The sequence below is a fragment of the Methylophaga sp. UBA2689 genome (assembly GCA_002354555.1).
GTDB lineage: Bacteria > Pseudomonadota > Gammaproteobacteria > Nitrosococcales > Methylophagaceae > Methylophaga.
Genome location: DELT01000057.1, coordinates 27,532 through 75,220, shown reverse-complemented (window position 1 = coordinate 75,220; position 47,689 = coordinate 27,532). Strand labels below are relative to the sequence as shown.

The following is a 47,689-nucleotide window of genomic DNA, read 5'->3' as shown; positions in this document are numbered from 1 at the left end:
CTGTTTCAAATCGGTTGGTTTGTCTGTGTATTAAGCGGGGCCGCGGAGTTGAATTCACCGGCCGTTATTTTTACCGTCGCCCTTTTGATCTTTCATTTTCGTTTTTATCGCTGGAAACAGACTGATTACAAACTGGTGCTGGCGGCAATTTTAATCGGTGTCGTGCTGGATTCGAGCTGGTCAGCCTGGAATTTAATGGCTTATCAAGCTCAAACTATTGAACCGATTGCACCCTGGTGGATATGGTGTTTATGGATCAATTTTGCGTTAACGCTTAACCACTCACTTTCATGGTTATTAAAACGTCGTGTGATGGCAGGAATATTTTCTGCTATTGCTAGCCCGGTTTCCTACTATGCAGGTAGTCGTCTTGGTGCACTAGACTGGCTGCAACCAGAGATATTAATCGTAGTACTTGCCATTAGCTGGGGATTGGCAATTCCATTATTAATGACATTGGCGAATTATTGGCGCAATCAAGAATCAGGAAAACAACATGCTGTGGTTTAGTCTTTGCATTGTATCTTTAATAATGCTGTGCGGTTGGTTTTGGCAGATTCGCAGTAAAAATGCTGGAATTGTCGACGTGTTGTGGGCTTTTTCATTAAGTTTTCTGGCTTTCTTTCATTTGCTGACCAGTGAGGGCTATTTTCCACTGAGCATTATGGCATCTGGCATCATGCTGCTTTGGTATTTGCGTTTGGGAACACACCTTGCTCAAAGAGTGTTAGGAGAAGATGAAGATGGACGTTATAAATATCTGAGGCAGTACTGGGGGGGCAAAACTAATTTTTATCACTTTTTCTTTTTCCAGTTTCAGGCTTTATTGGCGTGGGGATTTGCTATTCCAGTCTGGTTCATTAATCAGGGGCAGATTGAATCTTTAGGGCTAGCTCAATATGCCGGTCTAGCTGTCGCCATTATTGCCATTACCGGCGTCACTGTTGCGGATAAGCAATTAGCCAATTTCAAAGCTGATCCGAAAAATAAAGGTGAAGTCTGCGAAACAGGCTTGTGGAATTATTCCAGACATCCGAATTACTTTTTCGAGTGGTTACATTGGTTTAGCTATCCCTTAATGGCGATTGGCATCGAACACGCAGCGTGGCTCTGGCTAGCGCCATTAGTGATGTTGTTATTTCTGTATTTCATTACCGGCATACCCTACACCGAACAACACGCGATTCGCAGTCGTGGGGATAAATATCGTCGTTATCAACAAACAACCAGTGCATTTATTCCCTGGAGGAAAAAAATATGAGTCTGATCACTATCGCTGAAAAAGGACTGGTGCCTGACATGCTAGTAAGAGTTGGCATTCGCAGGCTGCTTAAGCAACGCCTGCAAGATGAAAATGCCTATGATCCGGAAGCCGCCAGTGAAATCAAAAATCAATGCATGGAAATGCTACGAAACAGCCCGATTGCGATAGAAACCCAGGCGGCTAATGAACAACACTACGAAGTACCCGCTGAATTTTATCAACTGTCATTAGGCAAACATCTCAAATACAGCGGTTGCTGGTGGGATGATTACACCATATCGCTGGATCAGGCTGAAAAGGCCATGTTGGATATTTATCTCGAACGGGGAGATTTCAAAAACGGGCAGGATATTCTTGAACTGGGCTGCGGTTGGGGCTCACTGACTCTGTATATGGCTGAACGATTTCCGTATTCACGAATCACTGCTGTATCAAATTCCAATTCGCAACGTGAGTACATTGAAAAGCAGGCGTTTGCCCGCGGATTAACTAATATTCATATCATTACCTGCGATGTCAATAAACTCGAACTGAACACGCAGTATGATCGAATTGTCTCGATAGAAATGTTCGAACATATGCGTAATTATCAGCAGTTGCTTAACAATGTAAGTTGCTGGCTTAAGTCTGACGGTAAGCTTTTTGTGCATATTTTCTGTCATCGTAATGTCGTTTATCCTTTCGAAACTGAAGGCGATGATAACTGGATGGGACGCTACTTTTTTACCGGTGGATTGATGCCTTCAGCAGACACGTTATTGCATTTTCAGGAGGCTTTGCAGATTGAAAAGCAATGGTTGGTCAATGGTCAGCATTATCAGAAAACAGCTGAAGCCTGGCTGGAAAATACGGATAAAAATGCCAGTCAGATTAAAGCATTGTTTGATCAAACCTACGGTAAAGGTGAGGGTACTATCTGGCTACAACGCTGGCGGTTATTCTTTATGGCCTGTGCTGAATTATTTGGCTATCGCGATGGAACCGAGTGGTTGGTCACGCATTATTTATTCTCCAAGCGAGTAAACTGATTCGATGGCTAAATCCAATACCAATCTTCATGCCAAGCTGGTTAAAGTCTTTTTAATACAAATTGCATTAATCAGTCTGGTGGCTATAGCAGGAATTTATGCTGCAAAGGCAACTCTCGAAGATGTATTGGTGCGTGCTGCTCTGGAGGGTGAAGCCCAGCATTTCTGGGATATGCGTTCAGAAGATCCAGCGTTTCCATTACCAAACACCATGAACCTTAAAGCTTACATGGCCGAACGGGATAATTATTCCCAGTTGCCACCAGCCTTACAGAAGCTGGGGCCAGGTTTGAAAAGGGCTGAGCTGGCGGGCCAGCAGCCCATTGTCTATGTTGAGGATAAAGGTGATCGTCGTCTCTATCTGATATTTGATGAAGTGAAGGTTTCCCGACTGGCTTTAGTCTTTGGTCTATTACCTCTGGCGATGGTTCTGGTAGTGCTTTATCTGTTGGCCTGGATTGCCTATCGACAGTCACATAAGGCCGTTTCACCTATAATGAAACTTTCACGGGCAGTCAATGAAGTGGACTTTCGGGAAGGCAATTTTCCCCAATTGGATCTGCATGATTTGAGAAGCATTCCGGATGACGAGGTTTCCAGTCTGGTCCGGGCATTGGATGAATTTACGAACCGTCTGGAAAATTTTGTTGAACGTGAACGAAATTTTACCCGCGACGTCAGTCATGAATTACGTACTCCAATAGCTGTAATTCGTGGTGCATTGGAATTGGTTGAACGTAAATACGGCGATCAGGCAGTGACCGAGATGAATCGTATGTATCGTACGCTGACGGATATGGAATCGCTGATTGAAACGTTGTTGTTATTAGCCAGAGAGCAGGTAGAGGCTTTACCTTTAAGGGAAATCACCGTCAATGATTTGATCGCTGCTGAACTGGATAATCTGCGAATGATTCATCACGATAAACCGATCACGGTAAATGTGGAAGAGTCGGGTATTTTAGTCGTACTGGCTGCTGAACGAGTGTTACCGATTCTTATTGGTAATCTACTGCGTAATGCCTTTAATTACACTCTGCGGGGCAATATTACGGTCTCTATCCGGTCGGACGGATTTTCGGTTGCCGATAGCGGAATTGGTATGGATCGGGATCAAATGCAGAAAGTCTTTAAACCATTTTTCCGTGCAGATGAAAAACAACAGGTTACGGGCTATGGTATTGGTATGACTATTGTTAAAAGGTTATGTAATCGTTATGAATGGAATCTGCGTTTATCCAGCAAAATGGGCGAGGGGACTGAGGTCAGTGTGCACTTTCCCAAAGCACAGTTTCGCAGCCGTTAATCTACATAATCTTTAAAGGTCTTCTTCTCTGCAAAGTTTATAACCCACACCTGGTAAGGTATGCATTAATTGATTTTGAAAGGGTTTATCCAGACTTTTTCGCAGGTTATATAAATGACTGCGTAGCGTATCACTATCGGGTGCATCATCACCCCACACTTCAGCTTCCAGACGTTCACGACTGACAATTTTTGGCGATTCGCGCATCAGGATCCGCAAGATGTGCAGAGTTATCGGAGACAGCTTGATAAGCTTATCGCCGCGCATAACACGCATGGTATCGAGGTCATAGGTGAGATCGGCTACCGTTAATTTTCCACCTTCGAGTTCTCCCCGTTGACGTCGTATCATTGCAATCAGCCTGGCTTCGAGCTCACGCATTTCAAAAGGTTTAATCAAATAATCATCAGCACCCAAATCAAAACCGTTCACCTTGTCATTAATGGTGTCACGGGCGGTCAGCATGATGATTGGGGTATGTAAATGCATTTCCTGACGTAATCTGCGGCAGACTTCAAAGCCATCAATTCCAGGAAGCATGATATCCAAAACGATTGCGTCGTAATGGTGTTCTTCACACAACTGTAATGCGGTAATGCCATCTGTAGCAAAATCAACGGTAAAGCCGCCAACTTCCAGATAATCACCTACATTAGCAGCTAAATCCCGATGATCTTCAACTATTAATACCGTCGCTGATATTGCTTTCATACTGTTCTCTTAAGGCCTGTTACAGCTACGTTACGATGTTAACATCTGCATCGCAAGTAACAATTTTGGGAATTTCTCCCAAAAAATAACAAAAGACCTTTGACTTAATAAATAACAATCATTATCATTAGCAACAAGGTTAACCAATAGGGTTTATTTCATGATAGTTTGTGTTTGCAACAACGTGAATGTCGATAAAGTAAAAGCATCAATTGATGCTGGTTCAGACACGCTTGAAGCAATCCGTGAAACCACGGGAGCAACAGCTTGCTGTGGTAAATGCCAGTTCAAAGTGAATCGTGTTTTGCAGCAACATGCCCCACAGTCCATTGAGCAGGATAGCTTTCTGGTTGCACAAACTGTGAACGGTTCACGTTAACTCTGCGCAGATAGTAGAACCATCTCAACTCCAATTCAATTTAGAAACTTCCAACGTTTTATTTCCATAAATTATATGTGGCTTTTTGCCAACCAAACAAGTCACTAATTTACTTAGCTTTAATTACTAATTGTTATTTTTTCACCTCATCTGGAACAGAATGTAGATGATAATTGTTATCATTTGCCTTTAATATCAATAACTTATCTTTGACATTTATTCTTTATGAACGATAATCGTCTTCATCAGATCCAGGAATAAGGGAGAATCCGATGAAAGGTGATAAAAAAGTTATTGAGCTGTTGAATAAAGTATTAGGTAATGAGCTGGTAGCCATTAACCAATATTTTCTGCATGCAAAAATGTATAAGGACTGGGGGCTGAAAAATCTCTATGAGCATGAATATCATGAATCGATTGATGAAATGAAACATGCTGATGCCCTGACTGAACGTGTGCTGTTTTTGGAAGGGTTACCGAATCTACAAGATCTGGGTGCGTTACGTATCGGTGAAAATACGCGTGAAATGCTGGAAGCCGATCTCTCATTAGAACTTGATGCAATACCAGACCTGAAAGAAGGTATCCAATATTGCGAACAAATTGGTGACTACGTCACCCGTGATTTATTCAAGAATATTCTTGAATCAGAAGAAGATCATGTGGACTGGCTGGAAACACAACTTAGTCTGATCGATAAAATGGGTATTGAAAACTTCCATCAGGCACAGATTGTTAAAGAAGCCGAATAATATTTCGTTTACAGAAGCCCTTTCAGTTTATCTGGAAGGGCTATTTTATTAGTTTATCGATGCGTTGGATCCTGTTTTCGTTAAGCCAATACTCATGTCGTTGAAGTGCACGTGATCCCCTTGGCTTTCATAAATGGGTTCATCTTCTACCCAAATTAGTTTTTCTCTCATTAACATATCAAAGGCTTCTGCCAGACATTTTTTATCCCCAGCTGAATCGCTATCAAAATGGGCCACCTTGGAAATCAGGGCTTTTAAGTCCATTTGAAAATTATCAGATAAAAGCAGAATATCAATTAGTTGTTGAGCATACTCCTCACTCATTTCCATTTCCTCGCATAAATTAAATTATCGTCATCATCTTTTGGTCTAAAGCTCGTATAGACGGTCACAGGCTTGATAACCCTTACTAAGCAAAATAACATTCTTGTGGACACATTTATCTGCCCAAGTCGATCCGGGATCCTCCGTTTTTATGGATTCATAAAAAGGTGCATTTTCGAGATCGGGATCATCAAAGGTATACACTTCGACATCTTCATTGGCCCATCTGCCCGACCATGCGTTGGTTGCTCCTACTAGTTGAAAATACTGTTGTTGATGTTTTTCAAAACCAGCAGCTTCCAACTCAGAAAATGTCAGATCCGCATCATTTTGACTACATGCCGAACAGACTAAAAATACTGAAACTGTTAATTTCTTATGCATAAATACCTCTCAAAGATCACTACAGGGAGATAAACCGGAATCCATAGATTAAAGAAAAGGAAATTGGCAAAAAGAGGATAGAAAAACCTATCGTTAAGGTCTGAAACAGAGCTATATATCGTGTTTGTTTGACTATAACATCTGTCCGGGGTTATGAAAAATTCGGCTCCAGATTCACTGATGAAACCAACGCGCTGTCATGTCGGATAGCTGAGTGATATTTAATTCATTAAAGACATTGAATAAAGCAAAAGATAAAAAGTGAAATCTGCATTTGTCACCGGGCTGTCATATTTCATTGAAAGTTTGCCAGTTTGAGATAAAAGCCCTGACCAGGCTGACTTATAATCATCACCTGATTAAAAATCCTGACTGTAAAAAGGACATCAAATGATTAATGCTTTTGCTGCGTTGGAGCCGGGGGCCAAACTTACTCCATATCAATATGACCCTGGCCTGTTAGGAGAGCATCAGGTCGAGATTGAGGTGCGATATTGTGGTATCTGTCATAGCGATATAAGCATTATCGACAACGATTGGGGAATGTCTTCTTACCCGGTCATAGCTGGACATGAGGTAGTGGGAACAATAAACAAGGTAGGCACTGCTGTAACCAATCTGGAAGTCGGACAAACTGTCGGATTGGGCTGGTATGCCGATTACTGTGAAACCTGCGAACAATGCCATAACGGTGATGAAAATATCTGTTCAGATCTTACGCCTACCATTGTCGGTCATCATGGTGGTTTTGCCGATAAGGTGAGGGCAAATGCCAATAGTGTTATTCGATTACCTGAAGCTATTGATCTTAAATCTGTCGGGCCTTTGCTTTGTGGTGGATTGACGGTCTTCAATCCATTAGTGCAATTTGATATCAAACCAACAGATAAGGTGGCAGTTATTGGTATTGGCGGGCTAGGACATATTGCTTTGCAATTTCTGCAAGCTTGGGGATGCGAAGTCACAGCATTTACCAGCGCAGCAAAGTTACAGGAAGCTCTGGATATGGGGGCCCATTACAGTGTGGATTCGCGTGATGCCATCGTTATGGCAGAATTGCCCAGAAAATTCGATATGATTTTATCTACAGTCAACGTCAAATTGGACTGGAATCTGTACCTGAGTAAATTAAAACCAAAAGGGCGGCTGCATTTTGTCGGTGCAACGATGGAGCCATTGGATATTAGAGTATTTAACCTGACAGAAGCGCAAAGAAGTATTTCCGGGTCAGATACCGGCAGTATGCAAACCTGCAGCATAATGCTGGAATTTGCTCAGCGTCATCAGGTCAAGCCAATTGTGGAAATGTATCCGTTTGATCAGATAAATGAAGCGATTGAAAAACTGCGAAAAGGGGATGTACGTTATCGAATCGTTCTTGAGCATTAAAACAGCAAAACAGGCGGTAATTTACGTTTAATGCTGGTAAATAAAAAGCCCCAACAGCATAACTGATGGGGCTTTAATATTCTGGATAAACCTGTTGATTTTAAAAGGTTTAATGTTGGTACCGAGGGCGAGAATCGAACTCGCACTTCCGAAGAAACCGGATTTTGAATCCGGCGCGTCTACCAGTTCCGCCACCCCGGCAACAAGCCGAGCATTATAACGAGGGCTGTCCGATTATGAAAGCCCGTTTTAACGTTTTGATGATATTTTCATAGCGGGAAGCGATATTACCTAACGAAAAACACAAGAGCTCTGCTATGATCTCGCCATGCAACGTACCGACTTTCAATTTGAACTCCCACCGGAGTTAATCGCCCAGTATCCGTCCAAACACCGAACTGCCAGCCGATTGCTGACACTTGGTGGAAATAATGGTGAGCTGGCTGATCGCCAGTTCAGTGACTTTCTGGAGTTACTCAAACCCAATGATCTATTGGTTTTTAATAATACCAAGGTCATTCCGGCCCGGTTATTAGGTGAAAAAGAAACCGGCGGTAAAATCGAGGTATTGGTAGAACGGGTTTTGGATGATAAACGTGTGCTGGCGCATATTCGCAGCAGCAAATCTCCCGGTGCGGGTCGAATTTTAATTCTGGAAACTGCGCTTCGGGTTGAGGTTCTTGGCCGTCAGGATGCGTTATTTGAACTTAAGTTTGATATAGAAGGCGATGTGATTGAGGCGCTCGAACAATACGGACGCTTACCTTTACCCCCTTATATAGAGCGTGAAGTTGATAAAAACGATCTGGATCGTTACCAAACCGTTTATGCCAAGCAAATCGGTGCGGTAGCTGCCCCGACAGCCGGGTTGCACTTTGATAATGAGCTGATGCAGCGTATCCGCGACAGTGGTATAGACATGACAGAAGTCACTTTGCATGTCGGAGCAGGAACATTTCAGCCGGTACGGGTTGAGGATATTCGTACGCATCAAATGCATTCTGAACGTATTGAAGTCAGCGAAACCGTTTGTGAAAAGGTTCGTCAAACCCGAGAAAAAGGTGGACGAGTTATTGCAATAGGTACCACCAGTGTTAGAGCATTGGAAAGTGCTTCACGTAGTGGCGAAATTGAGGCCTATTCTGGTGAAACAGATATCTTTATCTATCCGGGCTACCAGTTTCGTTCAGTAGATGCGATGGTCACTAACTTTCATTTGTCCGAATCGACTTTATTAATGCTGGTCTCAGCCTTTGCTGGACGAGATCATATAATGTCGGCCTACCATCACGCCATTGAGCAACGTTATCGTTTTTTCAGTTACGGTGACGCCATGTTTATCACCAGGAAAACTGCATGACTCTTTTAGACAAAGTTCGCTTTGTGCTGGTTGGCACCACACATCCAGGTAATATCGGTGCTTCTGCCCGGGCAATGAAAACTATGGGCTTATCAAATCTGCATCTGGTATCGCCGAAAATATATCCCAGTGCCGAGGCGACAGCACGGGCTTCTGGAGCAGATGATGTGTTGGCCAAAGCAGTTGTGCATGACAACTTGCAATCTGCATTAACCGGTTGTCAGCATGTGTTTGGCATGAGTGCTCGGCTTAGACACCTTGCAGTACCATTAATGAACCCGCGCGAAGCGGTTGCCTCGCTTGAAAAATATAATGATGATACCCATATTGCAATTGTATTCGGGCGGGAGCATTCGGGGTTATCAAATGACGAACTGGATCTATGTCATACCTTGATAAATATTCCGGCAAATCCAGAATATAGTTCATTAAACCTGGCTGCTGCGGTTCAGGTTATGGCCTATGAATTACGTATGAGTTTCAATCCGACCATTGAACGAGGTCGTGTGGGAGAAGAACGTGAGGCTATTCACGCCGAAGATCTGGTGCATTTATATGATCATTTCGAGCGCAGTTTGACCACCATCGGCTTTTTAGATCCGAGCAATCCACGTAATTTAATGCGGCGGATTCGTCGTTTATTTAATCGTGCAGACCTTGACCGGAATGAAGTTCAGATTTTGCATGGCATTTTGCGTGCAGCAGAGACCAAAGCGAGGAGTTCAAAATGAACGATCAATTACATGTGACCCGCTGGCAGCGTTTTAAAGAAGATATCTACTGTGTATTTGACAGAGATCCTGCGGCGCGCAATGTGTTTGAGATCGTCACCACTTATCCGGGTGTGCATGCATTAACACTGCATCGTTTCAGTCATTGGTTATGGAAAAAAGGCTGGATGTGGCTGGCGCGTTTTATGTCGACTATCGGTCGTTGGTTGACTGGCATTGAAATCCATCCGGGTGCCAAAATCGGTCGACGCTTTTTTATTGACCATGGCATGGGCGTAGTGATTGGTGAAACCGCCGAAATTGGTGATGATTGCACGCTCTATCATGGTGTGACATTGGGGGGCACCTCCTGGAAAGGTGGTAAACGCCATCCGACGTTAACTAACAATGTTGTTGTGGGTGCCGGGGCAAAAGTGTTAGGTCCGATTACTGTTCATGAAGGTGCTCGTATTGGTTCCAATGCGGTAGTGGTTAAAGATGTTGCAGCGAATGAAACCGTTGTTGGTATTCCGGGACGTGTAGTCAGAAGTCAGAAGAACCCCGACAAAAAAGCCCAGGAAAAGCTGGCGCAATCGGTTGGTTTTGATGCTTACGGTACCTCAACACAAACACCGGATCCGGTGGCATCTGCTATTCATGGATTGATTGAGCATATTCATTTAATGGAAAAGCGCATGGATGCCATGTGCCAGACAATTCATCGTTTAGGCGGCGAAATGCCGGATGTTTCTATGCCTGAACTTGAAGGATGCGAGTTGGATAAAGATCAGGATTCAGCTAAAGTTGACTAAAATAGTCGGGTATGGAAAACTATCAAAATAGTCAGTGATAGGAAATCAATATGCGCTTAACGACGAAGGGTCGCTATGCTGTGACAGCAATGCTCGATTTAAGTCTCAATTACGGTGTCGGCGCGATTACGCTTGCTGATATATCCGAGCGTCAGGGTATCTCGCTTTCCTATTTGGAACAGTTATTTGCCAGATTGCGTAAACAGGGGTTAGTCAGCAGTTCTCGTGGTCCCGGCGGTGGTTATCGTTTAAGCCGTGCGGCTACCGAAATTACCGTGTTGGATGTGATTTCAGCGGTTGATGAAAAAGTCGATAGCACGCAATGCCAAGGCAAACATAATTGTCATGCAGATGAGCAATGTGTCAGTCATGAATTATGGCAGAGTCTGAGTGATCAGATTCGAGTCTATCTGGCTGGTATCACCTTGCATCATGTAGTAAATGACTACGAACGTAATCTTAACAACCGGGGTAACAGCGAAAAAGTCATCAAGTTTGATGCGCTTTAATTTTCGTTACTGAGTCTTATGTCCTTTGCTTATTTAGATCACAATGCCGGAACCGGACTGGCTGAAGGCGTTCTGGATATGATGCTGCCCTATCTAAAACAGCAACAGGGTAATCCTTCAAGCAGCCATCGTTTTGGTCGTTATACACTCGCGGCAATTGATCATGCACGACAACAAGTCGCTAATTTGGTTAATGTTGAAACCGATCAAATTATATTTACCAGTGGTGGCACAGAGTCGAATAATCAGGCCATTGGTGGCGTTGCTCAGATGTACGATTCCGGGCGAGTTTTAATTGGCAGTACCGAACACCCTGCTGTGCTTGAACCTGCCAAAAGATTACAACAGCAAGGTTTTGAAGTGTTGTTCATTCCGGTGAAAGCCGATGGACTGATCAACGTTGAAATATTTGAAACCTTACTGACCGAAGATACCCGTTTGGTGTCAGTGATGTGGGCAAATAATGAAACAGGCGTAGTACAGAATATAGCTCAGTTAACCGAGCTGACCAGGCAACGGGATATTGTATTTCACTGCGATGTGGTGCAGGCAGCCGGCAAGTTGGAAATTGATTTTCAGGCTGCTGGGATTCAGATGATGAGTCTGTCCGCACATAAATTTGGTGGTCCAAAAGGCGTTGGCGCGCTGATTGTTGATAAAAAACTGGACTGGCCTGCATATGTATTAGGTGGTGGTCAGGAACACGAAAAGCGCAGTGGTACTGAGAATGTTGCGGCAATAGTCGGGTTTGGTGCAGCGGCTGAAAAAGCCAAGCAGCAATTAACCCATTATCAGCATCATTGTCGTGAATTAAGAGATTTGCTGGAAATTCGATTACGCGAAATACCAGGGGTTACGGTTTTTGCACAGTCAACAGAACGTCTGCCAAATACAGTGTTTTTTTCATTACAGGGGTTTGATTCCGACACCTTACTGATGTCACTGGATCGCAAGGGGTTTTCGGTTTCCAGTGGTTCAGCCTGTGGGACTGGACGACAAATACCAAGCCATGTGCTTAAAGCCATGGGTGTAGATGACATGACGGCATTAGGTGCTGTCCGGGTGAGTGTTTCATTAGAAAATACTACAGAACAAATTGAACAACTGGCAGTCGTAATTGAAAAAGAAGCCAGTCGTTTTAACCATTTGATGAACAGGTAATGAAATGACAACAATTACATTGACACAAACAGCAGTAAAACGCGTTCGCGACATGGTTGCCAAGCGTGACAGTGGCATTGGCTTACGAATAGGGGTAGTCAAAAGTGGCTGCTCAGGTTACAGCTATGCCCTTGATTACGCTGATAGCGTTGCGGCTAACGATATGATTATTGAGCAGGACGATGTCAAAGTCGTGGTAGATAAAGACAACCTGCCATTGTTGGAAGGCATGATTTTGGACTTTGTTAAGGAAGGACTGAACCAGAGCTTTAAATTCATAAATCCGAATGTCACCTCTGAATGTGGCTGTGGTGAGAGCTTCAGCGTAACAAAATAAAACGATTAATTTTTTATAATGAATACTGCCCGTCAAGTACGGGCAGTTTTGTTTTATCCCACCATTAAGCGTGATTTAATTCCGACCATGACCGAACTAAGCAATCTGCAATTTGATGCACAGCATTTGTGGCATCCCTATAGTAGCGTGGAAAATCCGCCGCTTTTACATGAAGTTGTTTCGGCAAAAGGCGTCTATTTAACACTGGCTGATGGTCAGGAAATCATTGATGGTATGTCCTCTTGGTGGTCAGCTATTCATGGTTATGGGCATCCACGCCTCAATGCCGCAGCTAAAGATCAGCTCGATAAAATGTCGCATGTGATGTTTGGCGGCTTGACGCATGATCCGGCCGTTAGTCTGGCACGACGTTTAATCGATATCACCGATGATGCCCTGCAATATGTCTTCCTGGCAGATTCCGGCTCGGTGTCAGTCGAAGTCGCTATTAAAATGGCGATTCAATACTGGTTTGCACAAGGTAAAACGGAGAAACAGAAACTGCTTTCTCTAAGAAGCGGTTATCACGGTGATACCTTTGGAGCAATGGCGGTTTGCGATCCGGTTAATGGCATGCATTCCCAGTTTGCCAAAGTACTTCCACAACATCTGTTTGCTCCAGCACCCACCTGTCGTGACGATGTTGACTGGCAGGACAGTGATATTGCAGAAATGCGTGCGTTAATTGAAGCCAATCATGAACAACTGGCGGCCGTGATTGTGGAGCCGTTGGTTCAGGGCGCTGGGGGAATGCGTTTTTATTGTCCGCAATATCTGCGTGAGCTTCGGACTTTGTGTGATAAGCATAATGTGTTGCTGATTTTTGATGAAATAGCCACCGGTTTTGGCCGGACCGGCGATCTGTTCGCTTACGAGACCGCTGGTGTCGTGCCAGATATTTTATGCCTGGGTAAAGCACTGACAGGGGGGTACATGACATTGGCGGCTACTCTATGCCAAACCAGAGTGGCGCAAGGGATCTCAGCCGACGGACAGGGCGTATTGATGCATGGCCCAACCTTTATGGGTAACCCGTTGGCATGTCGCGTAGCCTGTGAAAGTATTGATGTATTACTTGAATCAAACTGGCAACAAAGTGTACGGGCAATTGAAGCTCAGCTTAGGAATGAGCTGAATGAACTATCTTCTCACTCACTGGTTAAAGATGTTCGGATTAAAGGTGCGATTGGGGTGGTAGAGCTGAATCAGCCTTTGGATAAATTTATGGACTGGCTGCCAGGATTTATTGTGGAACAGGGCGTATGGATAAGACCATTTCGCTCGATGATTTATGTCATGCCGCCTTATATCATTACCTCGGAGCAGTTAACCACGTTGACTACCGCAATAAAGTCTATCGTGAATAAGTTGGATGAATCAGTAAAATCCTGAGTCCGATCAAGTTTATGCCTGATAGTTTTCTTTATATTGCGGCGTAATATCTTCACCACGTTATCCAGAAAAAACGGATAGCGATACCCTTAAAATAGAATGGAGAAATGATTATGTGGACTAAACCAGAATATTCAGATATGCGTTTCGGTTTTGAAGTAACAATGTACATCTGCAACCGTTAATATCGGTTCAAATGTACTTTAAAAGCCTCTGAAGCTTAGCTTCAGGGGCTTTTTTCATTCAGGCTGTATAGCAATCGTTTAATCCGATTATATTAATAGAATTAAGTTGTTTGACCGTTGCATCATCGAACCATAGAATAAACATTGTCGCTTTTGACAATCAACAAGGAGTAGACCATGTCGACTTTGATTAATACAACCGTTAAACCATTTAAAACCACTGCATTTCACAAAGGCGAATTCATACCTGTTACTGATGCTGATTTGAAAGGTAAATGGTCAGTAGTATTCTTTTACCCAGCTGATTTCACCTTTGTTTGCCCGACTGAACTGGGTGACTTGGCTGACCATTACGCAAAACTGCAGGAAATGGGCGTTGAAGTTTATTCAGTATCCACTGATACCCACTTCACACACAAAGCATGGCACGATGCTTCTGAAACCATCAAGAAAATCAACTTCCCAATGCTTGGTGATGCAACCGGTGCTATCAGCCGTAACTTTGAAGTCATGATTGAAGAAGAAGGTCTGGCACTGCGCGGCACATTTGTTATCGACCCAGAAGGTGTGATCAAAGTGTCTGAAGTTCACGATCTGGGGATCGGCCGTAGTGCAAAAGAACTGGTTCGTAAAATCCAGGCAGCTCAGTATGTTGCCTCACATGATGGTGAAGTATGCCCAGCTTCATGGCAGCCAGGTGAAGAAACCTTGTCTCCATCTCTGGATCTGGTTGGCAAAATCTAAAGAAAATCTGAAGCAAGTTTTCGTTTAATTTTACGACAACTTCTCACGAAATTCTTGATCCGTTGGATCAGTGTGTCCGGGCCGACCGGTCCGGACATCACCCAAATACTTTATAGAATTTTAGACAGGCAGGTGCCTTATGTTGGATGCTAATATTGCTGCACAATTAAAAACTTATCTGCAGAATCTGCAACGCCCGGTTGAGATCATTGCGTCACTGGATGATGGCAAGAAATCTCTGGAAATGCGTGAGTTGCTGGTGGAAATTGCTGATATGTCAGACAAAGTCAGCTTTTCTGATGCCGATAATGATGCACGTAAACCTTCATTCCGAATTAAACAGCCTGAGGGCCAGGAGCAAATCCGTTTTGCCGGAATCCCAATGGGCCATGAGTTTACCTCATTGGTTTTGGCATTGTTGCACACTGGTGGGCATCCGATGAAGACTGAGCCTGAAGTGATTGAACAAATCAAACAGCTTGACGGCGAGTTTGTATTTGAAACCTATATTTCACTTTCATGCCAGAACTGTCCTGAAGTGGTACAGGCGCTTAATCTGATGGCGGTGTTGAATCCAAATATTCATCACACTATGATCGATGGCGCGTTGTATCCGGAAGAAGTCGAAGCACGCCAAATTATGGCAGTGCCGACTGTTTACATGAATGGTGAGGTCTTCGGTCAGGGACGTATGAGCCTGACAGAAATTATTGGCAAATTGGATACGGGTGCCATTAAACGTGAAGCAGAAAAAATCAGTCAGCGTGACCCTTATGATGTATTAATTATTGGTGGTGGTCCTGCAGGGGCTTCTGCATCAATTTATGCATCACGTAAAGGTATTCGTACCGGTATTGTGGCTGAACGTTTTGGTGGGCAGGTGATGGATACGCTGGCGATTGAAAACTTTATTTCAGTCAAAGAGACCGAAGGGCCAAAATTGGTCGCCGCACTTGAAGAACACGTCAAAGAATATGAAGTAGACGTGATGAAGTTACAGCGCGCTAACAAATTAAGTCAGAAAGGCAAAATGCTTGAAGTGGAATTGGAAAGTGGTGCCACACTGACCAGCAAGTCAATCATCATTGCGACCGGTGCCCGCTGGCGTGAACTGGGCGTGCAGGGTGAAGCAGAATACCGTGGTCATGGCGTTGCCTATTGCCCCCACTGTGATGGACCGTTATTCAAAGGCAAACATGTTGCGGTAATTGGCGGCGGCAATTCCGGTGTCGAAGCCGCAATTGATCTGGCAGGTATTGTTGGACATGTAACCTTGCTGGAATATGCCGATCAACTGAAAGCTGATGCGGTATTGCAGAAAAAACTGCACAGTCTGAATAATGTAACGGTAATTATTGGTGCGCAGACCACCGAAATTACTGGCGATGGCAAGAAAGTGAACGGTCTTAATTATAAAGATCGTGCGACTGAGGAATCGCATCATGTTGAGCTGGCTGGTGTGTTTGTGCAGATTGGTTTGTTGCCCAACACCGACTGGTTAAAAGACACACTCACATTGAGCAAATACGGTGAGATTGAAATTGATTCTCACGGAGCCACCTCAATGCCCGGCGTCTTTGCTGCCGGTGATGTAACGACCATTCCATACAAACAGATCATTATGGCAATGGGCGAGGGTGCCAGAGCGGCCCTGGGTGCTTTTGATTATCTTATTCGTAATGAATTTGATGACAAGGATAAAGCAGCTTAACCCTGTTTTCTGTTAATCAGAGTTCATTCCGCCTCGTCAATTAAGTCGCGCAGGTTCAACAACTTCATGCGAATGGCGAGGCGAGTGAGTTCGATATCTGAGTTCACCTCAAGTTTGCGTTTAATAATGTAATGCGAATTTGAGACAGTTTTCGGACTGATATTCAGAATGTCAGCTATCTGTTGGTTATTCTTGGCTTCCAATAATAAACGCAAAATTTCAAACTCCCTGACCGTTAAATCATCCAGCCTGGCTTTGTCCTGACCCAGTTTTTCTACGGCCAGTGCCTGAGCCACATCGGGACTGAGACTGAGTTTGTTTTCATACACCTGATAAATTCCGTGTATCAATAAGGTCGGATCGCTGCTTTTGGTGACATAACCCAGCGCACCAGCTCGAATCGCTTGTAATGCAAAGCTGGGGTTCTGATGCATGCTAAACACCAGAATACGTGCCTGACCATCATATTGTCTGATGCGTGAAATGGCTTCCAGACCACTTTGTCCTGGCATGGATATATCCATAATAACCACATCTGGCTGGAAGGTTTTGTAATTCTGATAGGCTTCGGCAGCATCACGGGCATCCGCTATTACGGTTAAATTGGGTTGTTTTTGTAATAACGAGCGATAACCTTCACGCACAATAGCATGGTCATCGACCAACAGAATTTGAATCGATTTTTCAGACATGGAGTTGCTCCGTTGTCGATGCAGGTGATGGATTAACCGGTAAATTGATTAGCAGTTTCAACCCGCCCTTGCTCTGGATATCCATGGTAATTTTACCGCCCAAAGCATTAACGCGTTCCGATATTCCCAATAACCCTACGCCCATCTGTTGATTGAAGCTGTCACGTTTGGCTTGGCCATTATCCTCAACCTGCAGGGTTAATTGATTTTGATGAACATATTTCAATTGGATGTTGGCTTCACTGGCATCTGCATGCTTGGCAATATTGGTCAGTGCTTCCTGCACAATCCGATAGAGATTGACCGGTAAGGGCTCTGGCAAGGAATCAACTCCATCGTCTATTTGAAGATTAAATCGGGTTTCTCCACCAGTGCGCTGATTCCAGCTTTTTATCAGTTTTTCCAGACTTCTTGTTAGTCCCAGCTCATCGACATCTGCTGGACGTAAACGGGTTAATAATCCACGCAAAGCTGACATCATATGGGCTGTTATATGACTGATACCCTCGGTTTCACTGATAATTGAAGGACAATCCTTACGCGCAGTCTGACTGATAGAAGTGGTTAATGCATTAATACCTGCAAGACACTGACCGAACTCATCATGTAGTTCTCGACTGATAAAACGATGTTCTTCTTCCTGTGCATTGATCAATTTCAGTGCGAGTTGGCGGTTCTCATCCATAATCTGTTGTTGGGTGGAGGCCAGCGCATTGATTGCTTCACTGGTACGCCGCCATTCGCCTATTTCAAAACTGGGAATACGGGTCTGCAACTCGCCCTGGCGCATTTTTTCCAGACCATGAACGATAAGCTGTGCCGGGCGCAGCATCCGGTGAATGGTCATAAACACCAACAACGATACAGCCAGAATACTGACCGATAAAATACCGAACACTGCACGCAGGTTACTCCAGGCACGGGCAATCTCGGTTTCCATATTCAGCGAAACAATAATGTTGCCATAGGTGATGGCATTAAAAGAAAACCGCCGACTGGATTCATAGTTTGGTTGAAAAAGCTGTTGATATACTTCACCAAACCATTGAGGCCAACGTGTTTCATCATGAACAACTTCATTACACAAACTACGACGACGGCTTTCCGTGCGTGATAAAAACTGAACACACGAGCCTGGTACGCCATTCAGTTGCTGCAAAATATTGGTATCGGGGAATGCAACCGAGTAATCATAACGAGAAAACATTTTCAGTAACTGCTGAGTCAGTTGCTTTTCAATACGCAAAGCAGTCAGATCGGCTTCCATTTTGGCTTGTTGATCGGTCTGATAAAGCACATACCCAGCACTAACGACCAGACAGACAAAGCCTATCAGCATGATTCTAAAGAAAAGCTGTAGTCTGAGATTCATCATGTATCCATCTAAACAATCGCTATAGTCTAGGCGCAGATATAGGCTCTGCAAAGCTGAACCACAGTTAACGGGATATTTGCCCGACGTCCATGGGCAAATATCTGATGTGTGATACTGGCTTTCACTGTTTAATAAGCAACGTTATGCATATAAAGCTGATACAACATTTTATGTACTTATGGAGTATTTATTTTAAATCTATTGTTAGTTAGCTGGTTCCACATTTTGATATTCAGTGATAAATTCCTGTGATAACAAAACACCAAAGCTTACCAGGGCTTTTGATCTTTCATCTCCGCCTTGTAGGATGAAAAAATAGCCGCCAGCAGTGGTGGATATGAAAGATAAACAAGCCCTAGTCAAACGATAAAAATCAAAACTAAACAGTAAATAACTGGGATTTTCCAGCATTTACTGTCAGTCTACGGTTTTGCTCGCTTTGCAAAGATGCGTTAGATAAGTAGCCTTCATTTGAAAAATGATTTTCGAATAAGGCTCAAAATAAAAAATTACCTATTAAAGGGGAGAGAGAATGTCGGATAAGCAGCAATTAGCTACTGCTCGTGAACATGCATTGGCACTGGAAAAGGTCGTCAATAATGTGGTGATTGGTCAGCAGCAGGCGATTCGTTTGATCCTGATCGCATTGCATGCTCGCGGTCACGTACTGCTTGAAGGTGGTGTTGGTGTAGGGAAAACTACGTTGTTACGGGCTTTCTCCAAAGCATTGGGTGGGGCATTTGGTCGTATCGAAGGTAGTGTGGATTTAATGCCTAACGATCTGCTTTACAGTGCCTGGGTAAATGCGGATGGAAAACCGGTAATCGAACCCGGTCCGCTGATTGCCAAAGGCGAGGAAACGGCGGTGTTTTTCTTTAATGAAATCAACCGTGCCCGTCCCCAGGTTCAGTCCCTGCTGCTCAGAGCGATGGCCGAGCGCAGTGCTGAAGCGTTTGGTAAAGAGTATCGTTTTCCACACATGATCGTTTTTGCTGATCGCAATGCGGTGGAAAAAGAGGAAACATTTGAACTCAGTGCTGCAGCGCGAGATCGTTTCCTGTTTGAGATTAATATCAGTCGACCACTTGAAGATGAGCAGCGTCGTAAACTGATTTTTGATCCGGCGTTTCATGATGTGGATGAATTACTGAGTTCAATAGGCGATCCTCTGCTGAACTATCGTGACTTGAATGCTCTGGATCGGGATATCCAGAATAGTGTTTATGTTTCTCCGGAAATTGAAAACTATGTAGTACGGTTATGGGATGCCAGCTGGGAACCGCATAAACTGGGTATTACCTTACCCGATGTCTATGTCGAGGATCTGGTGGTTGCCGGAGCCAGTGTTCGTGGTATGTCAGCGATGGTTCGTGCAGCCAAAGTCTGTGCCTGGCTGGAAGGACGTGACCACGTGATGCCTGACGATATTCATTTTGTGTTACTGCCATCACTGACTCATCGCGTATTCCTGTCACCGGTTTATGATGGCCGTCGTGAGCAGTTGATGCCACAGTTTGTACAGGCGTTACGCGACCATATCGCTACGCCGTAAGCGGGCATCATCATGAAGCCTATTCAACCTCAGGAATTTAGCTACCGCTTTCCAGATAAGGTTTTCGGACATGTGCCAGGTGCACATAATGGAACCGCAATGGGAAGTGGTGATCGTTTTGCCGGTTTTGCCGATTTGTTTGATTACCCCGATCCACGGCGTTTGGATGTGCGTGCCAGCTTACGCACTAATATTGCCGATTCCGCCTTAGGTAATCAGGAACGGTGGCTGGTACGCCGTTATCAGCAACGCTCTTCCATTACTTTGTGGCTACTTGCCGATTTAAGTAGATCGATGTCGGTTTCCAGTGTCAGTAATGAACGGGTGGCGCGTCTGGCGCACATGATTGCTCACAGCTCTATTGGCTTTGGCGATCGATTTGCCATGGCTGGATTTGATGCCATGTGGCGCAAAGATGTTTCAGTGATGCCTACCAGACAACGGAGTATGCCTGCCTTGGCTGCTGAAAAAATCATTCATGCAAGCCCCCCTTCAGAGCCAGGCGCAGCGGGTTTATTTGATGCTGCAGATTTGATTACCAGCCCTAAAGCTATGGTGTTTATTGCGTCAGACTTTTGTTGTGATATTGACCTGGTGGATCGCACTTTACGCAAGTTGGCACATTACACGGTGATACCTATCGTCTGGCAACATGATGAAGTGGATCATCTGCCTTCACATGCCGGTTGGACCGAAACCCGGGATTCTGAGACCGGAAAACGTCATAGCGTTTGGATTCGGCCAGGTATCAAAAAACGTTGGCAGCAGCAATTAGATGAACATTTTGAGAAATTGACGGCCTGTTTTATGCGCTATCGCGTTAAGCCGCTTTTTGTCTCTGGAGAGATCACCCCACAACAGTTGACCCAGTATTTCTCCGCCATGAAAAAATCATAGGAATGCACATAATGCGCCGTTGGATCCTCTTTATCAGTTTTATTTTCAGCAGTCAGCTCATGGCTCAGGATGTGTCCATCAATATGGATCGCAGTTGGGGTCTGTTGATTGGTGACATTGTAACGACCAGCATTGTCTTGCCGATAAGCGTCAGTGATATTGATGCTGACAGTTTGCCGCAATTGAACAAACGGCATGGGCCATGGCTTAATTTGATGCAGGTTTCCAGTAACAATAATGTGCTTGAGCTGCAGTATCAGTTAGTTAATGTTCCTGCTGAAACACGCACATTACAGACTCCCACCTATACCTTCAGAACTAATGCGGGTGAGTTGCTGAATATCCCATCAGCCGAGTTTTCTGCCGGGTCATTTTTGAATGCCACAGCAGAAAATGCGATGGAAATTCCGTTGCGTGGTGATCAGCAATTACTCCCTGCAGACTTTGCTCCGCTGCAAAAACAACTGACTTATGCTATTGCCGTCGCTTTGATTACGGCACTTATTTGGCTCGTTTGGCATATTGGCTTGCGCCCTGGCAAACGACTGCCGTTTGCTAGAGCCGTTTTTTCAATGAACAAATTACGTTGGTTTGGTCATAAAGACGTGGATGCTGCCACACGCGTTATGCATCACGCATTTAATGACAGTGCCGGCACTGTGGTGATTTACAGTCAGATTCAGCAATTGTGGGATGCCTGTCCATGGTTAGCTGATTTGCAGCCAGAGATTACCGGGTTTTATCAGCAATCAGCATCACATTATTTCAGCCGCGATCCTCAGCAAAATGCAGATTTTGACAGTTTGATTAAACTGGCTCGTGCCTGCCGGGCGAGGGAGAAAATGGCATGATGCTGTTTGGGCTCGAATGGGCTTTCCCCCTGGTACTGTTGTTATTACCGATGGCGTTATTGCCATGGTTTAATAACAATCTGGATAAAACGGTGGCCTGGACAGCGCTTGTTCCACATGACCCGTTATCCCGAACCATTAGCCTGGCGCTGAAAGTTTTATCTTCCGTAGTTATTGCTGCCTTATTACTGGCTGTTGCCAGCCCGGCTATACCGGAACGTACCGTTGAGCGGTTTGGTGAAGGAGCAGAGATTGTATTGCTGCTAGATCGCAGTCGCAGTATGGATGATGCGTTTGCTGTGACCACTCAGGCGGCCAATTATTCAGTTGCAGGGGACAATTCGAAACGCCGGGTTGCCCGAACCTATCTGACTGAGTTTGTGAAGAAACGTCCTGATGATCGGTTTGGTTTTGTTTTTTTCAGTACTAACTCCATCAACCTGCTGCCGCTGACTTATAGCAAGGAGGCCATTCTGGCCACCATTGAGGCCAATTCATTAGGCAAAGGCCTGTCAGATACCAATCTCGCTGATGCGTTAATGAATTCGGCTTTAATGTTTGAGGATCAGCCTTATCGAGGTTCACGTATTGTATTGCTGGTCTCTGATGGCGGTCAATTAATGACCGATGAGGCAATGGAATTAATCACCAAACGTTACAAAGAAATGAATCTGAGTATTTACTGGATTTATCTTAAAGCCAGACAGGAAATGACGCTGGAACCCTCGGAAAATGACAATATTCTCTATACCGATCTGCCCGAACGTAAGGTTCACGAGTTCTTTAAAGGCATTGGCATCCCTTATCGGGCATTTGAGGCCGGCTCACTTGATGAGTTTGCCAAGGCGATGGATGAAATTGACGAACAGCAATATCAGACCTTGATTGTCGAAGAGCTGGTGCCGCACGAACCCAAGGCAGATTTGTTTTTATGGTTAGCTTTGCTTGCCATGCTGCCGTTGGCAAGTTCACATCTATACAGTTACTGGGGAGTTCGAAAAGCGCATGAGTAACACATTAAAATTATTACGCTGGGTGTTGCTGTCGATTTTTGTTATCAGCATTGTTGTGATGTTGCTTTCAAGTTGGCAGTTATGGCAACAAAAAAGAGTTGAAGCCTTTGTTTCAGCTCCTGAACAATATGAAACGATTCCGGATCATCCTCGGGCACATTTTGCACAAGGCCGCTATCTGGTTGAACAAAACGAAAACGATGCAGCTTTAGAGCAATACACGTTGGTGCTTGGCAGCCAGCAAACAGAATGGTTACCTGCTGCCTATTTCAATCGTGGCAACATCAATTTACGTGAAGCGATGGCAATGGATGGCAACGATCCGCAGATGATTCCACTGGTTGAATTAGCTAAACAGGATTACCGCAGTGCATTGAAACAACAGCCGGAATTCTGGGATGCCCGCTTTAATCTTGAGGTCGCATTGCGTTTAGTGCCAGAAGATCCTGAAGTAAATGGTAATTTTAAAAAGCAGGAAATCTACAGCGAGCGCAGTATTGAAACCAAGGCATTCAAGGTTGATTTGCCATGAGTCTGAGTTATCCCAAACGGATATTTTTAACCGCTCTGGTCATGCTGATCAGTTTGTTAATGATTATGGCGGCGCTATGGTTACCTCAGGTTGATCGTGAAATAGAGGTAATGGACAGTCTGTTTGTTATTGATATAACAGACAGCATGAATGTTGAAGATGTCAGCTTTGGCAATGAAACCATTAATCGACTGGAATGGGCCAAGGAATATACGCGTCAGTCAATTTTGAGTATGCCATGTGGTTCTCATGCTGGTCTGGCGATTTTCAGCGAAGCCCGCAGCCTGATTCTGATGACACCAGTGGAAGTTTGCGCCAATTATCACGATCTGATGCAGATGCTGTCGCAGTTTCGTCCAACGATGGCATGGGCTCGCTCCAGTGAAGTATCCAAAGCGCTCTACACGGCCATTCGTCAGGCCAAAGAAATTACCCCACAACCTACTGTGGTTTTTTTAACTGATGGTCACGAAGCGCCACCGGTTCATGAAACACTTTTCCCCAAATTTACTGACACACCAGGCGAAGTACCTGGGGTGATTGTCGGTATCGGTGGGAGTGATCTGGTACCTATTCCAAAAACCAATGAGTTTGGTGAAATAGAAGGATATTGGGAAATAAACGAGGTTATGCATAAAGATGTTTATGCTTCGAGTCGAGGAGATGCGGCCGAGCTGAATGATAACCGCCCACGGACAGAACATTTATCTTCTCAGAAGAAATCCCATATGGAAACCGTGTCAAGACGGGTTGGCTTTGAGTTTATCTCGTCCCCAAAATCCCCACAGAATCTGATCAAAGAAATGCAGAAGATCTCTGAAACCCGTCAGCAACCAGTCAAATATGACTTGTTTGTCTGGTTGGCATCAATCGCATTGATTTTATTGCTTCTGGTATTTTTACCCTACAGTATGTTCACCAAACAGCATGAGTAAGTTGCTGTTTACTTTTTTTGTCAGGCGAAATGGAATTTCAATATTGAAACTTCTCTGACCTGTTTGATTGTCTGTAAGGTATGAGTTGGTCACATCCATATCTGCTTTATTTATTGCCACTGGCGTTGCTGCCATGGCTAAGTCGAAATACTGAAAAGCAAATTGTCTGGGAATCATTATTACCCCAGGATGTTGTTTCCACGGTTATTGGTTATACACTGCGGGTAGTGGCATCAATCGTTATTGCTGCATTAATTATGGCAGTCGCCGAACCGCATATACCTGAACATACTGTGCAACGCAGCGGTCAGGGAGCAGAAGTGATTATTCTGTTGGATCGCAGCCGCAGTATGGATCAGCCATTTGCTCGCCGTCATACCTATCGTCTCTCCACTAAAATGAATTTCAAGGAAAGTAAGCGTAGTGTCGCCCGTTATTATTTGACCGAGTTTGTCTCCAGTCGTCCTGATGACCGCTTTGGCTATGTGTTTTTCAGTGAGCAGGCAAGCGGAATTTTGCCGTTGACCTACAGTAAGGAAACCACACTGGCCACCATTGAAGCAGGGGGATTGGGTCGCGGATTGACCAAAACGGATATCTCTGTGGCATTAAAAAAAGCCGGTGAAATGTTTGAGGGAGAAGTCTATCGGGGAGCGCGAATTGTGTTGCTGATTTCTGATGGTGGACAAATTTTATCCGCTGAGCAGGAACAACGGATCAGCCAGATATTACAGGACAATAATCTAAGCTTGTATTGGATCTATCTGCGTTCCGTAAGTGGCATGACGCTCGACGAAATGCCCGGTGAAAGCGTGCTCTGGCAAGGAGCGCCTGAAAGACACTTACATACTTTTTTTAAAAGTCTGGCGGTTCCATATCAGGCTTTTGAGGCGGGTTCCCTCGATGAATTTGCAGCAGCTATGAAGAATATAGACCAACAGCATTATCAGACTTTATTAGTCGAACGCAAAATGCCACGTGAATCACTGGCAGATTATTTCCTCTGGGTAGCAATGGTAGGGTTGTTGCTGCTGACTGCATCACAGATATACACTTGGTCTGGTGTCTCGCGTGCGTATCGTTCAACACGCCATTGATGTTTCTTGCAAAGCAGGCTGAATTTAAATCTAACCATGGCAAATCATCTTCTCGACATTTCTCTGTCTCAGCAACGTTGCCAGCTAAAACGGGATGATGAGGTGCTGTTTTCTGCATCTGTTTCTACGGCTTTAAATGGACCCGGTGAACATGAAGGTTCAGGATGCACTCCTAGAGGCTGGCATATAATCAGGGCATGTATAGGTGACGGCCAACCGGTTAATACAGTGTTTCGTGGCAGACGCCCCACCGGCGAAATTTTTTCACCACAGCTGGCGGAACAGTTTCCCGATAAAGACTGGATTTTAACGCGCATACTCTGGTTAAGCGGACTGGAACTTGGCAGGAATCGACTGGGAAATGTTGATACAATGCGTCGCTATATTTACATACATGGCACACCGGATAGCGAGCCAATGGGTATCGCTGAATCCCACGGTTGTATCCGCATGCATAATCAGGATTTGCTGACGTTGTTTGATCTGGTCAAACCCGGTTTGAAAGTCCTCATTCACGAATAAGGTAATTACATGACATTAGGCCCGTTGATGGTGGATCTGATCGGGGTAACGATCAGTGAGAAAGAAAGAGAAATTCTTCAACATCCATTGGTTGGTGGCGTCATCCTGTTTAGCCGTAATTATGAATCTCCAGAACAAATTGCTGCACTGACATCTGAAATCCATGCAATACGTCAACCACATCTCATCATTGCTGTGGATCATGAAGGTGGGCGGGTACAACGTTTTCGTGAAGGCTTCAGCCGTCTTCCGCCTGTTGGCACGTTGGGCCAGCATTACATGCAACATCCTCAACAGTCCCTTAAACAAGCTGAAGTGACCGGCTGGTTAATGGCGGCAGAGCTTCGTGCCGTGGGAGTAGATTTCAGTTTTGCACCGGTTCTGGATCTGGATTACGGCGTCAGTGAAGTGATTGGTGACCGTGCGTTTCATCGAGATCCCCAAGCGGTCACCAAACTGGCTGCTGCCTATATCAGCGGCATGAAACAGGCTTACATGGCTGCAGTTGGTAAACATTTTCCCGGTCATGGGGCAGTGGAAATCGACTCGCATTTAGGTTTGCCGGTCGATAAACGCCATCTGGAAGATATGTGGCAGGCCGATATGTTGCCGTTTCGGCAACTTTGCTCACAAACGTTGGCGGGCATCATGCCAGCACATATTGTTTATGAAAAATGTGACAGTTTGCCGGCTGGTTTTTCACCCTATTGGATCCAGGAAATTCTGCGTAAGCGAATGGGTTTCCAGGGCGCAGTAATCAGTGATGATCTAAGTATGGCAGGGGCTGCCATTATGGGCGATAGCACAGCTCGTGCAGAAGCCGCTTTAGCGGCGGGGTGTGATTTGTTGCTGCTTTGCAATAACCCCTCAGAAGTTGAAAGCGTATTGGATAACCTCAAATGTGATGCCGATCCGCTAAGGCATATGCGTCTGGTACGACTGCATGGTCGTCACCCGATTGACCGCGAAACGCTAATGGCCAGCGACCAATGGAAACAGGCAGTTTATACCGTTGCCAACTATGCACCTGATACCGATCGGCAACTGGATCTTGCCTGATATTTTTTCGGTAGATTCATCTTCTGCTGCCTACCGGCAGTGTTATCATTTTGCTTTGAATTAAAAAACTGTCTAATGACCTCGCAATTCGTACACCTGCATTTACACACTGATTATTCACTGGTTGACGGACTGGTCCGTATCAAACCTCTGGTCAAGGCAGCGGCTGCCTCTGGCATGCCTGCAATTGCTATAACCGATCAACATAACCTGTTTGCCGCTGTCAAACTCTACAGCGCGGCAATGCAAGCCGGGGTCAAACCCATTCTGGGCGCCGATATCCGGCTGCGTGACAGCAACGACAGTAAAAAAAGCCTGCGAATGGTACTGCTGTGCAGCACCATGGAGGGCTATCACAACCTGTCACGGTTAATTTCAAGAGCCTATACCGAAGGACAGCATCTGGGTGTGCCAATGCTGGAACCTGAATGGCTTGATGGACAAACTGACGGGTTGATTTGTTTAAGTGGTGGGCGTGAAGGGTTGTTAGGTCGAGATCTGTTGGGGGGGCGACAAACAGAAGCTGAACAATTGGCCAGACATTGGATGCAATTGTTTCCCGATCGGTTTTATCTGGAGCTGGTGCGTACTGGCCGTGATGATGAAGAACGTTATATTCAACAGGCGTTGCAACTGGCCAGTGAGCTAGACTTGCCTGTAGTGGCGACCAACGATGTGCGCTTTTTAACCCCGGATCAGTTTGAAGCCCATGAAGCCAAGGTCTGTATTAACGAAGGCCGGCTGTTGGATGACCCACGTCGCCCAAGAATGTATTCCGAACAGCAATATCTGCGTAGCCCTGAAGAAATGGTGCGTTTATTTGCTGATATTCCGGAAGCCATTACCAATACGGTTGAAATCGCCAAACGTTGTAATGTTGAATTAACACTGGGTGAGCATTACCTTCCGGATTTCCCGGTACCTGATGGCATGACGCTGGCTGAATTTTTCTCCAAGGAATCATTTGACGGGCTTGCTGAACGCTTACCAGTATTGTTTCCGGATGAGACAGAGCGTGAACAAAAGCGCGCTGAATATGAATCACGGCTACAGATTGAACTCGACGTTATCAATGAAATGGGTTTTCCCGGCTACTTTTTAATCGTTGCCGACTTTATTCGCTGGGCCAAAAACAATGGGGTTCCGGTTGGACCGGGACGGGGTTCCGGTGCTGGCTCTCTGGTGGCCTATGCATTAAAAATTACCGATATTGATCCACTGCAATACGACTTGCTGTTTGAACGGTTTTTGAATCCGGAACGGGTATCATTGCCTGACTTTGACGTCGACTTTTGCATGGATGGCCGTGATCGCGTTATCGATTATGTATCCCGGCATTATGGCCGGGATCATGTCTCGCAGATTATTACCTTCGGTACTATGGCGGCCAAGGCGGTATTGCGCGATGTTGGTCGCGTTTTAGGTCATCCTTATGGCTTTGTTGATCAATTGGCTAAACTGGTGCCATTTGAACTGAAAATGACGCTGAGCAAGGCACTGGAACAAGAGCCGCAGCTTAAAGAACGTTATGATAAGGAAGAAGAAGTTCGTAACTTGATCGATCTGGCATTGCAGCTGGAAGGTCTGACCCGAAACGTCGGTAAACATGCCGGTGGTGTGGTTATCGCACCAAAAAAACTGACTGATTACACCCCGCTATATTGTGAACAGAATGGTGCCGGCCTGGTGTCACAATATGATAAAGACGACGTTGAAAGTGTCGGTCTGGTTAAATTCGACTTTCTGGGTCTGAAAACCCTGACCGTTATTGACTGGGCGGTTAAAAACGTAAAAGCGGTTTTGCCAGCTGAAGAAGCGGATAAGATTGATATCGCCATTCTGCCATTGGATGACAAGCCCAGTTACGACTTGTTAAAACGGTGTGAAACCACGGCGGTATTCCAATTGGAATCGCGTGGTATGAAAGAGCTTATCAAGCGACTGCAACCGGATAATTTTGAAGATATTATCGCGTTGGTGGCATTGTTCCGACCTGGGCCGTTGCAGTCGGGCATGGTAGATGACTTTGTTAATCGTAAACATGGCCGTGCCAAAGTCGATTATCCACATCCTGATCTTGAACCCGTTCTGAAACCTACCTATGGCGTCATTGTTTATCAGGAACAGGTTATGCAGATCGCCCAGGTTCTGGCGGGCTATAGTCTCGGTGAAGCCGACATGCTGCGCCGGGCGATGGGTAAGAAAAAGCCCGAAGAAATGGCCAAGCAACGACAGATTTTCCTGGAAGGTGCTAAAAATCGAGGCATTGAGGAAAACACTGCAGGACCGATTTTTGACTTAATGGAAAAGTTTGCTGAGTACGGTTTTAACAAATCGCATTCAGCTGCTTATGCATTGGTTGCCTATCAAACGGCCTGGCTGAAAGCCCATTATCCAGCAGCGTTTATGGCGGCAGTATTATCAGCGGATATGGACAACACCGATAAAGTTGTCGGCTTGATTGATGAATGTCGTGATATGAATCTGACGGTATTACCGCCGGATGTTAATTTCAGCAAAATCCAGTTTACCGTAGAAAACGAAACCACCATCCGTTACGGCATGGGCGCCATAAAAGGCGTGGGGGAATCAGCCCTGGCCGGTATCGTTTCAGAACGCGAGCAGGGGGAAGCATTTACCTCATTATTTGATTTTTGTCGTCGAGTAGAGCTGAAAAAAATTAACCGCCGGGTAATGGAATCGCTGGTTAAAGCTGGCGCATTTGATTCGCTTGGCGGTCATCGTGCCAGTCTTGAATCCAGCCTTAGCCGGGCGATGCAGATTGCAGAGCAGCATCGGCGTGATGCCGCCAGTGGACAGAATGATTTGTTTGGCCTGGCTGAGCCGTCCCATGCTGATCAACCGCAAACCGATTTACTGGAAGATGTGCCTGAATGGCAGGAAGAGCAGTTATTACGTGCTGAAAAAGAAACACTGGGGTTATATTTAAGTGGGCACCCGATCGATCGCTATGCTGATGAGCTGGCCCAATTTATTCCAAAAAAAATCAGTGAACTGGATGCGCCTGAATCCAAAGGCTATCAACGTAATGAAATTCCATTACTGACTGCCGGGTTGATCGTGGCAATTCGTACGATGAAATCCAAAAATGGCAGCCGGATGGCATTTATTACTCTGGATGATCAGACAGCACGCCTCGAAGTGCGGGTTTTTGGCGAGGTCTATGAGCAATATCAAAGTGTTATACAACCGGATAAATTGGTGGTGATTCAAGGAAAGATTGGTCAGGATAATTTCAGCGGTGGTCTCGCTGGTACAGCAGAGTCCGTTTATGATTTACAGAAAGCCCGTGAATTATTTGGTAAGTCAGTACAATTGACGGTGAAACAGCAGGGTGATGACGCACAATGGATCTCGCAGATGCAAGCCGTGATGTCACCCTTCTGCGGTGGCGTCATCCCAGTGGAGCTCAAGTACCATAATCAGAATGCTGAAGTAATGATTCGACTGGGTCATGACTGGCAAATCACCCCATCGGATACCCTGTTGAAAGAGCTGGCGGATTTACCGATTAGTGAAACTGTGACGGTGCGCTATTAAGCGACTTAATCGGCTTTGTTGGCTGATGTCAATCGTGTACGATTAATGCAACTCAAACGTTTACTCTAAGGATTGCTGACGTGGAAATGATGCCTTACCTGAAACTGATGGCCGATAAGGAAGCCTCAGATTTGTTTTTTTGTACTGCGACCGAACCGCAAGTCAAAATTCAAGGGGTGATTCGCCCCGTTGGCAGTAAAAAAATGCTGACAGGGGAAGTGAAAGAGCTCGCTTATTCATTAATGGATCAGCAACAAATAGCTGAATTCGAACAAAATCTGGAAATGAATTTTGCGGTTCCAGTCCATGGCGTTGGTCGGTTCCGGGTCAATATCTTCCGGCAGCGTGGCGAAGTATCCATGGTCATTCGCTATATCCGTACCCATATTCCTAATTTTGAAGAAATGAGTTTGCCGCCTGTACTGGGCAATGTGGTGATGGAAAAACGTGGTTTGATTCTGGTGGTAGGGGCCACGGGCAGTGGTAAGTCCACGACGTTGGCCGCGATGATTGGTCATCGGAATCGAAATTCCGGATCACATATTCTGACCATTGAAGATCCGCTGGAATTTGTGCATTCCCATCAGCGCTCTATTGTGCAGCAGCGTGAAGTCGGTATTGATACCCTGTCTTATGAAAATGCATTGAAAAATGCTCTGCGTGAAGCGCCCGATGTCATTCTGATTGGTGAGATCCGCGACATGGACACCATGAAGCACGCAATCAATTACTCTGAAACCGGTCACCTGTGTTTAGCCACATTGCATGCCAATAATGCTAATCAGGCACTGGACCGGATCATTAACTTTTTCCCGGAAATGATGCATCGTCAGATCCTGATGGATCTGTCACTGAATTTGCGTGCCATCATCTCGCAGCGTTTATTACCTTCGGTGCAGGATGGCAATCTGGTGCCGGCGGTGGAAGTCATGCTCAGCTCGCCGTATATCGCAGAATTGATTAATAAAGGTCAGATCGGTGCGATCAAAGATGCGATGAAAGAAAGTAGTGAACCGGGGACTATTACCTTTGACCAGGCTTTGTTGACACTGTATCGGGAAGGTAAAATTTCTCAGGAAGATGCATTACGTAATGCTGATTCGCGTAATGACCTGAGTCTGGAAATCCGCATGGGGGCATCCCATGATGACAATGATTCGGAAGATGAATTAATCCTCAGCTGAGCGTAAACATAGGGCTTGCTGATCTTTCCTAGCCGCCTCTCTGGTGACTGAAAGTCCACCAATCAAGGCGCTAGGACTGCGGTTTGTGAGATACATTCATGTATCTCACCTCTTCGTGGCTTACGCTCAAACATGCTCCCGGCATTTTTGTAATCTTTCTAAATAAACGACGAGCAACGCCCAGTGGTGGATATGAAAGATCAACAAGCCCTAGTGCGTGTATAATCGAACTATTTTGATTCGAAGGTAATTTTGTAATGCAGTTGAATTTCCTTGACTACGAGCAGCCTATTGCCGAGCTGGAAGCCAAAATCGACGAACTTCGCTACATGAGCAATGACAGCGATCTGAATATCACCGAAGAAATTCAGAAGCTTAAGGAAAAAAGTGAATCGCTGACGCGCTCGATTTTTTCCGGATTAACGCCATGGCAAGTCACCCAAATGGCGCGCCATCCTCAGCGTCCTTATACGTTCGATTACATCAAACATCTAATCACAGACTTCGAAGAATTGCATGGTGATCGCGCCTACGCCGATGACCAGGCATTAATTACCGGAATGGGCCGTTTCAACGGTCAGCCTGTGATTGTTATTGGTCATCAGAAAGGCCGTGATACTAAAGAGAAAGTGGCACGTAATTTCGGTATGCCACGCCCTGAAGGCTATCGTAAAGCGTTACGTGTGATGAAATTGGCCGAGCGCTTTGGCATGCCAGTATTGACCTTTATTGATACGCCAGGTGCTTATCCCGGTATCGGTGCTGAAGAGCGCGGTCAGAGTGAAGCCATTGCTCGGAATCTGTTTGAAATGGCCAAGTTGAAAACCCCCATTATAAGTACCGTTATCGGTGAGGGTGGCTCAGGCGGTGCGCTGGCAATTGGTGTTGCCGACCATCTAATGATGTTGCAATACAGTATTTATTCAGTTATTTCACCGGAAGGCTGTGCATCCATTCTTTGGAAGAGCGCTGAAAAAGCTTCTGATGCTGCCGCAACGCTAGGTGTGACTTCAGATCGTCTGAAATCACTGGGTTTGATAGATGAAATTGTCAAAGAACCCCTGGGTGGTGCGCATCGTGATCCTGAAGCACTGATGGCAAACATGAAAACAGCAATCAACACTAAAATTAAACAGTTACAGGCGATGCCAGTAGATGAACTGGTTAAGCGTCGTCAAAAGCGTTTGCTTGATTATGGTGCCTTTGAAGGATAAACAGGCCCTGGTTTATAAAAGTGTCTTTTGACACAGAATTAGTTATTCAGAAGATCCGCAAATATTGCGGATCTTCTACTTTATGGGTGGCCTACAGCGGTGGCATGGACTCTCATGTGCTGCTGCATTTTTTGGCAACGCATCGTGAGCAATTTCCACAAAAGATCCAGGTCGTGCATGTCGACCATCAGCTGCAATCGCAATCTGCCCATTGGGCAGAACACTGCCGACAGGTTGCTGCTTCATTACACATGTCATTTCACTGCCTGAAAGTGACAGTTACAGATATTAATCAGTCAGGTGTTGAATCAGCCGCACGCACCGCGCGTTATCAAGCTATTGAACAACTGATTAACGATGATGGCGTTTTGCTAACTGGACAACATTTGCAAGATCAGTCTGAAACCTTGATGTTGCAATTACTGCGAGGGGCTGGCAATCGTGGATTAGGAGCGATGAAAGCAATTTCTCAATGGCAGAATATGCAGATTGTCCGGCCCTTGCTGACTATTTCCAGAGAAGCTTTATTAGAATATGCAACAACACATCAGTTGCAGTGGATTGAAGACCCCAGTAACCAAAATACCCAGATAAATCGTAACTTCTTACGTCATCAAATCTGGCCATTGTTACAACGGCGTTGGCCTGCCATAAATCGAAATCTGGCACGTTCCGCAAATAACCTGCAGGAAAGCCAGATTTTGTTGGATGAGCTAGCGCAAGATGATCTAAATTCTGTCGAAGCGAATTCAAATGACGGCAGTTTAAACATTATTAAACTGCTTATGTTGAGCGAGCCACGGCAACGCAATGTGCTGCGGTTTTTTATAAAACAGTTAAATATAGTGCTGCCATCACGCACAAATCTGCAACGAATTTTGACTGAAGTCTGTCATGCTGCTGTAGATGGGCAGCCTCAGGTCAGTTGGAGCCAATACATTGCCAGACGTTATCAGAACACACTTTATATCAGTAGGTTAACGCAACAACCTTTAACGCTTTCTTCCGTTAATCTGCTTTATGATCAACAGCCCATATTGTTAGATGCTGATCATCAGTTAGTTTGGAAAGCTGCAAGGGGGGAAGGGATTCGTGCTGAATTGTTTAGCTCTGGTTTGGCTCTAACATTTCGTCAGGGCGGAGAAAAAATTCAGCTAGCCGGCAAGTCTCATCATCAGTCATTAAAAAAGTTGTTCCAGGAATGGCAAATCCCTGTTTGGCAACGCGATTCAATTCCGTTGTTGTTTGCCAGTCAGCAATTAGTCGCAATTGTCGGATATGCCTTTGCAGAAACAGCAAAGCCGCTATCCGACGAAACTGGCTGGTTACCAGTGATTGAGCAGACTTGATGGGGATATTTTGATTGAGCCACTCGGGCAATTCTGGTACTTTATGAGGATATTTTTGAGTGTGGCTATTCTGGCTGCGCCGCTATTGCAAAAACTCTCCATAATATGACTAAATTTATATTTGTCACTGGTGGTGTTGTGTCGTCTCTCGGTAAGGGAATCGCGGCGGCTTCACTGGCAGCGATTCTAGAAGCTCGTGGCCTGAAGGTCACAATGATTAAACTCGATCCCTACATCAACGTTGATCCCGGAACAATGAGCCCACTGCAACATGGTGAGGTGTTTGTAACGGATGATGGTGCTGAAACTGATCTGGATTTAGGTCACTACGAGCGGTTTATTGATGCCAATATGACCAGCCGCAATAACCATACGACTGGCCAAATCTATGAAAACGTTATCCGTAAAGAACGCCGGGGTGAGTATCTTGGCAATACGGTGCAGGTCATTCCGCATATTACCGATGAAATCAAACGCTGTGTTTATGAAGGCGCTGGCGATGCCGATGTTGCACTGGTGGAAATCGGTGGCACGGTCGGTGATATTGAGTCATTACCATTTTTGGAAACCATTCGTCAGATGGCAACTGAATTAGGCCGTGATCGTGCTTTGTTTATTCATCTGACACTGGTGCCCTATATTGCTTCTGCCGGTGAAATTAAAACCAAACCCACTCAGCATTCAGTAAAAGAACTACGCACTATCGGTATTCAACCGGATGTTTTGCTGTGTCGTATGGATCGACCTTTACCGGAATCCGAACGCCGCAAGATTTCCTTGTTCACCAATGTTCCTGAAAAATCGGTTATCACCTGTATTGATGTGGACAGCATTTACAAAATACCAATGGAATTACACAAACAAGGTCTTGATGACATTGTGGTGAAACAACTGGGACTGGATGCTAAACCGGCCGATCTGAGTCAGTGGCAGCAGGTTTATGAAAATCTCTCCAATCCGCAGGGTGAAGTCAATATTGCCATGGTCGGAAAATACATGGAGTTGACCGAAGCCTATAAATCGCTTTCCGAAGCCTTGGTTCATGCCGGTATTCATACCCGTACCAAGGTCAATGTGCATTATGTCGATTCTGAAATGATCGAGAAAAATGGCACCAACAGTATTGCCGATATGGATGCCATTCTGGTGCCTGGCGGCTTTGGTAAACGTGGTGTTGAAGGGATGATTTTAACCGCTCAGTTTGCCCGCGAAAATAATATCCCGTATCTGGGAATCTGTCTGGGTATGCAGGTAGCCGTCATTGAATATGCTCGTCATAAAGCAGGACTGACACAGGCTTTCAGTACCGAGTTTGAACCGAATACACCAGATCCGGTGATAGGTCTTATTACAGAATGGCAGAAAGAGGATGGCAGTGTAGAACAGCGTGATCATGATTCAGATCTGGGCGGTACCATGCGTTTGGGTGGCTATCCATGTGTTCTGAAACCTGGATCGCTGGCACAACAGATTTATGGAGCTGATGAAATTGTTGAGCGTCACCGTCATCGTTATGAGTTCAACAATAATTACAAACAGAAACTGGAAGATGCCGGTCTGCTGTTTTCGGGCATGTCAAAAGATAACTCACTGGCAGAAATGGTCGAGATCCCGGGGCATCCCTGGTTTGTGGCTTGTCAGTTCCATCCAGAGTTCACCTCCACCCCGAGACATGGACATCGTCTGTTTGAAGGCTTTATCAATGCTGCAGTGGCGAATCATAAAAAACGAGGACAGCTGTAATGCAATTATGTGGTCACGAAGTTGGCGGTAAACAACCGTTATTTTTGATTGCCGGCACCTGTGTCATCGAAAGTGAACAAATGACCATGGATGTGGCTGGTCAGTTAAAAGAGATGACAGACAAACTGGGTATCCCCTTTATCTACAAATCCTCTTTCGATAAAGCCAATCGTACTTCTACTAATACCTATCGCGGTCCCGGTCTTGAAGCGGGTATGGCGATTCTGGAAAAGGTCAAAAAAGAATTCGGCCTGCCTATTCTGACAGACGTTCATGAAGACACACCGCTGGCTGAAGTTGCCAGTGTGGTCGATGTATTGCAAACCCCGGCTTTCTTGTGTCGTCAGACCAATTTCATTATTAATGTCGCCAGTCAGGGCTTACCGGTAAACATTAAAAAAGGTCAGTTTCTGGCGCCATGGGATATGCAGCATGTCGCAGATAAAGCCAAATCAACTGGTAACCAGCAGATCATGTTATGTGAACGTGGTACCTCATTTGGTTATAACACGTTGATTTCAGATATGCGTGGTTTACCGACCATGCGTCATATGGATTGCCCGGTAGTATTTGATGCCACCCACTCGGTGCAGCAACCCGGTGGTCAGGGTGGCAAAAGCGGTGGCCAGAGACAGTTTGTACCTGTACTGGCACGTTCTGCAGTAGCTGCTGGCATTGCTGGCTTGTTCATGGAAACGCATCCGGATCCTGAAAAAGCCCTCAGTGATGGACCGAATTCCTGGCCACTGCATAAAATGCAGGCTTTACTGGAAACGCTGATTGCTATCGATAAAACAGTTAAACAACAAGACTTTATTGAAGACGCTTACCTGTAACAGGTGGCATGCCAGAAAAGGGTTATTGTCTGGCAACTTCAACTATAGATGGAGACAATTATGAGTAAAATTATAGATGTTCGTGGCCGTGAGATCATTGATTCTCGTGGCAATCCTACGGTCGAAGCTGACGTTATTCTTGCCAGTGGCGCCATAGGAAGAGCAGCTGTACCTTCAGGTGCTTCAACTGGCGAACGTGAAGCGATTGAGTTACGTGATGGTGATAAGTCACGTTATCTGGGCAAAGGCGTAACCAGAGCTGTTGAAGCAATCAATACTGAATTACGTGCGGCCGTTGTTGGAATGGATTGCCTCGATCAATCCAGCCTGGATGAAAAACTCATTGCCTGTGATGGCACTGAAAATAAACAACGTCTTGGTGCTAACGCTATTCTGGCGGTTTCCATGGCAGCGGCAGTAGCCGGTGCGGATGAACAGGGATTGCCTTTATATCGCTATCTTGGCGGAGATAAAGCGGTGACCTTGCCGGTACCGATGATGAACATTATCAATGGTGGATCACACGCTGATAACAGTGTTGATTTCCAAGAATTCATGATTGTGCCGGTCGGTGCCAAAAGCTTCAAGGAAGCAATTCGTGCCGGAGCAGAAGTATTTCATCAGTTAAAAGCTGTTTTATTGGCACAGGGTCTTAATACCGCTGTGGGCGATGAAGGTGGATTTGCCCCCGATCTGGCTTCAAATGAAGCGGCTATGGAACTAATTATGCAAGCCATCAAACAGGCTGGCTATGAGCCGGGCCGTGATGTCATGATCGCGCTGGATGTCGCCAGTTCCGAGTTTTATAAAGACGGGATGTATCGTCTGGAATCCGAAAAACGTAGTCTCACCGCGGCTGAATTAACGGATCTGCTGGAAACCTGGTGCAATAAGTATCCAATCATCAGTATCGAAGACGGCATGGATGAAAACGACTGGGATGGATGGAAATTGCTGACCGATCGAGTAGGCGATCGTATTCAATTAGTGGGTGATGATTTATTTGTGACCAACAGTGCGATTCTACAGAAGGGTATTGAAGCCAAGGTGGCCAATGCAATTTTGATCAAGCTGAATCAAATCGGTACGTTGAGTGAAACACTTCATGCGATGAATATGGCCGCCGAAGCAGGCTATAAATCTATTGCTTCTCATCGCAGTGGTGAGACTGAAGATACGTTTATTGCCGATTTGGCGGTGGGCACCCAATGTGGACAAATCAAAACCGGCTCGATGTCGCGTTCAGACCGGGTAGCAAAATATAATCAGTTGCTGCGTATTGAAGCTGAACTGGGTGCTACAGCAATTTATCCGGGTTTGCGGGCTTTCGCCTGTCAGTGAAGTTTGACGTATGAAAACAGTACTGATTGTGCTGACGTTAATTTTTGTCATGCTGCAATACAGATTGTGGTTGAGTCATGACGGCTTACCAGCTTTGTTAAGACTTCATCACACAGTTGAAAAACAACGTATTGATAATGCAAAACTTGAAGAGCGCAATCAGGTACTGGCTGCAGAAGTTGCTGATCTTAAAAGCGGTTTGGATGCATTGGAAGAGCGTGCTCGCAGTGAACTGGGGATGGTTAAGCCGGAAGAAACCTTTTTTCACATAATTGAACTTCCTGAAGATGAACAATAAAGTCTGGGCGGTGGTGCCTGCGGCGGGGATTGGCAGCAGAATGCAGGCCGATCGCCCTAAGCAGTATCTATTACTGAATAATCAACCAGTAATTGTTCATAGTCTGCAACGGCTTATCAGTCATCCTTTAATCGAAGGGGTCGTTGTTGCGCTTTCAGCCAATGATCCGTACTGGCCCTCACTGAATCTGCCATCACACTGGCCCATCCATACAACACTTGGGGGAGAGCATCGGGCGGATTCAGTGAGCAACGCGCTAGAGTTTCTAAAAAATCTTACCCAGCAGGATCCTTGGGTATTGGTGCATGATGCCGCACGTCCCTGCATTCGTCACAGTGATATCGATTCCATGTTGCAGCAATTAAGTGATGATCCGGTAGGTGGTATTTTAGGTGTGCCGCTCAGTGAGACGATCAAACGTGTGAACGCAGATAACACCATCGAAGCAACAGTAGATCGAACTGGATTATGGCGGGCATCCACTCCTCAGATGTTTCGATTGAAAGGCCTGGCTGAGGCATTAACTCAAGCGAAACAATGCAATATCAATGTTACAGATGAGGCCAGTGCAATGGAATTTATGGGCTTAGTACCCAAAATGGTTGCCGGGCATGCTGACAATATCAAAATTACTCTGCCACAGGATCTGGCATTAGCAGCGCTATTTTTACAACAACAGAATAATGGAGAAGCTGCGTGAAAATAGGCCATGGTTATGATGTTCATCGGTTTGCTGAAAACTGTTCATTAATTATTGGTGGTGTAAATATTCCTCACACGCATGGACTTGAGGCTCACTCCGATGGGGATGTATTGATTCATGCAATATGTGATGCTTTGCTCGGCGCTGCAGGCTGGTGGGATATTGGTCACCATTTTCCTGATGATGATATGGCTTTTGCGGGAATTGATAGTCGGGTACTGTTACGTCGTGTATATGACGATTTAGCGGCGGCAGGCTGGCAGGTGAGCAATGTCGATTCTACAGTGGTAGCACAAGTACCTAAACTGGCGCCGTATATCCCGCAAATGCGAGAATTGCTGGCCACAGACCTGCATATTGAGTCCTCGGCAATTAATATCAAAGCGACAACCACCGAAAAACTGGGATTTGTCGGCCGCCAGGAGGGCATATCGGCTCATGCTGTGGCGCTTATCCAAAAGGTTGAATCTGTTTGAAACATTTCGATTATTTATCCCTGCCACGCCATTCTGAAACTGCTTCAGGCTGTAGTGCCAAGCTACGTGAAAAAGCGGTTTATTTTGAAGTAGAGGAACATCTGCCATTTTCGCCGGAGGGCGAAGGATCGCATGTCTGGTTATATGTGCAGAAAACCGATACCAACACTGACTGGTTGGCCCAGGAAATTGCCCGATTTGCCGGTGTGTCGCCTGTTGCTGTCGGATACGCCGGACTTAAGGATCGTCATGCAGTTACATCCCAATGGTTCAGTGTTAATTTACAGGGTTTGCCGGAACCGGATTGGCTGGCATTTGAAAATGAACAAATTAAAATTCTTAAAGCGGTTCGTCACAGCAAAAAATTAAAACGTGGGGCACTTGCCGGAAACCGTTTCCGTTTGCGATTAACCGACATTGTCGGTGACCCGAGTATCTGGGAGCAGAATCTGCAATTAATTGCGGAGCAGGGAGTACCTAATTATTTCGCCGAACAACGTTTCGGTCATCACGGTAATAACCTGAAAAAAGCAGAGCAATGGTTCACAGAAGGAACCGAGCCGAAAAAGCGAAATCAACGCAGTATTATTATTTCAGCAGCACGTTCCTGGCTGTTCAATCTGGTGTTGGCCGAACGAATCCGCCAAGGCAACTGGAATCAAATGCTGGCGGGTGACGTGATGTTACTGGCCGGTACCCGTGCCAGTTATTTTGTCGCTGAGACTAAAGATGATGTGCTTGAACAGCGGATTAATGAAATGGACATCCATCCGACCGGGCCACTCTGGGGTAAGGGGGAGGCTATCAGTAAGAATGATACGCTGGCTCTGGAACAGAGCGTATTAACAGATTGGCTGGATTGGCAGCAGCAGTTGGAGAAAATTGGTTTATCGCAGGAACGTCGTGCACTTAGATTATTTCCACAGAATCTTAAATGGCAATTTATCAACCAAACCAGTTTACTGTTAGAGTTTGAATTGGGGCCGGGCAGTTATGCAACGGCTGTTTTGCGAGAACTCGCTGAAATTCAGGATATGTCGCAGAAAATTTCCACAGTGTCACCTAGTGAATAGGATTCAGTGATCTCTGAAGGAGGCTGATATGAATCACTCCATGATTAAGATGTTGTTGCTGGTTTTATGCTATATCCCTTTTACTGTTCAGGCAGTAGACCGTTGGCAGACGTCAAGTGGCGATAAACATACTGCCGTACTGGAATTATTTACTTCAGAAGGCTGTGGGCTTTGCCCTCCTGCCGAACGCTGGTTATATCAACAGCAGCAGGCAGAGCTTGATTATATTGTTCTGGGTTTTCATATTGATTATCTGAACGATAAGAAAGGCTGGGTGGATGCATTTGCCAAACCGGCATTTTCCGAACGTCAGAAACAACTGGCGCGGTTGAACCGATATCAGACTATTTACACTCCGGAATTTGTATTGAGTGGTGAGTCCCTGCCAAATTGGCGGGCGAATTTCGCAGAAGCAGTAAGTTTCCTCAATGAATTTGATGCTCAGGCACAGATTAATCTAAGAGCTTATCTGATTAATGATCAGTTGATGATCGATAGCCGAAGCCAGGTAACAGGTAAGGAAAATCGTCAACACAGCAAACTGTATCTTGCTATTACTGAGGATGATGTCAGTAGTCTGGTCCTTGGTGGAGATAATGCCGGACAGACATTTAATCATCAAAACCTGGTTCGTCGATGGTTGGGACCGTTTGAACTTGATGATTCTGGTGAAACCTTTATTGAACATCAAGTGAAATTGTCACCTGAATGGCAGCAGGACAAACTGAAACTGGTGGCAATTATTCAAAATTTATCCGACGGATATATTTTGCAGGCCGTGGAATTACCTTTTACACAATAGAAGTTAGATGGATTATTTACCTATATTTATAGATTTAAAACAACGCCATTGTCTGGTGGTTGGTGGCGGCGAAATTGCAGCTCGTAAAGCAGCATTACTATTGAAAGCTCAGGCATCAGTAATTATTGTTGCCCCAGATATTGCTGAGATGACGCGCCAATTGCTGGAAGATCCTGACTATAAGAACAGGGTGCACTGGATCAATGATAGATTTGATTCAAGCTATCTTAATCAGCAAACGCTGGTGATCGCGGCAACCAATGATGAAAAAGTTAATCTCGAAGTCTATCAGACAGCCAAAGCCAGAAATATTCTCACCAATGTGGCTGATCAACCCGAGATGTGTGACTTTATTTTGCCTTCGGTTCTAGATCGTTCGCCCATTGTGGTGGCGATATCCAGTGGTGGTCAGTCACCTATTTTAGCCAGACAATTACGCGCACGGCTGGAAACACTGATTCCACCTGCTTACAGTAAATTGGGATTACTGGTGGGTGAATATCGTGAACGGGTGAAGGCAAAGTTTGGCCATATTAAACAGCGTCGTCGTTTCTGGGAATCAGTTTTACAAGGCCCTGTTGCCGATCATGTATTGGCTGGACGTGATGAACTGGCCAGCAAAACGCTTGAAACTCTGCTTGATGAAACCGCTGATAATGCTCTGCAACAAGGTGAAGTCTATCTGGTGGGAGCAGGCCCAGGTGATCCGGATTTATTAACCTTTAAAGCCTTACGATTGATGCAACAGGCCGATGTGGTTTTTTACGATCGTCTGGTCAGTAAGGAAGTGCTGGCATTAGTACGTAAAGAAGCTGAAATGATTTATGTCGGGAAGCAGCGGGCATGGCACAGCAAACGTCAGGATGAAATAAATCTGTTATTGCTGGAACATGCTCAGGCTGGCAAACGCGTTTTACGTTTGAAAGGTGGCGATCCGTTTATTTTTGGTCGTGGAGGAGAGGAAATTGCCACGTTGGCTGAACAGAAAATTCCTTTTCAGGTCGTACCGGGTATCACAGCCGCTTCGGGTGTTGCTTGCTACTCTGGTATTCCATTAACGCATCGTGATTATTCCCAAAGTTGTGTGTTTGTAACAGGACAATTAAAAGAAGGTGAGCTGGATTTGAACTGGCAGGCGTTAGTGCAACCACGTCAGACAGTAGTGGTTTATATGGGCCTCGCAGGCCTTGATATACTTAGCCAGAAGTTACAACAGCACGGCATGAGAGCAGATATGCCGGCCGCGCTGGTTCAGCAAGGCACAACAGAGAATCAAAAGGTCTGGACAAGTACTATTGCCGAGCTTCCTGAATTGGCAAAAAAACAACAACCTGTCGCACCAACGCTACTGATTATTGGTGAAGTTGTACAACTGCATAATCAACTAGCTTGGTTTTCTTAATAAAAACAACAGATTAATCTTCCCGTATTGTTTTAGGAATTTTTCCTAATTCTATGTGTGAAACGTCATGCTAGCATCGTCCTAAGCTTCATAGAAAGCTATATATAAAAAGTATTTACAAAATATTAATCTGGGAGATTAAAGATGGCGATTCCATTCCGACGCGGTGTCCTGCCTGCGTTATTAGCTAGTGTATTGACTCCGGGACTCAGCTTAGCTGCAGAACCGGATCTTCAACTTGAAAATATAGAAGTCATCAGCCTTACGCCACTACATGGTGTAGGACTGGAGGCAGATAAAATTCCTAGCCATGTTCAAACTGCTACAGATGAAGATATTGAGCGCACTCAAAGCCTAGATATTTCTGATTTTATGAATCAGACAATGGACAGTGTAAGTATCAACAATGCTCAAAATAATCCATTCCAACCAGATTTGAAATTCCGTGGCTTTACGGCTTCTCCACTTGTAGGTAATGCTCAAGGTATTTCGGTTTATCAGGATGGTGTCCGTATCAATGAACCTTTCGGTGATGCTATCAACTTTGAATTAATACCGAAATCAGCGATTGCCAGCATGAATATGATGTCAGGTTCAAATCCTTTGTTTGGTTTGAATACTTTAGGTGGGGCTCTATCGATTCAAACCAAAAATGGTTTTACGCACCCGGGACATAGTCTTGAAGCTTACACCGGTTCATTTGGCCGAGATTCAGGAACCATTGAAAGCGGTGGTAATGACGGCAATTTTGGTTATTTTGTGACCGGTTCTATTACCAAAGAAGATGGTTGGCGTGATTTTTCACCATCGAGAGTAGAACAGTTCTTTTCCAACTTGAGCTATCGTAATGAAACCAGCAGTTTGGATTTTGGTATCACTGCTGTTGACAGTGATCTGAACGGAAATGGTGCATCACCAATTGAGTTAGTTGCTGACGATCGGGAAGCTGTGTTCACCCATCCGGATAACACGCAAAATGAATTGCGTATGTTTACCTTGAATGGCTCACATTGGATAAATGACAATGTGATGTTGTCAGCGAATACCTATTATCGTCGCAGTGATCGCAGTACGTTTAATGGTGATGGTTCTGAGTTAAGTGTAATTGGTGGACAAATCGGCGAAGACGAGGATGGTGTTGAAGGTGTATTTGATGGTGATGACGAAATCATTAGTACTGATTCACTCGGCTTTGCAGATGGTGATGATGTAGCCCTGAATAACACCAGTGAAACTGAACAAGATAGTTATGGTTTTGCTTTACAGTCAACCTTTTTGAATGATTTATTTGATCGGGAAAACCAATTGATTGTTGGTGCTTCCTACGATACTTCAGATGTTAAATATTCATCACAATCTGAAATAGCAGAATTTACTGATTCGCGTGGTACCGATGGAACAGGCTTCATTATTGATGAAACAGTAGTTGATGGTGATATTGAAACAGACACATTCAGTTTGTTTTTCACTAACACACACTCATTAACTGAACGTCTCGATTTAACTTTGGGTGGACGTTATAACTGGATTCAGATTGATATTTCTGGGACCAGTGAAGGTGGTGAACAGGATCTTAATGAGTCTGGTAATAAACATGTATTCAAACGCTTTAATCCTACAATCGGCTTGACCTATGCATTACAGGATAACCTGACTGTCTATGGTAATTACAGTGAATCTAATCGTGCCCCGACCGCCTCAGAGCTGACTTGTGCTGAACCAGAGTCACCTTGTGCTTATCCTAATGCTTTTTTAGCAGATCCACCTTTGGATGATGTTGTTGCTAAAACAGTTGAGGCAGGTTTGCGCGGTCAGCAAGAAATGTTTAACTGGTATAGCAATATTTATTACACACAGCTAACGGATGATTTGTTCTTCTTCTCTGAGGATGAGGAAGTATCTGAGGAAGTTAGTGGTCGTTTAGGTTTAGGTAACTTCAGAAATATTGATAAAACAGCACGTGCCGGGCTTGAGTTTGGACTGAATGGTCAATATCAACAATTGGCGTGGTTCACTAACTATAGTTATGTTCGTGCGACTTTTGAGGATGATTTCGATTATTCACGAAACGGCGAGCTCTATAGTGTCAGTAAAGGTGATCGCCTACCAAGTATTCCTGAACACAATATTAAGATCGGTGTCGACTATGCATTTACCCAGAAATTATCGTTAGGTGCAACGGCTTCATATCATTCAAGCCAATATTACCGTGGCGATGAAGCGAATGTTGATAAGAAAATCAGTGGTTATGGACTGGTTAATCTGCATGGTCGTTACAAGCTGAACAAAAATGTCCAGTTCTTTGCCAAAGTCGACAATTTGTTTGATAGCGAATACGAGAACTTTGGTTTGTACGGTGAACCCGATGAAGCACCAGGCCTTGATTATGAAGACCCACGCTTTGTTGGTGCAGGTGCACCGAGAGCCGGCTGGATTGGTTTCAAAATTACAATGTAATGCGATCGTTTAGCTAATAGAAAGGCCGCTACTTGCGGCCTTTCTTTTTTATAACTCAATAAATCGCATCGATAGGTCCACAGCCTGTAAATCTTTGGTTAATTGTCCCACTGAAATTCTATCAACGCCGGTTTCAGCAATACCTCGTAGCGTCTCTTTATTCACACCCCCTGAGGCTTCAAGGGCAACTTTACCCTGAGTAACGGTAACAGCCTCATGTAGCATCTCCAGTGAAAAATTATCCAGCAACACAATATCCACAGCAGTATTGAGTACCTGATGTAATTCATCCATAGACTCGACTTCGACCTCAATTGATACATTGGGATGCAAAGCTTTGGCCTGAGCCACCGCCGCTGCAATTGAGCCAGCAGCAAGTATATGGTTCTCTTTAATCAATATGGCGTCATACAGCCCAAATCGATGATTAACTCCGCCTCCACAACGTACCGCATATTTCTGACCAAGTCTTAATCCTGGCAGGGTTTTACGGGTATCAAGCAGTTTAACCGGCAAGTCTTTGATAATGTCAGCATAAAGTTTGGTCTGAGTGGCGGTGCCGGAAAATGTCTGCAAAAAATTCATAGCCGTGCGTTCACCACTCAATAACGCCCGGGCATTGCCAGAAAGTTCACATAGCACCGCGTTTTCACGTAGCAGATCGGCATCTTCAAAAAACCAGTTGATTTGAATCCCTGGATCCAGCTGATTGAATACTTCATTAAACCAGTCACGACCACATAAAACGGCATTCTGACGACTGATCAGTCTGGCTTTGGCTATTGCATCAGTAGGAATAAGATCAGCAGTGAGATCCTGCTGTCCAATATCTTCCAGCAAGGAGAGCTTGACCTGTGAGCTAATAAAATTAGCCGGGATAAAGTTTTGAATCGTCATAGTCTTCAAGGTTAAATTTAAACAGCCGATAGGGTAACCGTTAAAGCTCTGATAATCTATTCAGAAACCTATGATGGAGTGAGCAGTGATTATTGATAGACAGAGCGGATGGTTGGATGCGGCAGAGATTTTACCTTCAACCAATTGTGATGATCGTCCAGACGAGAACGATATTAGCGGCATCGTTATTCACAATATCAGTTTACCTCCTGGCCAGTTTGGCGGTGGCTGGATTGCCGATCTGTTTTTAAACCAGCTCGATCAGAATGCACACCCTTATTTTGCTGAGATCGCGCATCTTAAAGTTTCATCACATTTGTTGATAAGACGAGATGGATTGATACAGCAGTTTGTGCCTTTTCATAAACGCGCATGGCATGCAGGGGTATCCTGCTGGGAGGGGCGAGAACGTTGTAATGACTTTACAGTAGGTATTGAAATGGAAGGTGATGATGAAACGGCATTCACCGAAGAGCAATATCAACAACTAGCTAAAGTCAGCAAAGCATTGTTTGCAACCTATCCATTATTATCGAAAGAACGAATTACCGGTCATGAACATATTGCTCCTGGACGTAAGACCGATCCTGGACCTCATTTTGATTGGGTCTACTTCAAACAAGTATTGCAAGCATAAAAAAAGCCGCCCGTGGGCGGCTTTAGTTGATATTAAATGATTATCACTGCGTGATCGCAATCAGCTCGATATCAAAAATCAATGTTTCGTTAGGACCAATCATTTCACCGGCACCTTGTGGACCGTAAGCCAGATTGCCTGGGATGACCACGCGCCATTTGCCGCCTTCTTTCATCATCTGCAAGACTTCCTGCCAGCCCTGAATAACACCATTCACCGGGAAAGTTGCTGGTTCGCCGCGTTCAATAGAGCTATCAAACACAGTACCGTCAATCAAAGTACCTTCGTAATGAGCAATGACTTTATCAGTTGCCTTTGGTGTTGCGCCATCACCTTCTTTAAGGATTTCATACTGCAGACCGCTGTCAGTTGTGACAACACCGTCTTTTTTAGCATTTTCTTCCATATAAGCTTTAGATTCTGCCTGCTTTTTGTTCATTGTAGCAGCCAGTTCCTGTGATTTTTTCTGCTGGTATTTACCAATGATTTCCTGCGCAGTTGCCTGATCCATTTGTGGTTGACGACCAGCCATCATGTCGGCAACGCCTGCACTGAATGCATCCATTTCCAGCTCTACACCTTCCATCATCATTTGTTGACCGACTTGTATGCCGAAGATATAGCTGAGTTTTTGTTGTTCGGTATCGAGGGTGGCGTTTTCTGCCATTACATTAGCTCCAAATAAAACGGGAAGGAAAGCGAGATATTTCAGTTTCATGTCTTATGACTCTCA

General features: G+C 45.0%; 49 protein-coding genes and 1 tRNA gene. 41 read left to right on the top strand and 9 right to left on the bottom strand.

Translation table 11 applies throughout. From position 1 onward, the window contains the following. From B3M51_RS06600 to B3M51_RS06585, 4 genes are all read left to right on the top strand, one after another. Positions 1-510, top strand: a 510-nt coding sequence (locus B3M51_RS06600; protein WP_292757730.1) for a DUF2878 domain-containing protein, incomplete at its 5' end; no start/stop codon positions are given. Beyond that, positions 497-1,261, top strand: a complete 765-nt coding sequence (locus B3M51_RS06595; RefSeq protein ID WP_292757728.1) for a DUF1295 domain-containing protein — start codon at positions 497-499, stop codon at positions 1,259-1,261. The genes B3M51_RS06600 and B3M51_RS06595, both read left to right, overlap by 14 nt. Then, positions 1,258-2,292: an SAM-dependent methyltransferase gene (locus tag B3M51_RS06590; RefSeq protein WP_292757726.1), complete on the top strand. Its 1,035-nt coding sequence runs from the start codon at positions 1,258-1,260 to the stop codon at positions 2,290-2,292. The genes B3M51_RS06595 and B3M51_RS06590 overlap by 4 nt, the downstream gene beginning before the upstream one ends. A 4-nt stretch (positions 2,293-2,296) precedes the next feature. Then, positions 2,297-3,598 (top strand): sensor histidine kinase, encoded by a 1,302-nt coding sequence (locus B3M51_RS06585; protein WP_292757724.1) that lies wholly within the window; start codon positions 2,297-2,299, stop codon positions 3,596-3,598. Between the two features lie 12 nt (positions 3,599-3,610). Here the strand turns inward: B3M51_RS06585 and B3M51_RS06580 are convergent, their stop codons facing one another. After that, entirely contained in the window at positions 3,611-4,309 is a 699-nt protein-coding gene (locus tag B3M51_RS06580) for a response regulator transcription factor (protein ID WP_292355973.1), read from the bottom strand. A 160-nt stretch (positions 4,310-4,469) separates the two neighbouring features. On the opposite strand from B3M51_RS06580, the gene B3M51_RS06575 reads away from it, so the two are divergent. Further along, the gene (locus tag B3M51_RS06575) at positions 4,470-4,688 is read left to right on the top strand and encodes a (2Fe-2S)-binding protein (RefSeq protein ID WP_292480679.1); all 219 of its coding nucleotides are present in this window, start codon (positions 4,470-4,472) and stop codon (positions 4,686-4,688) included. Positions 4,689-4,960: 272 nt separating this feature from the next. Further along, complete coding sequence (gene bfr, locus B3M51_RS06570; protein ID WP_292757722.1) at positions 4,961-5,440, top strand: bacterioferritin; 480 nt, start codon at positions 4,961-4,963, stop codon at positions 5,438-5,440. Positions 5,441-5,488: 48 nt separating this feature from the next. Here bfr and B3M51_RS06565 read toward each other — a convergent pair whose 3' ends face one another. After that, positions 5,489-5,764: a hypothetical protein gene (locus B3M51_RS06565; RefSeq protein WP_292757720.1), complete on the bottom strand. Its 276-nt coding sequence runs from the start codon at positions 5,762-5,764 to the stop codon at positions 5,489-5,491. 45 nt (positions 5,765-5,809) lie between these two features. Further along, a complete protein-coding gene (locus B3M51_RS06560; RefSeq protein ID WP_292757718.1) occupies positions 5,810-6,148 on the bottom strand; it encodes a hypothetical protein in 339 nt (112 codons plus the stop codon). Positions 6,149-6,538: 390 nt separating this feature from the next. Here B3M51_RS06560 and ahr point away from each other — a divergent pair, with 390 nt between their 5' ends. Beyond that, entirely contained in the window at positions 6,539-7,537 is a 999-nt protein-coding gene (ahr, locus tag B3M51_RS06555) for an NADPH-dependent aldehyde reductase Ahr (protein ID WP_292757717.1), read from the top strand. Between the two features lie 116 nt (positions 7,538-7,653). Here the strand turns inward: ahr and B3M51_RS06550 are convergent. Further along, positions 7,654-7,738, bottom strand: a tRNA-Leu gene (locus tag B3M51_RS06550). A 127-nt stretch (positions 7,739-7,865) separates the two neighbouring features. Between B3M51_RS06550 and queA the strand changes: the two genes are divergently transcribed. From queA to ahpF, 10 genes are all read left to right on the top strand, one after another. Next, a complete protein-coding gene (gene queA / locus B3M51_RS06545) occupies positions 7,866-8,897 on the top strand; it encodes a tRNA preQ1(34) S-adenosylmethionine ribosyltransferase-isomerase QueA (RefSeq protein ID WP_292480671.1) in 1,032 nt (343 codons plus the stop codon). Then, positions 8,894-9,628 (top strand): RNA methyltransferase, encoded by a 735-nt coding sequence (locus tag B3M51_RS06540; RefSeq protein ID WP_292757715.1) that lies wholly within the window; start codon positions 8,894-8,896, stop codon positions 9,626-9,628. Before queA ends, B3M51_RS06540 begins: the two co-directional genes overlap by 4 nt. Continuing rightward, positions 9,625-10,419: a serine O-acetyltransferase gene (gene cysE, locus B3M51_RS06535; protein WP_292757713.1), complete on the top strand. Its 795-nt coding sequence runs from the start codon at positions 9,625-9,627 to the stop codon at positions 10,417-10,419. Before B3M51_RS06540 ends, cysE begins: the two co-directional genes overlap by 4 nt. 50 nt (positions 10,420-10,469) lie before the next feature. Beyond that, a complete protein-coding gene (locus B3M51_RS06530; protein WP_292757711.1) occupies positions 10,470-10,928 on the top strand; it encodes an Rrf2 family transcriptional regulator in 459 nt (152 codons plus the stop codon). An 18-nt stretch (positions 10,929-10,946) separates the two neighbouring features. Then, positions 10,947-12,089, top strand: a complete 1,143-nt coding sequence (locus tag B3M51_RS06525; RefSeq protein ID WP_292757709.1) for a cysteine desulfurase family protein — start codon at positions 10,947-10,949, stop codon at positions 12,087-12,089. A 4-nt stretch (positions 12,090-12,093) separates the two neighbouring features. Then, a complete protein-coding gene (locus B3M51_RS06520) occupies positions 12,094-12,426 on the top strand; it encodes a HesB/IscA family protein (protein WP_292480663.1) in 333 nt (110 codons plus the stop codon). Between the two features lie 87 nt (positions 12,427-12,513). Beyond that, complete coding sequence (bioA, locus tag B3M51_RS06515; protein ID WP_292757763.1) at positions 12,514-13,818, top strand: adenosylmethionine--8-amino-7-oxononanoate transaminase; 1,305 nt, start codon at positions 12,514-12,516, stop codon at positions 13,816-13,818. Positions 13,819-13,931: 113 nt separating this feature from the next. Further along, positions 13,932-14,003, top strand: a complete 72-nt coding sequence (gene pqqA, locus B3M51_RS06510; protein ID WP_081443609.1) for a pyrroloquinoline quinone precursor peptide PqqA — start codon at positions 13,932-13,934, stop codon at positions 14,001-14,003. Between the two features lie 177 nt (positions 14,004-14,180). Further along, positions 14,181-14,747 (top strand): alkyl hydroperoxide reductase subunit C, encoded by a 567-nt coding sequence (ahpC, locus tag B3M51_RS06505; RefSeq protein WP_292757707.1) that lies wholly within the window; start codon positions 14,181-14,183, stop codon positions 14,745-14,747. 139 nt (positions 14,748-14,886) lie between these two features. Next, positions 14,887-16,458, top strand: coding sequence for an alkyl hydroperoxide reductase subunit F (ahpF, locus tag B3M51_RS06500; RefSeq protein WP_292757705.1), 1,572 nt, complete (start codon positions 14,887-14,889; stop codon positions 16,456-16,458). A 23-nt stretch (positions 16,459-16,481) separates the two neighbouring features. Here ahpF and B3M51_RS06495 read toward each other — a convergent pair whose 3' ends face one another. The 3 genes from B3M51_RS06495 to B3M51_RS06485 all read right to left on the bottom strand — a co-directional run bounded on the left by B3M51_RS06495 (position 16,482) and on the right by B3M51_RS06485 (position 18,936). Further along, positions 16,482-17,150 carry a response regulator gene (locus B3M51_RS06495; protein ID WP_292480657.1) on the bottom strand — a complete coding sequence of 223 codons (669 nt, stop codon included), beginning with the start codon at positions 17,148-17,150 and terminating at the stop codon, positions 16,482-16,484. Then, positions 17,143-18,525 (bottom strand): ATP-binding protein, encoded by a 1,383-nt coding sequence (locus tag B3M51_RS06490; protein ID WP_292757703.1) that lies wholly within the window; start codon positions 18,523-18,525, stop codon positions 17,143-17,145. The genes B3M51_RS06495 and B3M51_RS06490 overlap by 8 nt, the downstream gene beginning before the upstream one ends. A 204-nt stretch (positions 18,526-18,729) precedes the next feature. After that, a complete protein-coding gene (locus B3M51_RS06485) occupies positions 18,730-18,936 on the bottom strand; it encodes a hypothetical protein (RefSeq protein WP_292480653.1) in 207 nt (68 codons plus the stop codon). A 121-nt stretch (positions 18,937-19,057) separates the two neighbouring features. On the opposite strand from B3M51_RS06485, the gene B3M51_RS06480 reads away from it, so the two are divergent. The 23 genes from B3M51_RS06480 (at position 19,058) to B3M51_RS06370 (ending at position 45,422) form a co-directional block, all read left to right on the top strand. Beyond that, positions 19,058-20,077: an AAA family ATPase gene (locus B3M51_RS06480; RefSeq protein ID WP_292480651.1), complete on the top strand. Its 1,020-nt coding sequence runs from the start codon at positions 19,058-19,060 to the stop codon at positions 20,075-20,077. Between the two features lie 12 nt (positions 20,078-20,089). After that, positions 20,090-20,974: an MxaS protein gene (locus B3M51_RS06475; RefSeq protein ID WP_292757701.1), complete on the top strand. Its 885-nt coding sequence runs from the start codon at positions 20,090-20,092 to the stop codon at positions 20,972-20,974. 11 nt (positions 20,975-20,985) lie between these two features. Then, a complete protein-coding gene (locus tag B3M51_RS06470; protein ID WP_292757699.1) occupies positions 20,986-21,825 on the top strand; it encodes a hypothetical protein in 840 nt (279 codons plus the stop codon). Next, positions 21,822-22,838: a VWA domain-containing protein gene (locus B3M51_RS06465; RefSeq protein ID WP_292757697.1), complete on the top strand. Its 1,017-nt coding sequence runs from the start codon at positions 21,822-21,824 to the stop codon at positions 22,836-22,838. Before B3M51_RS06470 ends, B3M51_RS06465 begins: the two co-directional genes overlap by 4 nt. Continuing rightward, positions 22,831-23,370, top strand: a complete 540-nt coding sequence (locus tag B3M51_RS06460) for an MxaK protein (RefSeq protein WP_292757696.1) — start codon at positions 22,831-22,833, stop codon at positions 23,368-23,370. The genes B3M51_RS06465 and B3M51_RS06460 overlap by 8 nt, the downstream gene beginning before the upstream one ends. After that, positions 23,367-24,305 carry a VWA domain-containing protein gene (locus tag B3M51_RS06455; RefSeq protein ID WP_292480641.1) on the top strand — a complete coding sequence of 313 codons (939 nt, stop codon included), beginning with the start codon at positions 23,367-23,369 and terminating at the stop codon, positions 24,303-24,305. Before B3M51_RS06460 ends, B3M51_RS06455 begins: the two co-directional genes overlap by 4 nt. Before the next feature lie 80 nt (positions 24,306-24,385). Further along, positions 24,386-25,402, top strand: a complete 1,017-nt coding sequence (locus B3M51_RS06450) for a vWA domain-containing protein (protein WP_292480634.1) — start codon at positions 24,386-24,388, stop codon at positions 25,400-25,402. A gap of 36 nt (positions 25,403-25,438) precedes the next feature. Next, complete coding sequence (locus B3M51_RS06445; protein WP_292757693.1) at positions 25,439-25,924, top strand: L,D-transpeptidase; 486 nt, start codon at positions 25,439-25,441, stop codon at positions 25,922-25,924. A 9-nt stretch (positions 25,925-25,933) separates the two neighbouring features. Then, positions 25,934-26,983: a beta-N-acetylhexosaminidase gene (gene nagZ / locus B3M51_RS06440; RefSeq protein WP_292757691.1), complete on the top strand. Its 1,050-nt coding sequence runs from the start codon at positions 25,934-25,936 to the stop codon at positions 26,981-26,983. A gap of 75 nt (positions 26,984-27,058) precedes the next feature. Continuing rightward, positions 27,059-30,544, top strand: coding sequence for a DNA polymerase III subunit alpha (dnaE, locus tag B3M51_RS06435; RefSeq protein WP_292757689.1), 3,486 nt, complete (start codon positions 27,059-27,061; stop codon positions 30,542-30,544). 86 nt (positions 30,545-30,630) lie between these two features. Next, positions 30,631-31,728 (top strand): PilT/PilU family type 4a pilus ATPase, encoded by a 1,098-nt coding sequence (locus B3M51_RS06430; protein ID WP_414673437.1) that lies wholly within the window; start codon positions 30,631-30,633, stop codon positions 31,726-31,728. Positions 31,729-31,985: 257 nt separating this feature from the next. Further along, on the top strand, positions 31,986-32,942 hold the full coding sequence (locus tag B3M51_RS06425) for an acetyl-CoA carboxylase carboxyltransferase subunit alpha (protein WP_014706717.1): 957 nt from the start codon (positions 31,986-31,988) through the stop codon (positions 32,940-32,942). Positions 32,943-32,962: 20 nt separating this feature from the next. Beyond that, entirely contained in the window at positions 32,963-34,291 is a 1,329-nt protein-coding gene (tilS, locus tag B3M51_RS06420) for a tRNA lysidine(34) synthetase TilS (RefSeq protein WP_292757685.1), read from the top strand. A gap of 105 nt (positions 34,292-34,396) precedes the next feature. Then, entirely contained in the window at positions 34,397-36,034 is a 1,638-nt protein-coding gene (locus B3M51_RS06415; protein ID WP_292757683.1) for a CTP synthase, read from the top strand. Then, complete coding sequence (gene kdsA / locus B3M51_RS06410; protein WP_014706720.1) at positions 36,034-36,870, top strand: 3-deoxy-8-phosphooctulonate synthase; 837 nt, start codon at positions 36,034-36,036, stop codon at positions 36,868-36,870. Before B3M51_RS06415 ends, kdsA begins: the two co-directional genes overlap by 1 nt. Positions 36,871-36,930: 60 nt before the next feature. After that, positions 36,931-38,211, top strand: coding sequence for a phosphopyruvate hydratase (eno, locus tag B3M51_RS06405; RefSeq protein WP_292757681.1), 1,281 nt, complete (start codon positions 36,931-36,933; stop codon positions 38,209-38,211). 10 nt (positions 38,212-38,221) lie between these two features. Next, the gene (gene ftsB / locus B3M51_RS06400; RefSeq protein ID WP_014706722.1) at positions 38,222-38,509 is read left to right on the top strand and encodes a cell division protein FtsB; all 288 of its coding nucleotides are present in this window, start codon (positions 38,222-38,224) and stop codon (positions 38,507-38,509) included. After that, positions 38,499-39,209 (top strand): 2-C-methyl-D-erythritol 4-phosphate cytidylyltransferase, encoded by a 711-nt coding sequence (ispD, locus tag B3M51_RS06395; protein ID WP_292757679.1) that lies wholly within the window; start codon positions 38,499-38,501, stop codon positions 39,207-39,209. The genes ftsB and ispD overlap by 11 nt, the downstream gene beginning before the upstream one ends. Further along, the gene (gene ispF / locus B3M51_RS06390; RefSeq protein WP_292757677.1) at positions 39,206-39,688 is read left to right on the top strand and encodes a 2-C-methyl-D-erythritol 2,4-cyclodiphosphate synthase; all 483 of its coding nucleotides are present in this window, start codon (positions 39,206-39,208) and stop codon (positions 39,686-39,688) included. The genes ispD and ispF overlap by 4 nt, the downstream gene beginning before the upstream one ends. Further along, on the top strand, positions 39,685-40,761 hold the full coding sequence (truD, locus tag B3M51_RS06385) for a tRNA pseudouridine(13) synthase TruD (protein ID WP_292757675.1): 1,077 nt from the start codon (positions 39,685-39,687) through the stop codon (positions 40,759-40,761). Before ispF ends, truD begins: the two co-directional genes overlap by 4 nt. A 28-nt stretch (positions 40,762-40,789) precedes the next feature. Beyond that, on the top strand, positions 40,790-41,563 hold the full coding sequence (locus B3M51_RS06380) for a DUF1223 domain-containing protein (protein ID WP_292757673.1): 774 nt from the start codon (positions 40,790-40,792) through the stop codon (positions 41,561-41,563). A gap of 7 nt (positions 41,564-41,570) precedes the next feature. Next, positions 41,571-42,965, top strand: a complete 1,395-nt coding sequence (cysG, locus tag B3M51_RS06375) for a siroheme synthase CysG (protein WP_292757671.1) — start codon at positions 41,571-41,573, stop codon at positions 42,963-42,965. A gap of 144 nt (positions 42,966-43,109) precedes the next feature. Further along, positions 43,110-45,422, top strand: coding sequence for a TonB-dependent receptor (locus tag B3M51_RS06370; protein ID WP_292757669.1), 2,313 nt, complete (start codon positions 43,110-43,112; stop codon positions 45,420-45,422). 48 nt (positions 45,423-45,470) lie between these two features. Here the strand turns inward: B3M51_RS06370 and nadC are convergent, their stop codons facing one another. Further along, positions 45,471-46,319, bottom strand: a complete 849-nt coding sequence (gene nadC, locus B3M51_RS06365) for a carboxylating nicotinate-nucleotide diphosphorylase (RefSeq protein WP_292757667.1) — start codon at positions 46,317-46,319, stop codon at positions 45,471-45,473. A gap of 85 nt (positions 46,320-46,404) precedes the next feature. On the opposite strand from nadC, the gene ampD reads away from it, so the two are divergent. Further along, positions 46,405-46,956, top strand: a complete 552-nt coding sequence (gene ampD / locus B3M51_RS06360; RefSeq protein WP_292757665.1) for a 1,6-anhydro-N-acetylmuramyl-L-alanine amidase AmpD — start codon at positions 46,405-46,407, stop codon at positions 46,954-46,956. A 43-nt stretch (positions 46,957-46,999) separates the two neighbouring features. Here the strand turns inward: ampD and B3M51_RS06355 are convergent, their stop codons facing one another. Continuing rightward, complete coding sequence (locus tag B3M51_RS06355) at positions 47,000-47,674, bottom strand: FKBP-type peptidyl-prolyl cis-trans isomerase (protein WP_292757663.1); 675 nt, start codon at positions 47,672-47,674, stop codon at positions 47,000-47,002. Positions 47,675-47,689 lie beyond the last annotated feature (15 nt).

Bases quoted from the DNA above. Each gene is read 5' to 3' on its own strand.
- bfr (WP_292757722.1), top strand. From the start codon at position 4,961: ATGAAAGGTGATAAAAAAGTTATTGAGCTGTTGAATAAAGTATTAGGT.
- ahr (WP_292757717.1), top strand. From the start codon at position 6,539: ATGATTAATGCTTTTGCTGCGTTGGAGCCGGGGGCCAAACTTACTCCA.
- B3M51_RS06490 (WP_292757703.1), bottom strand. From the start codon at position 18,525: ATGATGAATCTCAGACTACAGCTTTTCTTTAGAATCATGCTGATAGGC.
- B3M51_RS06425 (WP_014706717.1), top strand. From the start codon at position 31,986: ATGCAGTTGAATTTCCTTGACTACGAGCAGCCTATTGCCGAGCTGGAA.
- B3M51_RS06430 (WP_414673437.1), top strand. From the start codon at position 30,631: ATGATGCCTTACCTGAAACTGATGGCCGATAAGGAAGCCTCAGATTTG.
- B3M51_RS06470 (WP_292757699.1), top strand. From the start codon at position 20,986: ATGCGCCGTTGGATCCTCTTTATCAGTTTTATTTTCAGCAGTCAGCTC.
- B3M51_RS06495 (WP_292480657.1), bottom strand. From the start codon at position 17,150: ATGTCTGAAAAATCGATTCAAATTCTGTTGGTCGATGACCATGCTATT.
- B3M51_RS06355 (WP_292757663.1), bottom strand. From the start codon at position 47,674: ATGAAACTGAAATATCTCGCTTTCCTTCCCGTTTTATTTGGAGCTAAT.
- B3M51_RS06480 (WP_292480651.1), top strand. From the start codon at position 19,058: ATGTCGGATAAGCAGCAATTAGCTACTGCTCGTGAACATGCATTGGCA.
- B3M51_RS06585 (WP_292757724.1), top strand. From the start codon at position 2,297: ATGGCTAAATCCAATACCAATCTTCATGCCAAGCTGGTTAAAGTCTTT.
- B3M51_RS06485 (WP_292480653.1), bottom strand. From the start codon at position 18,936: ATGCTGGAAAATCCCAGTTATTTACTGTTTAGTTTTGATTTTTATCGT.
- B3M51_RS06590 (WP_292757726.1), top strand. From the start codon at position 1,258: ATGAGTCTGATCACTATCGCTGAAAAAGGACTGGTGCCTGACATGCTA.
- bioA (WP_292757763.1), top strand. From the start codon at position 12,514: ATGACCGAACTAAGCAATCTGCAATTTGATGCACAGCATTTGTGGCAT.
- B3M51_RS06595 (WP_292757728.1), top strand. From the start codon at position 497: ATGCTGTGGTTTAGTCTTTGCATTGTATCTTTAATAATGCTGTGCGGT.
- eno (WP_292757681.1), top strand. From the start codon at position 36,931: ATGAGTAAAATTATAGATGTTCGTGGCCGTGAGATCATTGATTCTCGT.
- B3M51_RS06580 (WP_292355973.1), bottom strand. From the start codon at position 4,309: ATGAAAGCAATATCAGCGACGGTATTAATAGTTGAAGATCATCGGGAT.
- B3M51_RS06565 (WP_292757720.1), bottom strand. From the start codon at position 5,764: ATGAGTGAGGAGTATGCTCAACAACTAATTGATATTCTGCTTTTATCT.
- B3M51_RS06575 (WP_292480679.1), top strand. From the start codon at position 4,470: ATGATAGTTTGTGTTTGCAACAACGTGAATGTCGATAAAGTAAAAGCA.
- nagZ (WP_292757691.1), top strand. From the start codon at position 25,934: ATGACATTAGGCCCGTTGATGGTGGATCTGATCGGGGTAACGATCAGT.
- B3M51_RS06370 (WP_292757669.1), top strand. From the start codon at position 43,110: ATGGCGATTCCATTCCGACGCGGTGTCCTGCCTGCGTTATTAGCTAGT.
- ahpC (WP_292757707.1), top strand. From the start codon at position 14,181: ATGTCGACTTTGATTAATACAACCGTTAAACCATTTAAAACCACTGCA.
- ftsB (WP_014706722.1), top strand. From the start codon at position 38,222: ATGAAAACAGTACTGATTGTGCTGACGTTAATTTTTGTCATGCTGCAA.
- ispD (WP_292757679.1), top strand. From the start codon at position 38,499: ATGAACAATAAAGTCTGGGCGGTGGTGCCTGCGGCGGGGATTGGCAGC.
- nadC (WP_292757667.1), bottom strand. From the start codon at position 46,319: ATGACGATTCAAAACTTTATCCCGGCTAATTTTATTAGCTCACAGGTC.
- B3M51_RS06460 (WP_292757696.1), top strand. From the start codon at position 22,831: ATGAGTAACACATTAAAATTATTACGCTGGGTGTTGCTGTCGATTTTT.
- ahpF (WP_292757705.1), top strand. From the start codon at position 14,887: ATGTTGGATGCTAATATTGCTGCACAATTAAAAACTTATCTGCAGAAT.
- B3M51_RS06455 (WP_292480641.1), top strand. From the start codon at position 23,367: ATGAGTCTGAGTTATCCCAAACGGATATTTTTAACCGCTCTGGTCATG.
- kdsA (WP_014706720.1), top strand. From the start codon at position 36,034: ATGCAATTATGTGGTCACGAAGTTGGCGGTAAACAACCGTTATTTTTG.
- B3M51_RS06475 (WP_292757701.1), top strand. From the start codon at position 20,090: ATGAAGCCTATTCAACCTCAGGAATTTAGCTACCGCTTTCCAGATAAG.
- B3M51_RS06530 (WP_292757711.1), top strand. From the start codon at position 10,470: ATGCGCTTAACGACGAAGGGTCGCTATGCTGTGACAGCAATGCTCGAT.
- dnaE (WP_292757689.1), top strand. From the start codon at position 27,059: ATGACCTCGCAATTCGTACACCTGCATTTACACACTGATTATTCACTG.
- B3M51_RS06380 (WP_292757673.1), top strand. From the start codon at position 40,790: ATGAATCACTCCATGATTAAGATGTTGTTGCTGGTTTTATGCTATATC.
- B3M51_RS06520 (WP_292480663.1), top strand. From the start codon at position 12,094: ATGACAACAATTACATTGACACAAACAGCAGTAAAACGCGTTCGCGAC.
- B3M51_RS06560 (WP_292757718.1), bottom strand. From the start codon at position 6,148: ATGCATAAGAAATTAACAGTTTCAGTATTTTTAGTCTGTTCGGCATGT.
- B3M51_RS06445 (WP_292757693.1), top strand. From the start codon at position 25,439: ATGGCAAATCATCTTCTCGACATTTCTCTGTCTCAGCAACGTTGCCAG.
- B3M51_RS06540 (WP_292757715.1), top strand. From the start codon at position 8,894: ATGACTCTTTTAGACAAAGTTCGCTTTGTGCTGGTTGGCACCACACAT.
- B3M51_RS06525 (WP_292757709.1), top strand. From the start codon at position 10,947: ATGTCCTTTGCTTATTTAGATCACAATGCCGGAACCGGACTGGCTGAA.
- queA (WP_292480671.1), top strand. From the start codon at position 7,866: ATGCAACGTACCGACTTTCAATTTGAACTCCCACCGGAGTTAATCGCC.
- cysG (WP_292757671.1), top strand. From the start codon at position 41,571: ATGGATTATTTACCTATATTTATAGATTTAAAACAACGCCATTGTCTG.
- B3M51_RS06415 (WP_292757683.1), top strand. From the start codon at position 34,397: ATGACTAAATTTATATTTGTCACTGGTGGTGTTGTGTCGTCTCTCGGT.
- B3M51_RS06450 (WP_292480634.1), top strand. From the start codon at position 24,386: ATGAGTTGGTCACATCCATATCTGCTTTATTTATTGCCACTGGCGTTG.
- cysE (WP_292757713.1), top strand. From the start codon at position 9,625: ATGAACGATCAATTACATGTGACCCGCTGGCAGCGTTTTAAAGAAGAT.
- B3M51_RS06465 (WP_292757697.1), top strand. From the start codon at position 21,822: ATGATGCTGTTTGGGCTCGAATGGGCTTTCCCCCTGGTACTGTTGTTA.